Below are 57,671 nucleotides of genomic sequence, written 5' to 3'. Positions count from 1 at the left end.
CGCTCCAAGCTTGAACGCCACTTCCGCGACATGCAGGACTTTGAATTTACAATCGAAGAAAACAAGCTTTACATGTTGCAGACGCGCAACGGCAAGCGCACGGGGCTTTCAGCGGTCCGCATTGCGGTTGAAATGAACAAGGAACGCTTGATGGATGAAAAGACTGCGGTTGGAAAAATTCCCGCGGAATCTATTTCAAGCCTGCTTGTTCCCGTGTTTGACCCTGCCGCCGTCAAGAAGGCAAAGCCTATTGCGAAGGGCTTGAATGCGGGTCCCGGAGCCGCGACAGGCAAGGTTGTCTTCTCTGCCGCCATGGCGGAGCTTGAAAATTCAAAGGGCTCAAAAACAATTCTTTGCCGCGAAGAAACTTCTCCCGAAGATTTGCGCGGCATGATTGCTTCCGAAGGCATTTTGACTTCGCGCGGCGGCGTAAGTTCGCACGCGGCTCTCGTTGCCCGCCAGATGGGCAAGGTTTGCGTATGCGGAGCTTCGAGCATTCATGTGGATTACGCAAAGCATTTGATGAGCGTTGGCGACATCGTGGTTAAAGAGGGCGACTATATTTCAATAGACGGTACTACGGGCGAAATATTCCTTGGCGAAATTCCCACTGTCGATTCTGAAGTCGTGCGCGTTTTAAACGGCAAGATGAAGCCCGCGAAGAGCTACACATACCAGCTCTTTGAAACAGTTATGAAGTGGGCGGACAAATATCGCAAACTCGGCATCCGCACTAATGCCGACAGCCCCGCGCAGGCGAAATCCGCCCTGCTTTTGGGAGCTGAGGGCATAGGTCTTTGCCGCACCGAGCACATGTTCTTTGAGGGCGACAGAATTGACTCCATGCGCCGAATGATTTTGGCAAGCGACACTGCCGAACGCAAGGCGGCTCTTGCAGAGCTTTTGCCGTATCAGCGTTCGGACTTTGAGGGCATCTTCAAGGCAATGGACGGGCATCCCGTCACCATACGCCTTCTCGACCCGCCGCTTCACGAGTTCCTGCCGCACGATTCCGCCGCACGAAACGCTCTTGCAGAAAAGCTTGGCGTAAGTTCGGAATTTGTCGCGGAAAGGTGCAACGCATTGAAGGAGCAGAATCCGATGCTCGGGCATCGCGGCTGCCGCTTGGGCAATTCTTATCCCGAAATTACAGAAATGCAGGCGCGCGCGATTTTTGAGGCAGTGGCAAAAGTAATGAAAGGCAGAAAGCCCGTAAAGGTAATGCCGGAAGTCATGGTGCCGTTAGTCGGCTTTGTGCAGGAATTGAAATTCCAAGTCGCGATAATACACCGCGTCGCCGCCGAAGTAATGAAGGAAAAGGGCGTAAAGTTCTCGTACATGGTGGGCACCATGATTGAAATTCCGCGCGGTGCTATCACTGCCGACGAAATTGCGGAAGTAGCGGACTTCTTCTCTTTCGGCACGAATGACCTTACCCAAACGGGTCTTGGAATGAGCCGCGACGATAGCGGTTCTTTCCTCGGAAAATACAAGGAATTGGACATTCTTGCAAAAAATCCGTTTGCCTCAATCGACCAGGCAGGTATAGGTCAGCTTGTTAAAATCGGAGTTGAAAAGGGCAGGGGCGTAAAGCCGAAATTGAAGATTGGCGTTTGTGGCGAACACGGCGGCGATCCTGAATCAATCCGCTTCTTTAACGATGTCGGCTTGAACTATGTAAGTTGCTCTCCCCCGCGCGTTCCCGTCGCACGTTTGGCGGCTGCGCAGGCGGCAATCTGATATTTTGATAAAATTAAAGGCGGAGTTTCGGCTCCGCCTTTTTTATGCCGCTTTGATTGTTCTTGGCGCATTGGGAAATGTTTTAGTAAGATTGTAAAAATCTTAAAAAAATGCGATTATAGTAAAATATTTTTAAATGTACAGACAATGGTCGGCGTAAATGAAACAATTTTACGCTTTCTGATTTTAAACGCTATTGCCATATTGTTTTTGCGATGCAGATTGTTGTTCCGTCGCTTTTGCGGGATAATTTGTGGAAAAATTCTGAATTGTCTTTTTTGAATGTCTCGGAAAGAATTTCGTCTCCAAGCCTCGCTTCTTTTATAAATTTAAGCCGACTTAAAACGAGGTGTTTTTCCTCCCTTACGTTTTCAGGCATTGATTCCACCGCTCTTGGAAGATAGCGCGCATTGTTTAAGTGGCGGTTGAAATCGAGGTCGGGAAGCCTTACTTTTTGTGGAACTTCCCCGATTTTTTCACCCGAAATCTCAAATTTTTCAAAATCGGTTTTTTGCGCGGATATATTTGGAAATCTGTCGATGAAATCCGTGAATTTTTTTGGCTTGTGGGTTTTTGCATCGGCAATCAGAGTGCGGTATTTGCCGTTTGCTACGTTCAATTCGCTTGAGCGCATTCTTAATGCAACATTAAAAAACAAGGGCGTAATTTCAACCGCTTCAACTTCGAGTTCGACTTTTTCGCGCCAAAACGGCATTTCATTCGGACTGTATGATATTTCCGCGTCGCTTATTAGCCAGGTTAATCCCATGCGCGCCATATCGTAGCCCGCCATTTTTTTTGAGGCGCAAAACTCCGCGAATATTTCTTGGAAATAAAACCCCGCATATTCGCGTTGAAGCCTGTAATTCGGAGAAATCTCGAGACTTCTTACAGAGTATGTGTTAGAAAATTTTTCCATTTTGTTTTTCGCGAAATGTTAGGCATTTGCAAAAAATCTTCAATTTATTTTTATGGACTATCCAAAAAATCCCCGCAAAAAAAACGGCGGATTTTTTTATCCGCCGCTTTGAAGAATGTTTTAGCTTACTCTATTTAACGTCTGAAATTTTGCAGGAGCCTTGCTCAAAGGCTTTTGACGGAGTTGTCAGCCTATATGAGAGGCTGTCTTCATTTAAGATAAACACACCGTCAGAGTAAGAAGATCTCCCGATTTTCATGGTAAATATCGCCACGCATTCCGATACATATTTATAGGTTATCGTGCCGACCTTTTCGTTCGTGTTCAAAAGGAACATATTTTTCCCCGTGGCGTCTATAAAGTAGTCAGTTCCTTCAAAGAAAAATCCCTTGTTTGCCAGCGTTTGCGGCAGGAGATTTTTTGTCGAGAATTTTCTTTGCAATGTATAAGATAAGGAGGCGTTGTCTATGTTTTTATCGCCTGTCGGATCAAATTTAAACGTTCCGTTTCCGAAGTTGTCGAATTCCACTGTGCCGTTTAACACAACCTTGACCGGCTTGTCGGCAGACGGAGAGTCTCCTTCCTGCATCGAGTAGGAAAGGGTGAGCTTCAATGTTGCCGTGTTGTCGCCGGTTTTTTTGTAGGACATTGTGGAAGTATTGAAGACAAGCTGCGGATTTGCCACCGGCGCGACAAGCTTGCATGCGGTTTTTGTTGTCGCCGCCATTGTCGCAAGCAGTGTTTCACCTGATTTGATGTCATATACCAAGCCTGTCAATTCGACAGGGGTTGGTATGAAATCGACATTGAGGATGAATTCATAGGCATCGCTTGTCCCGGGCTCTTTGCCGTTTAAGTTATAGACTTCGCATCCGTAAGCCTTTGTTCCGAACTCGGGCTTTTTGATGGTGTAGGTCTTCTTTGTCGCGCCCTTGATTGCGACGCCGTTTTCATACCACTGGTATTTTAGGGAATCTCCCGTTGCGTTTGCCGTCATTGTAATCGGATAATATTCGATTGCGTTGCAGGTGTTTTCCGGAATCGGGTTTTCGCTATTGGCGACTTTGAAAATCGGGCATTCTTCGTTAACCTTGCCGATTTTTTGGCTTACCGCTATCGGGGTTTCCGCGTCAAGTCTTGCCGCTTTTTTCACGGTTGCCGCAACCGAGCCCGATGTTAGCACTTTCAAGCCTTCATCGTAAATTTCGCATCTGAACTTCGGTTTTGTACCCGCGTAGTCCGCACCGTTTATGGTAAGCTCCTCATTGGTTTCGCCTTCAAGGTCTTGCCATGTCTTGCCGTCGTAAGACACCTGCCACTGGTATGTCAGAGAGTAGCCTCCGCTTACCGCGATAGTGAACGTGCCTTCGCTTTCGGCGGAATCGAACACTGTTACTGCCTTTGGCCTTGTTGTGATTACCGCCTTGTCGGCAAGCTCTTCGATTATTGCGTTGGAAGAGTTTATGGTTTTGTAGCCGTTTGTGATTTCGCAATAATATGTCCAGCCAATCATTGTTTCGTTGGGAGTGATTGACAAAACATTCTTCTTGCTGCCCGCGCTTACAAAGCCGTTGCCGTCCTGCTTGTCAACAAACCAGTTGTAGGTTAGCGGCATGTTTGCAAGCGTTGAGGCTGCCACTTCGAGGTTTGTTTTGGTTTTGTTGTAGAGCTTTAATTCCGCTTCCAAATCCTGCTCGAGAGTGATGTTAATCTCTTCAGGCAGATTGCCGTCGTCTGCGCTTAACTTTTTGACAGAGTATGAGTCGATTGAGGCAATGCCGCTTTCATCGAAGTACATTGTGCCGTTAAGCGAGAGGTTGTATTCCTGGCTCTTCAAGGCAAGCTTGAACGTTGCCGCAGTCGGCGACACTCTCTTATAAGTGTAGCTCGTGCTTGCGGAGAAATTTCCGCCATCGATTGATATTACGCACTTGCTCTTTGATGTCGGTATGAAATCGAAATCAAACTCTCCGCCTTCAAAGCTCAAAACCTGCGTTGTAAGTTCTGAGGGCGCGGGACATTCTTGAACATCCAGCGCGACAACCATCGTTTGCTGGGTTGCGATGTCGCTGTCGTTTAAGTTGTAAACTTGGCACATCAAATACTGCGTTTCGTCGGAGGCGGTCGGAGCTTTTATTTGGTATTTGTTTTTTGTCGCCTTTGCGATTGGCCTAAAATTTTTGCCGTCCAAAGAAGAGTACCACTGGTATTTAAGCGAGTAGCCGGTCGCGTTTGCCGTAAGCGTTAGCGGATATTCGGCATATATTGGCTGTTCGACAGGCTCGCTTTGGTATGGATAATTTTCATTTAGCGATGGGTCGGAGCCCCTTGTTTGCAAAATGTTGATTGCGTTTTCCGCAAACGCCGCAGCTTCCCGCATCGGAGTTTTGATTGTCGAAGATGTCAGCTTTTTGCCGTATTTATCCAAGATTTCGCAACGGAAAGAGGCGCCGTCGTTTTCTGCGATTCCTTCAACAACGTAGGTAGGTCCTGTCGCGCCGTCAATGGCTTCCCATTGTTTTGTTTCGGGATTTTGCCTAAACCACTGGTAGGTCACATCGTATCCGTCGACTACATCGACTTTCAAGACGGTGTTTTGTCCGTCGTAAATTGCGACTTTCTTAGACTGGCTTGCAATTTTCAGATTTGCTTTCACGTTTACCGTCGAGATTGTGGAATATTTTCTGTCCAAACCGTTTGAGGCAACGCAAATGTATTGCCAACCGTCAGCTTCCGCGGTGGTGTACGCCTTGAAAGTTGACGATGTTGCGCCCGCTTCTTCAACAAAGCCTTTGCCGTCGAGCTTGTTTATGAACCACTGGTATGCTATGTCGGGCGCGCTTTGCAAAATCTTGGAAGTCTGAACCGTAAAGTTCAAGGCGTTTCCTACATACTTGTCGTAGCTTGCCTGCATGTCGTCTTTAAGAGTCATTGTTTCGACTGACAGCGTTGCGGCGTTTGTATAGGCTTCAGCTATTTCTCCTCCACTTATAACTCTTACTTTGCATCGATACATGTTTTTATTGTACTTCGGGTCTCCGTTTTTATCAAATGGAGAAACATTATTTATTGTAAGGATGTTATTGTCTTCTATTGCATTTGGATCTCCGTTTACAGGTGTCCAATCAAAATATTCGTCGCCATCAAAGTCATACTCTTTTACTTGCCATTCGTAAGGGTTATTGCCATCTGTTCCTATTCCATCTTTCAAAGAGAGAGAAAACTTAACAGTGGGATTTTTCTTCCCATCGTAATTTATTGTTATGTCTTTTGGATTTGTTTGGAATGGAGATGGCTTTATGGAAAGTTCCGCTGAATCGCTTATTTCAGAACCAAAGGAGTTGGATACAATGCATCTGTAATAACCCACATCCGATTCCGCCGCAGAGGGGATTTCCAAGAAAGAATTTGTTGCGCCTTCAATGTCAACCCATGTGATGTTGTCCGCCGAATATTGCCATTGGTACGTTGGGTTTGTTCCCGAAACTCTTACATCGAAAAATACGTCTTCGTTTGCGAATTTTTCAAGGCTTTCGGGTTGAAATTCTATTGAGATGGGTTTTGGTTTTATTCTTGAAAAGTGCATTGTAGCACTGTCATATCTAAGGTCTATTGTGAGTTCAAAACCATATGATTCGTCCTTATAGTAAAAATATGCGGGATATTCGTCTGTAGCTTCAAAATATTGCAATGCCATTTCATTGCCGTTTACGTCCAAAATGCGAAATCTGCCTTCGTCCCACATTGTTTTAAGGGATTCGTCAATTTTTATGCCCTTATCGTTTTGGTTTTTGTAGAAGAAGTTTGTCGCAAATTCTGCGTCTTCTTTTGATGACATATCTTTTAAGTTTGAAAAGTCGATTGTCATCAACCCCGATATGTCAAGTATCTTGTTAAATTTGAGAGTTGATATGCCGTATTTTGATGGCTTGAATATCAAATGCCCTCCTTTGGGTTTTTCAAAGGTTGTACCCGCGCCTGCGGAGAGCCTCAGGTAATCGTCAGCAGAAACTATTGTGCCGGACCCATCTAATTCCAAAATCGCTTCACCTCCTGTTGTGTTGGTGTTGCCAACATAAAGCCCCCAAATTCTTACTATGTTGCCACAGTTTGCATTGTCGGTTGTATTTGCCAAAACAAACTTTGTCGTGCCGCCCTTTATGTTATTATCGGAAGCTATGGACATATTGATATTTGCCCCATGGTTATTATCGCCATTTACAAATGCGCCGACATTGTTTTCAAAACGCAATTCATTGTAAACGGTTGAACCTTCTTTTTGCGAACCGTAAATTACGATAGAATCGTTTGAAAAGAAGTTTAGAAGCATTGGCTTTCTATGAATACTTGAGTTTGAGTATTCATCAAGAAAAGGTGTAATATCTGTACTCTTGAATACCACAATGTTTGTACCGCTTGTTGCGTTGGTGTTGCCAATGCGGATGGAGTTCGTTCTGATGCCGTTTAATTCTGCATCTATGGTAAACGCATTTGTGGAGGTATATGTTTTGTCACCGATTGTAGAGACTAAAGAGTTATATGTTTGATACAATCTCTTTTCTGATGTGTCATAAATTTTAAATATAATTGTTTCTCCATTTTTAGCAACATTTATTGAAATATTGGCAACAGATACTTCGTCTTCTTTGTTTTTGTTTTTATTTATATCGTTTACGTCTTTTATTTTGCTTATTGTTTGTTTGCCGCGAAGTTCGTCTCCGACATAAGCAAGCAGTATGTCGCCATTGTCAAATTTGTCTCCACAAATTCTTACGTTCGCATATACTGTCATTGGCGTTTGGGAATACTTTTTAGGAGTTCCAATGTCCTTAGATTCTATATAAGTTTCGTAAGCGTATGAAGTACCTATAACTTCCAAAGTGTTTGTGCCGCCGCTTTGGCTGGAGCCGTAGCCGACTTTGATATATCTTTCTCCGCTTGTGGCTATGCCGCCTACGCGGAAATCGATCTTTTCGCCCCTTATGGACGCGGAATTTTTGCCGCCGCTTTGGTTGGAGCCATAGCCGACGTAAAAAGACGTGCCTGCTTCTATTTTATTGTTGTCGCCTTCAACTACGAATTCGTTGAAGCCGCCCTCTCTGTCGTTGGAATAGCCGACTTGAATGTTTGCCTTTGAATAAACCTCATTGTTATTCCCTTCGACATATACCATGTTTTCGCCGCCGGTTTGCGATGAACCGCCCAAGGCGAAGAGGTTGCCGTTTGCCAAAATTTTATTATAGTCGCCCTCCATTTCGATTGAAGCGAGACCTCCGCTTTTCCCCGACTTGGTGCCGATTTGGAAATTGGTTTTGACGTCAATGGTGTTGTAATTTCCCGTCGCCAATACAGATGCGTTACCTTCAGAGGCGTTTGGCGAGTGCGAAACTATAAATGTGCTGCCCGTCTTGATTGTGGAATAGCCGAACATGTTTACAATGCTGTCGGATTGGAAGTTCGGGTATGAGGCAGGATTTGCCGCTCCGTGGTACATCGCAAATGTGTAAACTTCAAAGGAGCTTGTTTTGCCGCTTGTCCCCTGCATGTTTAAAGTGTATTCGCGGTGCGGATTTTTATCTTCCGTATTCTTACTACTGTTATAACAATCGCCCAAAATAAACGCTCCCGCCAAAACTTTAGAGCCGCCTTCGATGTTCAAAGTTATGTAGGCGGGGTTTGCAGTTTCTGGAGTACCTTGACCAATTGTAATCGGAGCCGCCTTTGCCGACATATAGCCTGTGGATGCCGTTATTTTGCCGTAAGACGCGGTAGTGCCGTTTATGAAAGAAATTTCAACCGACGATGAATTGAAATTCGCTGCGGGCAAATTGATAAAAGGATATGACTTGCTTACGGACGCAGGCTTTAGCGTTGTGGCGTCGAACGTCAAGCTTGCACTGTTGCCTGCCGCCGCGCCGCCCTTGTAGGAAATAAAGCCCGCCGATGTATTTGCCGAAGTAATTTTACAATTCTTGTAAATATCCGACATCGTTGGGGTGACGGATATTGTTTTGCTTGTAAGCGTCTGATTGGTGTAGGTTGTTGCCATTGCCGACAGAGGTATCAATGACAGCGCCATGATTTTTTTGGAGTAATTTTTCTTTTTCATAAATCTAAAAGGTTAAATAATCCGAATTTTTTCTATTTCATTTATTAGATTAAAAATATGCAACTTTCCTGTCAAGTTTTATAAACGCTTTTTGAATAGGGAAAGTTTTAGGGTATTCAACAAAAAACCGGCATTTTTTATTTGCCGGTCTTTGTCTTTCGATGGAATGAATTTATTTTTTCAACGCTTCTTTGTATCTTTTGCAGAGCTCCTGCCAGTTGACTATGTTCCATATGTTTTTCACATATTCGGGGCGCAGGTTTTTGTATTTCAAATAGTAGGCGTGTTCCCATACGTCTATGCAGAAAATCGGCGTTGAGCCGCAGGTATTGGCTATTTCGCCCATTACGGGGCAGTCTTGGTTTGGAGTTGCCACAACTTTGAGTTTGCCTTCTTTCGTAAGGACAAGCCAAGCCCAGCCACTGCCGAACCGGTTGACTGCGGCGTTTGACATTTCTTCCTTGAATTTTTCAACGGAGCCAAAATCCCTTTCGATAGCTTCCTTGAATTCCGCACAAGGCTCTGTTTTGTCGGGAGAAAGACCTTCCCAGTAAAATACATGGTTAAACGCCCCGCCGCCGTTGTTGCGCACTGCGTTTCTGATTTTTTCGGGAACATCGCTTAGGTTTGACAGGAGTTTTCTCATGCATTCAGGCGCGTCAAATTCGGGCGCGGATTCGAGCGCGGCGTTAAGCTTGGCGACGTATGCCGCCTGGTGCTTGTCGTGGTGCAGTTTTACGGTTTCGGCGTCGATATAGGGTTCGAGCGCTTCGTAAGAGTAGGGGAGAGATTTTAATTCGTATTTCATTTTGTTGCCTTTTTCCGTCCCGAACAAAATCGGAATGGCTGTGACAAATAAAGCTAATATTGAGATTGTTTTTTTAACGCGATAATTCATCGTATTCATCCTTTTCTGTTTCGGGTTTTGATATTTTTCGTTTTAAGGCGAAGTAGGTTTTTATGAGTTCCACACATTCGTCTTTTAAGACTAAATCGGAAACAACCACCTTGTGGTTAAGCCCCGATGTTTCATGAATTTTTGCGGCTCCCCCCAAAAATCCCATTTTGGGGTCGGGCGCGCCGAAAACCACGCGGCTTATCCTGCTCATAACGCACGCTCCCGAACACATGGGGCACGGCTCTTTTGTGACGTATAAAGTGGAGCCGTTAAGCCGCCAGTCGCCGATGTTTTTCGCCGCTTGCGTGATTGCCAGAATTTCGGCGTGCGCCGTCGGGTCTTGCAGGGTTTCCACCATGTTGTGTGCCTGCGCGACAACTTCTCCGCCGTATTCTATGACTGCGCCCACTGGGACCTCTCCGATATTCCATGCTTTCAGTGCCTGGTTGTAGGCAAGCTTCATGAAAAATTCGTCGTCTTTGTTTAAAAATGAATGGCGCAGAGGCTCAAAGGGGCATTCAGGGAAAGGCTTGTCTTTCATCTTATTTTTTTAAAAAATCTTGACTATTTGGGTATAACAAGCACAAATAGAAAGAATTATACGAAAAATATCAATATATTTTAAATGTCAGACTGCGTAGAAGTAGAAGGTAAAGTGGTGTCGGTGCTTCCCGGCACAATGTTTCGTGTCGAACTGCCCAACGGGCATATGGTGCTTGCGCACATTTCGGGAAAATTGCGCAAGAACTTCATAAAGCTCACTGTCGGCGACAGGGTAAAGATGGAGATGACTCCACAAGACATCGAAAAGGCGCGCATAGTTTACAGAATGCGCTCAAACGAACCTGCCGCGCGTCCCGCGGCTCCCGCAAAAGCGGGGTTCGCGCCGCGCAAGACGTTTAGGTAGAAAGCCTCCAAGCGTGCGCGGATTTTGGATTTTTTTCACTTCATCTTGCGCGTTGTTGGTTTTTTTAAGCGCGGTTTCCCTCGGTGTGGGCTTAAAGGAAATATCGTATTCCGACATTTTTGCAGTCCTTGCGGGAAAGAATATTGACGAAACACTGGGGGCGATAATATTCGATGTCCGCCTTCCCCGTTTGGTTGCGGGAATATTTTGCGGCGCAATGCTTGCAAGCGCGGGGGTTGCCATGCAGGCTCTTTTTAGAAATCCTCTTGCGGATCCTTCAATTACTGGGGTTAGCTCAGGGGCGGCTCTTGGGGCTGCGGTTGCCGTAAATTTCGGCGTTTTTGCAATTTCCGTTCAAATTTCAGCCCTTGTTTTCGGGCTTTTGGCGACATTTGCCATTTGGCGTCTCGGCAGGATAAACGGCAGGCTTTCGGCTTTTTCAATGCTTCTTGCGGGCATTGCAATAAACGCTTTTTGCGGCGCGCTTGTCGGATTTATCATGTACGGCGTCCGCGAGGCGGGCGTGAAGGGGTTTGTTTTCTGGACGCTCGGCTCTCTTGAAAACTGTTCTTGGGGGGAGATTTTGGTCGCGTCTTTTTTCGGCGTTTTGTCATGGCTTCTGCTATTTCTTAATTCGAGGGGGCTCAACATGCTCATGCTTGGTTCCGACAACGCGTATTTGTCGGGCGCAAGCGTAAAGTCTCTCCAAAGAATTTCAATTTGTGCCGCCGCGGTCATGGCGGCATGCGCGGTTGCCATTTGCGGAATAATAGGCTTTGTCGGGCTTGTAGTGCCCCATGTTTGCAGAATGCTTACAAGCCCCGACAATCGAACCCTTCTGCCTTTTTCCGCAGTGTCGGGAGCGTGCCTTGTAGTATTTTCCGACATAGTTTCAAGGCTTGCTTCCCCGCTTGATTCCGTCCCGATAGGAGTTGTGACCGCGCTTTTGGGTGCGCCGTTTTTCTTGTATTTGTTAAGGAGGGGCGCGAATGCTTAAAGTCGAAAATTTGTCATTTTCTTACGGGGAAAATCCTGTTTTGAAGAACGTGGATTTTTGCGTTGAAGACGGCGAATTTGTCGCGGTTTTGGGAGCTAACGGCGCGGGAAAAAGCACTTTGTTTAAAGTCATTTGCGGCTTGGAAAAACCCCAAAAAGGCAGGGTTTTGCTTTCGGGAAAACCTTTGGGCGGATATTCGCCTTCGGAGCTTGCAAAAATAAGGTCGGCATTGATGCAGGACAGCGAATTTAATTTTGAAAGCTCTGTTCTCGACTTTGTACTGCTTGGCAGGTATGCGCGTGGCGGATTTTTCGCATCAAAAGAGGATATTTTTATCGCCAAAAACGCCCTTTCGGCAGTCGGAATGTCGGGATTTGAAGGCAGGGTTTTCACAAGGCTTTCAGGCGGGGAGCGGCGCAGGGTCGAGCTTGCGAGGGCTCTTTGCCAGATAGGTGCGTGCGGCAGGGCAGGGACGCTTTTGATGCTCGACGAGCCTAATTCAAACCTCGACCCGAAAAACTCAAACTTGGCGATGTCTGCCGTAAAAAAATTTGCCGACGCCAAAACGTCAGTTCTTGCGATTTTGCACGACGTCAATTTGGCAAGCCAGCATGCGGATAAAATCGCCCTTTTAAGGGACGGCGAAATTTTCGCGTTCGGCGAGCCGAAATGCGTTTTGACTTCCGAAAATTTAAAGTTTGCCTACGGCGCGGAAAACAAAATTTTTGAGGACGGAAAAAACAAGTACGCGGTGTTTTTGAAAGAATGATGAATTTTTTGGGTTTAAAAAGCTTGCACTTGCAAAATTATAATAAAAAAATAGACGAATTATGAAAATGATAAAAGCGATAATAAAGCCTTTCAAGCTGGAAGAAGTAAAGGCGGGGCTTGCTGAAATCGGCGTTGAAGGAATGACTGTCACGGAAGTAAAGGGTTTCGGCCGCCAGAAAGGGCATTCTGAAATTTACAGGGGCAGCGAATACACAAGCGAGCTTTTGCCCAAGCTTGTTTTGGATATTTGCGTTCCGTCTGACTTGGCTGACAAGGTTGTCGATACCATAATGAAGTCCGCAAAAACGGGCAAAATAGGAGACGGCAAAATCTTTGTCATGCCCGTTGACGATGTTGTGCGCATACGCACGGGCGAGCGCGGGATGTCGGCTTTGTAAGGTGCTAAAAGTTTTTAACTGCTGAAAAGCCCCGTAATAACGGGGCTTTCTTTTGTGTTGCTAAGGCGAAAGGCGGTCTATTTGCCAACCGTTTTCGCTTAGTTTGTATCGGAAGCGGTCATGCAGTCTGCTCGGTCTTCCCTGCCAAAATTCAAATGTGTGCGGAACTACTCTGTATCCGCCCCAAAAGTCGGGCAGTGGGATTTTGCCGTTTGCGAATTTGCGCTTCATCTCGTCAAACTTCATTTCCAAAATTGAGCGCGATGTTATAACCTTGCTTTGGTGCGAAACCCATGCGCCGAGCCTGCTGTCGGTCGGGCGTGAGACAAAGTAGCGCAAGGATTCGAGCGCGCTTATTTTTTCAGCTCTTCCCAAAATCTTCAGCTGGCGTTCGAGCCCGAGCCACAGAAAATGGATTGCGACATTGCTGTTTTTTGCGATGTCGCGCGCCTTTGAGGATTCGTAGTTCGTGAAAAACACAAATCCCTTTTCGTCCCACGATTTCAGAAGCACCGTCCGTATGTCGGGTTCGCCGTTTTCGTTTACGGTTGCTACATCCATTGCGTTTGGCTCTTCGAGCTTGCAGTGCATTGCCTCGTCAAACCACTTCTTAAATTGGGCAAACGGGTTTTCGCTTAAATCGCCCCTGTCGAGCGAGCCTTTTTTGTATTCGTTGCGGAGTTCAAAAATATCCATTTTAAATAGTTAAATCCTTGATTGTTTTTTGCATGTTTTCGCCTTTTGCAAGGTTTGCGAAAACTCCCATAGCAAACGACGCCGCATGGCTTCTCTTTGCGATGTCGGAAGATACGATATTGTCTCCGGGGTTTTCGCCGAGAATTTGGAAAAACCTCGCAAGCGTTATGCTGTCGGGTGCAAAAGCGGGTTTGAAGCGAGGCTCTCCGTTTTCGTCTTCGACTTCGCATATCAAATCTTTTTCAACAAGCACCATTATGCACGCGCTTGCCACTATTTTCGGGATGTCGAGCGTAGCGCAGAGGCTTTTTAGATTGGGCGCAGGTTCTTCTTTATAAAACGCCTTTGCGATTTCCGAAAATACGGCAAGGGCGAGCATTCTCTTTACTTGGCTTCCCGTGCGCTTCCAGCTTTCCGCGCTTGAAAGCATGTCGATGTTTTGTATCGCGTAGGTTATTTGCGCCCCCGTTAGTATGAAGAGCCAGAATATGTACAAGCTGAACATTGCAACGGGTATTATTGCAAGGTATCCGTAAAAATTCTGCTGTTCCACGACTTTGCCGATGTATAAAAACGACAGCTTGTTGTTTGCAAGCAAAAGGCACGTCACGATGAATGCCCCTATCAAAGACGGAACCGTTTTTACATATGTGTTCGGCATACACTTGTAAAACAGGGCAAGAGCCACGACCAGCGCGCCCATTCCCACAAGCTTCGTTCCCCAGCCCGCGTATTCGGAAATTATAGGGATATTCTTAAAAATTTCGCCAAGCTGCGAGCCTGTTAAGAAAGTCATTCCCGATAGCCCCAAAACAACCCCGAAGGTTATGAGCATCCAGTAAAACGTAAATCTCATCAGCCAGCCCCTTCCTTTGTGCAGCCCCCAGACGGTGTTGAATGCCGATTCCATGTTGACGCACAAAAGCAGGCATGTAAACACGACGGTGAGAGTGCCCATTATGCCTAGCGAAGTGCTGCTTTTTGAAATTTTTGCAATCAGGGCGCGAATTTCGGGGTTTATTCGCGTTTCCGAAGCCGCGATTTCTTCCTGCTTTTGCTTTGCAAAGTCAATGCTTTCTTGTATGTGCGGCGGCGGAGTTTCAACCACTTCGTTTACTGCGGGCATTACAAACACCATGGCATCCACTATTTTGTCGTACACAAACCTGTCGCCCTTCTCTTTAAACACCATTCCTGAAAATATGATGACGACCGCCACGAGAGGCCCGAGCGCGAGCAAAGTCGTGTATGAAAGCGACGCCGCCTGCACGGGAATTTTGTTTTTCAGCATTCCCGAAACCGTGGTTGAGACGACCCTCATAAGCGCATAGACGGATGCCTTGAATTTCGACATCTCATGAATGTCGGAAGACCAGATTCCGAAAGTGAAAAATTCGGCGGTTCTGGAAATTTTTTGCGATAATGTAAGCTTCTTTTTTTCTTGGTTTTTGTTTTCCATCTTTTAGAGCCTTTCTATCATAGCGCGGATTAGCGCGACGTAAAAGCATTCGGAAAGAATGAGCGTAAAAATCGTGATTTTTGTTTTCATTCTGATTGTGAGAGGGGTTGCCGAAAGCCAGTAGATGGCGTTTATTGCCGCGGTCTGTCCCATGTCTTGGCAAAAATATAAATACGAGTAAAATCCCGCACATGCCGCAAAGAATACTCGTGCGAACTCAAAGGGGTTGCGCTTTAAAAAAATTGCGGCAAAAATCGCCGCGTCTCCCGCAAGCGCAACATATTTTAAGTTTGCGTTCCCGAAAACGAAATCATTTGCAAAGAAAAACAGCGCGAAATTAAGCGCGGCGAAAATCGCTATACAGCATAGCGAAACTCTTCTTTCGGTCTCTTCTTTGAGCGACTTTTCTTTCAGGGCTTTTGCCGCCATTTCAATAACCCTGTCTTTTGCGTTTTGCGGAGTTTCCATGGCTATCTTTGAGTGCGGGGATTTCCGCCCCAGCCCAATTTTGTGCGCAGAATATAAAAATGGGAATGACCGGCGGGGCGTACGAATTTCACTGTTTCGGGCGCGGCTTCCACAAAAAGCGGCTCTCCTCGCCAGCTTTTTTCCACATTGCCGTCTCTTATCAAGACTGCGTTCGGGTTTTTTGCGCGGATTTCAAGCTTCGTTTCGGAATCGAATACAAGGCTTCGGTTTGAGAGCGTGTGCGGGCAGATGCTCGTAAGCGCGAAGACTCTCGCTTTAGGGTGTATTAAGGGCCCGCCCGCCGAAAGGTTGTATGCGGAAGTTCCCGTGGGCGTTGAAAAAATCAACCCGTCCCCCACAAAATCCGCGACAAATTCCCCGTCAGCCAAAACTTCGGCAGATAGTATTTCCGCGGGCGACTGCGATTTTACGGCAAATTCGTTTAGCGCGAGAAAGCGGTTTTTGCCGAAGCTTGCCGACAGAATTGTGCGTGTTTCCATTTCTGCGTTCTTGCCGTTTACCATATCCAAAAATTCTTCGTCTGAAATGGAATCGGTAAATGTCGCCATAAATCCGAGTTTGCCGAGATTTATCCCGAAAATCGGAACTCCGTATTTTGCCGCGCCGCTTAGGCAGGAAAGTATTGTGCCGTCTCCGCCGATTACACAGCAGCATTTCGCGTCTTTGAAGGCGTCTTCGGGGGGCGGAAACTTGCCCTCTATTACGCATTCAAAGTTTTCGCGCTTTGCCGCGCCCGAAAGCCTTTTTACGAGAATGTCGGCATTGGGCTTTGTGCGGTTTACGGCAAATAAAATTTTATTTTTTGACGAATTCACGACAATGAAGATTGTCTATTTTATCGGAGTAGGCAACAATTTTTTATTGAAAGAAAATAAAAGTGTGATTGTATTTTATATTTGATATGTGCAACTTAAAAAAGTTTACAAAAGAAGAAATCGAAAGCTTTATGCCGCAACAGCATCCTTATCTTTTTGTCGAGGATGCGGAAATTGAAGGCGGCGAAGTACACGGCTCTTACACCATAAAAGGCGATGAGTTTTTCTTGAAGGGGCATTTCCCGAATAATCCCGTTTTCCCCGCATCGGTTATGCTTGAAGCATTGGGGCAGCTTGCCATCGTGCTTTTGATGAGGGGAGAAATCGACCCTTCGGGCAAAAATGCAAACAAGGAGCGCATATTTTTCACTTCGGCGGACGGAGTCAGGTGCATGCGCATTTGCAAGCCGGGCGACAGGCTTGAAATGAAAGTTTCAGCCAAAAGAATACGCCATCCGATAGGCATTTTTGAAGGCTCCATATTCGTAAACGGCGAAAAGGCCGCTTATGCCGAAAAAATTTCATTAACATTCGATTTTTAAAAATATGTCAAAAAACGTTGTAATAACAGGGCTTGGATTTATAACGAGCATAGGCAATTCCAAAGGGGAAGTCTTAAACAGCCTCAAAAATTCTCTTTCGGGCATAGAGCTTTACGATGGGTTTGCGGGGGACAAAATTCCCGTGAAATGCTTGGGAACAATCAAGGGCTTCAATACCGAAAGCTTTGACTATGAAGACTGGACCTATCCCGAACAGTATTCGCTAAGAAGGGAAGTCATGCGCGGATTTTCCCCGCACTGCCTTTACGCGTATTGTGCAATGAAGCAGGCGATAGAAGATGCAAACCTTTCCGAAAGCGACATCTCAAACGTTGAAACGGGCATGTACACGGCATCTGCAGGCTCTACCTCCATGCTTGTTGACAACATGGCGCGGCTCGACAAGTTCGGTGTAATGCGCTGTTCCCCGATGGGCGTTGTTTCCTCGGTTGTAGGCACTCTTTCTTTTAATTTGGTTTCGGCTTTTAAAATCAAGGGCGCAAGCTGCGGCTTTGCATCGGCGTGCGCAAGCTCTTCGCACGCTATGGGTTTTGCTTTCGACGAAATTTCAAGCGGACGCCAAAAGCGCATGTTCGTGGTTGGCGGAGAGGACGGAAACGCGCGCACAATCCTGCCTTTTGCGGGCATGAGGGCTCTTTCTTGCAATAAAGACCCCTCAAAGGCTTCGCGCCCATACGACAAGCACAGGGACGGCTTTGTCGGAACAGGCGGGGCAACTGTCTTGGTTTTGGAAGAAGAAGAAACGGCAAAGATGCGCGGCGCGAAAGTCTATGCGAAGTTTTTGGGCTGGGGGCAGGCGAGCGACGGATACAATGTCGCAATTCCTCATCCGCAGGGCGAGGGGCTTGCAAACGCAATGCGCTTTGCGTTCTCATCTACGGGGGTAAAACCCGAAGATGTCGGCTACATAAACACCCACGGCACGTCCACTCCAATCGGCGACACTGCGGAGCTTAAAGCAATCGCAAGCGTATTCGGCGAAAGTCCGAAAACTCCGATTAGCTCGACAAAATCCCTGACGGGGCACGGCTTGTCTTTGGCGGGCGCGATGGAATCCGGCTTTTGCGCTCTCATGTTGGACGAAGGATTTATTGCGGCTTCCGCAAACATCGAAGAATTGGACGAAGCGGCAAAGCCTTTCAACATCGTTCAAAAAAGAATTGACGAAAATCCGAAAATCGCGCTGTCGCTAAGCAGTGGATTTGGCGGGGCAAACACAGCTTTATTGTTTGAAAAAGCCTAAGTTCATGATTTGGATTTATCGAATTTTGTTTCTGCCCATAATGGCGGTTTTAATGCCTTATTATGCAATGCGCATGATAAAAAGGGGAGGCTATGGAAAGGATTTTTCGCACCGTTTCGGATTTTTGAAAAATCTTCCGGCACCGGAAAAGAACAAAAAACGAATTTGGATTCAGGCGGTGAGCGTCGGGGAAGTGGAGGCTCTTTCAAGCATGCTGAAACTTCTTCATGAAGACGGCGGTTTTGAGGTCGTGGTAACCACAACTACTTCCACAGGCTATAAAATCCTGCGCGAAAAGTACGCAAAATACTGTTATTACGTCGGGATTTTCCCGTTTGACTTTTGGCTTTCAAACGCGCTTGCATGGCGCAGAATAAAGCCCGACATGTGCGTCCAGATGGAAGGCGAATTGTGGCCCGAGCATCTGCACAGGGCAAAGTCGAAAAAAAAGCCGCTTTTGCTTTTGAACGCAAGGCTTTCCGACAGGAGCTTTAAGAGGTATTCCAAGGCGGGCTTTTTTGCGCGGCGCATTTTTAACAAGTTCGATGCAATCGCCTGTGGAAGCGAATTTGACGCCGCCAGATTTTTAAAGCTTGGCGCAAAACCCGAAATCGTTTCTTCCACCGGCAACATAAAATTCGACGCCTCAAATTCCGCGCCTCTTTCCGAGAGCGAACGCGATGCGCTTAAATCTGAAATGGGCTTTGAAAACGATTCACTTGTCCTGCTCGGCTCATCGACTTGGGCGGGCGAAGAGGAAATGCTTTTGGAATCTTTGTCGGAAATCCGCCAAAAAACGGGAATAGACGCGCGTCTGCTACTTGTTCCGCGCCATGCCGAGCGCAGGGAGGAAGTCCGCAAGCTTTTGCAGGGCGGCGTTTTGCCTTTCAATTTCAGGACGGAGAAACAGAATGCCCCGGGCGGGACTTTGGTTTATGTCGCCGACACGACGGGCGAGCTTGCGCGCCTTACGCAGGTTGCTGATTTTGCCTATGCGGGCAAGTCGATGCCGCCTAACGACGGTGGGCAGTCTCCGCTCGATTGCGCCGCGGCGGGCGTTGCAATCGTTTACGGCCCGAACATGACAAACTTTAAAAAGATGTGCGAATCATTGGAAGAAGCTAAGGCGTCGATAAAAGTTTCCGATAAAGAAAATGCTAAGGGGGCCCTTTTAAAACTTGCAAAGGACGTTGCCCTTAGAAAGCAAATCGGCTTGAACGCATTGAACTGGCACCATGCAAATTCGGGTGCGAGCGTGCGGGCTTTTGCGCTTATAAAAAAATTCTCCAAGTAGAATGGCAAAAATTTTCAAGTTTCTCAAATACCTGATTCTCGTGCTTTTTGCCGCTCTTGTTGCGGACATGTTTGTTTACGAGCCGTATTTTGCTCTGCATACGTCAAAATCGGTAATTTATTCAAAAAAATGGACGAAAGAACTTGAAAACATAAAAATTGCCGTAATTTCCGACTTTCACGCGGGCGCGTTCTTTTACGACAAATGGCGCATGAGAAAGACTGTCGAGCTTGTTAATAAAGAAAAGCCCGACTTGATACTGCTCTTGGGGGACTACTTTAACAGGCATTTTTACAATACTTCCATGGACTATGAGAGGTTTGCCGAATATATTTTGGAAATGGAAGCCCCTCTCGGTAAATTCGCGATTACGGGCAACCACGACACCGATATGGGCACGGAAAAAATCGAGGAGCAGATTTCCCGCGCGGGCGTTAAGTTCTTGCGAAACAAATCCGCGAAGGTGGAGACCAAAAACGGAGATTTTTATATAGCGGGCATACCCGATTTCGGCACCGATATTTTCAATTTGCAAAAAACTTTTGAGGAAGTTCCCGAAGGTGCGCCCTGCATTTTTCTTACCCACGACCCCTCGATTTTTCCCGCGCTTCCGCGCAAGGCGTCCGTAACTTTTGCGGGGCATACGCACGGAGGGCAGTTCAGAATTCCATTTTACGGACCCGTCTTAAAGAATGTCATTTCCCTTTACACTGAATTTTCAAGCGACGGGCTGTTGGTAAACCACCGCGACGATCCGATTTTCATCACGAGGGGGATAGGTACAAGTTCGATACCTGCAAGGCTTTTTTGCACGCCGCAAATCGAAATAATCACAATAAAAGCTTATTGACGCGACAAAGATTAAGCTTGAAAAGGGCAGATGCAATTTTCAAGCGACGGGCTGTTGATAAACCACCGCGACGATCCGATTTTCATCACGAGGGGAATAGGCACAAGCTCGATACCCGCAAGGCTTTTTTGCACGCCGCAAATCGAAATAATCACAATAAAAGCTTATTGACGCGACAAAGATTAAGCTTGAAAAGGGCAGATGCAATTTTCAAGCGACGGGCTGTTGATAAATCACCGCGACGATCCGATTTTCATCACGAGGGGAATAGGCACAAGCTCGATACCCGCAAGGCTTTTTTGCACGCCGCAAATAGAAATAATCACCATAAAAGCTTATTGACGCGGCAAAGATTAAGCTTGAAAAGGGCGGCGGCAATCTTAAAAATAAGCGTCTTATGGACAAAAATGGAGCAATAGACATTTCTTATGTCGCCAACTTGGCGCGCATAGAGCTTACGGACGAAGAAAAAGAGGTTTTTTCGCGCCAGCTCGGTCAAATTTTAACGTATTTTGAAAAGCTTTCAAAAGTCGATGTTTCAAATGTAGAGCCGAGCGCACACGCGCATGCAATTTACAATGTGTGGCGCGACGACATCGAAGGACCGACGCTCTCGGTGGAGCAGGCTCTTATGAACGCTCCCAAGAAAAGGGAAAACCAGATAGTTGTTCCAAAAGTTGTTGACGAAGCGTAGAAAGGAAGTTTTTGATGGATATTTTTTATAAAGACGCCGCGGAGCTTTCGTCAATGCTTGCAAAGGGCGAAATCTCATCTTTGGAGCTTACAAAAGCGGTAATTGAAAGAACTGACAGCGTTGAGCCGAAGGTCGGAGCATTTCTTTTTCAAGATCCCGAAGACGCGCTTGAAATGGCGAAAAAGTCCGACGAGCGCAGGGCGAAAGGGGAAACTTTGGGAGAGCTTGACGGCATACCTGTTTCCTTAAAGGACATTGTGGCGGTCGAAAACAAGCCGCTTACCTGCGCAAGCAAAATGCTTGAGCATTATGTAAGCCCGTACACGGCAACGAGCGTCAAAAATTTGCAAAATAACGGCGCGGTTCTTTGGGGCAGGCTCAACATGGACGAGTTTGCAATGGGCTCTTCCTGCGAAAACAGCGCGTTTAAGAGTACCCGCAACCCTTGGGATGTTTCGAGAGTTCCTGGAGGGTCGAGCGGAGGAAGCGCGGCTGCCGTTTCGGCGGGCGAAACCATTATTGCGCTCGGCTCCGATACGGGCGGTTCGATACGCCAGCCTGCCGCATTCTGCGGGGTTGTCGGCATAAAGCCGACTTACGGACTGGTAAGCCGCTACGGGCTTGCGGCGTTTGCCTCTTCTTTGGACCAAATCGGCTCTTTTTCAAGGACTGTCCGCGACGGCGCGCTGTTTTTGAAAGCTGTTGCTTCTTACGACAGGCTCGACTCAACGAGCGTGAAAATCGACATTCCCGATTACGCATCGACGCTTTCCGTAGATTCCTTGAAAGGGAAAAAAATCGGCATTCCGAAGGAATACTTTGTTGACGGAATGGATTTGGAAGTCCGGGCGGCGGTTGAAAAGGCTGTTGCACACTGCAAGGGTCTCGGGGCGGAAATCGTTGAAATATCGCTTCCACATACCGACTTGGCAATACCCGTTTACTACATCATTGCGACCGCCGAAGCTTCTTCAAACTTGGCGCGATACGACGGCATACGCTACACGCACCGCTCCGACAAGGCGCATGATGTGGTTGACCTTTACTTCAAGTCGAGGGCGGAAGGCTTTGGCGAGGAAGTAAAGCGCAGGATTATTTTGGGAAGCTATGTTTTAAGTTCGGGCTATTACGATGCATATTACCTTCGCGCCCAAAAAGTCCGCACTCTCATTCGCAACGACTTTTCGGAAGCGTTTAAAACCGTCGATGTAATCGCCGCTCCCACGACTCCCGCCTGTGCTTTCAAGGCAGGCGAAAAGTCGGGCGACCCGCTTTCGATGTACTTAAACGACATCTTCACCATAAACGTAAATCTGGCAGGTTTGCCCGGAATGTCTCTTCCTTGCGGATTTAATTCGGAAGGAATGCCAATCGGCTTGCAGCTAATCGGCAAAGCTTTCGACGAGCAAAATCTGCTTTCCTACGCCTACGCTTACGAGCAGACGGCAGGCTTCCTGGGCAGAAATCCCGCACTTTAAAAAACTTTTCATTATGGAATACGAACCAGTAATAGGTCTTGAAGTACACGTTCAGCTGAACACCAAAACAAAGATGTTCACAAGCGCGCCATACCGTTTCGGGGAAGAGCCAAACACTCTGACCGACCCCGTCGTTATGGCTTTGCCGGGCGTCCTTCCCGTCTTGAATTACGCCGCAATTTACGACACGATGAAAGTCGGGCTTATGTTCGGCTGTGAAATTCCCGAAATAACCAAGTGGGACAGAAAAAACTATTTTTATCCCGACAGCCCGAAAAACTACCAGCTTTCGCAGTACGACCAGCCTTTGTGCCAGGGCGGCGCGGTTGAAATCGAGCTTGCGAGCGCGTCCCGCGGCGAGATGGGTGCGCACCGCTTTGTGAAGCTTACCCGCATACACTTGGAAGAGGACGTCGGCAAGCTCACCCACTGCGCAAACGACTCCCTTGTTGACTACAACCGCGCGGGAACTCCGCTTATGGAAATCGTTTCAGAGCCGGATATGTTCAGCTCCGAAGACGCTTTCGCCTACTTGAATTCGCTAAAACAAACCATATCGGGCTTGGGCGTCAGCGAATGCGACATGGAAAAGGGGCAGATGCGTTGCGACGTCAACATTTCTCTGCGCCCCAAAGGTTCTGAAAAGCTTGGCGTAAAGGTAGAGCTTAAAAATTTAAACTCGATTTCAGGCGTCAAAAACGCCATTGAATACGAAATCCGCCGCCAGACGGACGCGCTCAACAAAAACATCGAAATCGTGCAGGAAACGAGGAGGTGGGACGCTTCGCTAAACGTAAGCCAGTCGATGCGCGGCAAGGAAAACGCCCACGACTACCGCTATTTCCCCGAACCAGATTTGATGCCCGTAAAAATCGACCGCGCCCTTGTCGAAAAAATAAAATCGGAGCTTCCCGAAGCCCCGTACGACATTCAGCGCAGGTATATGAAAGATTTCGGACTGCCTTATTCAATCACGAGCGTAATGTGTCTTGACTACGACATGTGCGCATACTTTGAAAAGGCGGTATCAGTTTACAACAACCCGAAAGCAATCGCAAACATCATCGTAAACGACATTTTGCGCGAGCTTTCCGCTATGGCGGAATTTGGCGAAACGCGCCCGCCTTTTGGCGAATGCAAGATTGCACCCGCAAACCTTGCGGAGCTTGTAAAAATTGTTGACGGAGGCAAGATTTCAAAATCGCAGTCAAAAGAAGTTTTTGCGGAAATGTTCGCCTCTTCAAAATCGGCAAGCCAAATCGTAAAGGAAAAGGGCTTGGAGCAGAACAGCGACGCAGGCGAGCTTGAAGGTTTCTGCAAGGACGCAATCGCGGCGAACCCGAAAGCGGTCGGAGAGTTCAAGGCGGGCAACGCAAAGGCTTTGAACGCTTTGGTCGGCCCCGTCATGAAAGCTTCCAAAGGCAAGGCAAATCCCGCAATGCTAATGTCAATATTCAAAAAACTTTTGTCTGAATGATTTTAACAAATTTAGTGTTTTTTACAATCGCCTTGCTTCTTTTGATGTTTTTAGCGGACACATGGCTTGACGCTTTGAACGCGAAGGAAGTCCGCGCAAACAGGGAGTCTGTTCCCGAAGCTTTTGCAGAGATTATCGACGAAGCCGACTATCAAAAGAGCGCGAGGTACACTCTCGACAAAATTTCGTATTCGATTTACGAAAGGCTGTTCGGGCTTGTGCTGATTGTCGCTGTTTTGATTTTCGGGGTTTATCCGATATTGTTCAGGTTTTTCACGGGCATTTTCGGAAGCGGCGTATGGGCGCAGTCGGCGGCACTTTTGCTGTCGTCCATAATTTTAAGCCTGTTTTCTCTTCCTTTCGACTGGTACGGGCAGTTTGTCTTGGAACAAAAGTACGGCTTCAACAAATCCACGACCTCGCTTTGGATTGCTGACAAGTTTAAGGAAACCGCAATCTCGCTTGTGATTGGGATACCGCTTTTGGCTCTCCTTTTGTGGTTCTTTGGCGCAATGCCGAACACTTGGTGGATTTTGGGCTTTTGCGTTATTGCTGTATTTCAGGTAGTTATGCTGATTGTTTATCCGCGGGTAATTTTGCCGCTTTTTAACAAGCTTTCGGAGCTTGAAGAGGGGGAGCTTAAAACGCGGCTTTTAAATATGGCAGACCGCGCGGGCTTTAAAGCTAGCGCAATTTATGTAATCGACGGAAGTAAGCGCAGCAGCCACTCGAACGCGTTTTTCACGGGGTTTGGCAAGTTCAGAAAAATCATACTTTTCGACACTTTGATTAACCAGCTTTCTCCTGAACAGATAGAGGCGGTGTTGGCGCATGAAATCGGGCATTACAAGCGCGGGCATATTCCCAAAATGATAGTCTCAAACTTTGTCATGATGTTTGCGGGCTTGGGTCTGGTTGCTTATTTTGCGAAGTGCGATTGGTTTTACAGGGGATTCGGTTTTGACATTCAAGACGGAATGGCGGCGGCTCTTTTAATATTTCTAATCGTGGTTTCTCCCATAAATTTTTGGTTGACGCCCGTGAAAAACGCCGTTTCGCGCAGGTATGAATACCAGGCGGACGCTTTTGCAAAGAAAGTTTGCGGCGGGGAAAAGCCGCTTGTGGAGGCTCTTCGCAAGCTGCACACGAAAAATTTGAGCAATTTGACTCCGCACAGACTCTACTCCGCCTTTCATTATTCGCACCCGACTTTAATTGAGCGCGAAAAGGCGTTGAAATCGGAGTAGGCAAAAAAAAGCGGCGCGGCGTTTTTTCGCTTGCGGCTTTCGGCGGACAGGATAATTTTTAAATTGAAAGCTTTATGGCGAAATTGGCGGACATAGCGGAATTTATAAATTCGTATTTAAGGGTAGGGGCGTTTAAAGATTTCCCCGGCTCTTACAACGGCGTTCAATTTGAAAATTCGGGAGAAGTTTCAAAAATCGCGTCGGCGGTCGATTGCGGCATTGAGGAAGTCAAGGCAGCAAGGAAAATCGGGGCAAATCTGCTTCTTGTCCACCATGGAATGTTTTGGACTGCGCCTATTCCGATTGTGAAGTCGAACTACGAGAAGGTAAAAAATCTTGTGGAGGGCGACATCGCGGTTTACTCGTGCCATTTGCCGCTCGATGCCCACAGGCAAATCGGCAATTCCGCGCTCATCGCAAAAAGTCTCGGGCTTGAAATTTCAGGCGGCTGTTTCAATTTGGACGGAGAGGACATCGCGGTCGTTGCAAAACTTGGCGGCATTGGCAGGGCGGAGCTTGCGCGGAGGCTGAAAAAACTCTTCCCCGATACCTACAAGGGCTTTGAATTTGGCTCCGAAAATCCAAATGAAATCGTAATTTGTTCGGGGAGCGGTTCGACGTCTGTTTTGCACCTTTTGGACGAGGGCTTTGACACTCTTGTTTGCGGCGAGTTGAAGCAGGGGCAGTATGTGTACGCGCAGGAAAGCAAAATAAATGTTTATCCGTGCGGGCATTACGCCACGGAATGTTGCGGAATAAAGGCATTGGCTCATCTTGTTGCGGAAAAGTTCTCTCTTGAACATGAATTCATAAAATCTCAAAATCCTCTTTAAAATGAAAAAAATAGCATTGATAAACGGCGCAAATTTAAATCGGCTCGGCGTGCGCGAGCCTGAAATTTACGGGAGCGCGACTCTCAAAGACTTGGAAAATTCGGTTGTTTCACTCGGAAAAGAGCTGGGTGTCGAAGTTTCCTGCTTCCAGTCTAACATCGAAGGAGAAATTTTAAATAAAATCGCGGAATTTGCGGACGGCGGCTTTTACGGGGCGATAATAAACCCGGGGGCATTCACCCATACAAGCGTCGCATTGCGGGACGCCATTGCAGGGTCGGGATTAAAGTTTGTGGAAGTCCATATTTCAAACATCCACAAGCGCGAGGATTTCCGACACAATTCGTTTACCGCCGCCGTTTGCGAAGCCCAGATTTGCGGCATGGGTTTTGAAGGCTATTTGGCGGCTCTTAGATTTCTTGCAAAATAAAGCCGATGCCAGCTTTCATAGACTTTAAAAAAGAATTAAATCCCGACCAGTATGTGGCTGTCACGGCACCTGCGGATGTTCCCGCATTGGTGCTTGCGGGCGCGGGGTCGGGAAAGACGCGCACGCTGACTTACAGGGTTGCGCATTTTGTGGGGGAGTGCGGCATTTATCCGCAGGAGCTTTTGCTTTTGACTTTCACAAACAAGGCGGCAAACCAGATGCTTGAAAGGGTAAACGCTCTCACGGGCGTCGAAACATGGAAGTTTTGGGGCGGCACTTTCCATTCGATAGGCAACAAATTTTTGCGCAAGGAAGGTGAGGCAATCGGCATCAAGCCGGATTTTACAATCGCCGATGCCGAGGATTCCGAAAAGCTGTTGAAGCACTGCGTTGAGGAGATTTCGCCCAATTTTTTCAAGAAGAAGGAAAATCCGCGCGCGGCTCTCTTAAAGGAAATCATAAGCTATTCGCGCAACACCTGCATGTCTATTGAAGACGCCATGCGCGATAGGTTTTCATGGATTGAAACGCCGCCCGAGGACATAGAAAAAATCGCCCGCGCTTATGAAAATCGGCGCAGAGAAGGCTTGATTTGCGATTTTGACGATCTCCTTGAATTGTGGCATAGGCTTCTTTTGGAAGTCCCGTCGGTTTGCGAGCGTTATGGTGCACGCTTTAAAAACGTGCTGGTTGACGAATATCAGGACACAAACACCCTCCAATGCAAAATACTGGATTTGCTTTGCAAGTCGGGCAGGATAAGCGCGGTCGGCGACGACGCCCAGTGTATTTATTCTTGGCGCGGGGCGAACATCGAAAACATTTTGCGCTTCAAAAAACGCTATCCGAACGGCTCTATTTACAAGGTTGGCTTAAATTACCGAAGCACTCCGCAAATTCTAAATTTTGCAAACAGCATCCTTGAGGGCTTTGAGGCGGGCGAGGAGTTTAAAAAGAGCCTTACGGCGTCCCGCGCCGACGCCCATAAGCCCGTTATAATACGCGCAATGGATTCGCAGTCGCAGGCGCGCTTGGTCGCCGACTATATTGAGGAGCTTACTTGCGGGGCGCATCCGCCTTACAAGCTTTCGGACATAGCAATTTTGTACCGCGCCCATTTTCAGGCGATGGATATGCAGCTTCAAATGCAGTACCGCAACATTCCTTTTGCAATTACAAGCGGCTTGAAGTTCTTTGAGCAGGCGCACATAAAGGACGCGGTTTCGCAGATAAAATTTGCGGCAAACCCGAGGGACTTCGTATCGTTTGCGAGGTTTGTGAAGTTTCTGCCCAAAATCGGCGATAAAACCGCGCAGAAGATTTACGAAAAAGCCGTGTCGGTTGCCGAAAAATCGAAGATTTCCATTATCGAGGCAATGGCGGCAAAAGAGGTATTGGCGAAAGTTCCCGAGGCGGCGCGTTCGATTTTCCCGAGCGTTGCGGCGGGGCTTTTGGACGTCAGCCTTGCCGTCAGAAAGTCGCGCGCGCAAAATCTTCCCGCCGCTGACTTGTTTGAAAAGAGTGTTCCCGCCATGAAGCCCAAGGACATGGTGAGAACCGTTTGCGATTCATGGTATTCGGACTGCATGAAAAATGCCTATGAGGATTGGCAGGACAGGGTGAAGGATTTTGATTCCCTTTATGAATACGCTTCCAGATTTCCCGACATAGACATGTTTTTGGCGAGCGCGTCTTTGGAAATATCGGAAGGAGCGGGGCGCGACGAAAAGCAGGCATTCGGCGACAGGGCAAGCCTTATGACAGTGCATCAGGCAAAGGGCTTGGAGTTTCCTGTGGTTTTCATAATAGGAGCCGCGGAGGGAATGTTCCCTCTTGAAAGGTGCATCGAAGAGGGCGACGTGGAGGAGGAGCGCAGGCTGTTTTATGTGGCGAGCACGCGCGCTAAAGACCTGCTTGTCATAACATATCCGAGGGTCACTTTCGGCAAGGGACATTCCGACTTGCGCGAGCCGAGCCGTTTTTGGCACGACATCGACAGTGATTTATATGAAAGAAATTATTGACGAAATATTAAAAAGAACTTACAACAAAAAAGAAACATCAATTTTATGTCGTTAATTAACAGATTATCAGCAAGGCTTCAAAACCATCCCAAGAGAGTCGTTTTCCCCGAAGGCGAAGACGCGAGAATCATAAAGGCGGCGCGCATGTTCGCAAGCCGCAGGCTGGGTGTGCCGATTTTAATCGGAAGCCGCCCGAAAATTGAAGAACAGGCAAAGTCAATGGAGCTTCCTCTCGACGGAATACGCATACTCGAAATCGACAAAAGCGATGATTTCGGCGATTTGCTGAAAATTCTCAAGGGAATGCCAAAATTCAGGCAGATGGAAGTCTCGGACGTTGAACGCTTTTTGCGCAATCCGAATTATTTTGCAACCATGATGCTTGCGACTGCTCGCGCCGATGCGATGGTTTCGGGGGTAACTCAGTCTTCCGCAAGTTCGCTTCGCCCCGTCTTCCAGCTTATATCGCTCCAAAAGGGCTTTAAGACGGCGTCTTCAATGATGATTGTCGAAACAAACAACGAAAAACTTGGCACCAACGGATTGCTCTTCCTTTCCGACTGCGGCGTCATTCCCGAACCCACGGAAGAACAGCTTGCGGATATTGCCATCACCACCGCAAAGCTTGCAAACCACTTGACGGGCGAGCCTTCAAAAGTTGCGATGCTGAGCTTCGTTTCAAAACTTCAGGTGGCAAAGACAAACAGCGTGCTGAAAGTCAAGGCGGCGACGGCTCTCGTGCACCAGAGGGCGATGTCGGAAGCCTGCGAAATAGAAGTTGACGGAGAATTGCAGGTTGACTCCGCGCTCATTCCCGAAGCCGCGAAAGTAAGGGGCATCAATAGCTCCGTTGCCGGCAAGGCGAATGTGCTGATTTTCCCCGACTTGAATTCTGGCAACATCTCTTCAAAATTTTTGAGCATTGTCGGATGCAGAACTTACGGGCAGATTGTGACGGGGCTTGTAAAGCCCTTTGCGGAAGTTCCGCGAAGCGCGCTTACCGAAGATATTTTCGGCGCGGCGGTCATCGTTGCGGCGCAGGCTGTTGACATGAAGTATTTGTATCCCGATTCCTAAAAAGCTTATCATTATTTTTTTTGCGGCATTCGCGCGTTGGAGCGATGCCGCTTTTTTTTGTATTGTCGGAATTGTCGCTCTTTTGATTTTTTGTTGAAGTTTGCGGCGTTTAATGGCATATTTAAATAATTATCTTAACTTAACTGAAAATTAAACCATGAAAAAATTATTGTTTTTATTGTTGGCGGGGATGTTTGCCTTTACGGGGTCTTTTGCAAAAAATGCTGATTTTCTTGACAGCAAGTTTGTTTTTGAGGACATCGAAACTTTTAAGATTAACAAGGAAGAACCGCGCGCGTTCTTTATCTCTTATCCGAATTTTGAGCTTGCCGCAAAGCCGATTTCAGCGGACGGCGTCGGGAAAATTTACGACACCCCGAATTATATGCTCTTAAATGGCGATTGGAAATTTCTTTTTCTCGAAAACGAAAAGCTCTTTAAAAGCGAATATGTTTCGGCAAATTTTGACGATGCAAAATGGGACACCATGGATGTTCCCAATACTTGGCAGACAAAGGGCTACGACCGAATTTTTTATTTTAACCACCCTGCCGAATTTCAGTTCCATAAAGACGGCTCTCGGATTAAAGGCTATACTGACAATGGCAAGGAAAACCCAAGCGAGTCCATCTTAAACCCTGTAATTCCCGAAGAGCACCGCGAAGTTGCAGTTTACCGCCGCGATTTCAATCTGCCTGAAAACTGGAACGGGCGCGCGGTATTTATTCGCTTTAACGGTGTGCGTACGGGTTTTAAGGTTTTTGTCAATGGAAAGTTTGCGGGATATGCAGAAGATTCTTTCACTCCGTCTGAATTTAACATAACGCCGCTTTTGAAAAAGGGCAAGAATTCTGTCGCGGTCGAAGTCTTCAAATATTCCACGGGCGGATTTTTTGAAATGCAGGACATGCCGCACATGTCGGGCATAATCCGCGACGTCATGCTGATTTCGCGCCCCGAAACCTACATTCGAGATTATTACGCCCCCGTGTTTTTCTCAGACGATTTGTCTTCGGCAAAAATAAAACTCGAGGCGTTTATAAAAAATCTTTCGGAAAAATCGGCGTCGGGACTCGTTTTGAAAGCCGACATAATTGATGAACAGGGCAACAAATTAAATTCCAAAACTTTGCTTGAAAAGAAAATACCGCAAATCCAAAGTTCAAAAGAAATAAAAATATCAGCCGATATTGGAGCGAAAAATTTTAAGTTATGGTCGCCAGACAAGCCGAATTTGTACGCCATTTTAATTACGCTTTCCGACGTGGAAGGCAAAGTTCTTGAAACTGTCAGGGCGGATTTTGCTTTCAGGAAATTTGAAGTCAGGGGCGCGGGCATTTTCTTGAATAACCGATCTGTGCTTTTCAAGGGGGTAAACCGCCACGACTGGTCTCCCGACAAGGGCAAAACTTGCGAATTCAAATGGCAAAAACTCGACGTCGAGCTTATGAAGCGCATCAACATCAACGCAGTGCGCACTTCGCACTATCCCAACGACGACACTTTTTACATGCTCTGTTCCCGCTATGGCTTGATGGTCTTGGATGAGTGCAACCAGGAACAGCACGGTTATAGAAACACGGGTCCGCTTGATTTCGACAAATTCATTCCCGCGAGCGTTGACAGAATGCGCAATATGGTTTTCCGCGACAGGAATGTTCCGTGCGTTATGATATTTTCAGTGGGCAACGAATCTGCGGGGCGCATCGTGAAAGGGCATGGCGAAATGGCGAAAGTCGTGCGCGACAACGCTCCTTTGCATTATGTGCATTCCGAAGCCGAAGTTTGGCATAAAATGAACGGCGAAGATAAGGGATTCTCAGATTTCGCCTCTCCAATGTATGGCGGCGTTGACAGAATGAACGAATATTTGCACAAGACCCAAAAGAAAGTGCCGTTCTTCTTTTGCGAATACGCGCACGCGATGGGAAATTCCATTGGCAACTTGAAAGGCAAGTGGGATTTAATAAGAACTAATGCCGACTGTCTGCACGGCGGTTTTATTTGGGACTGGGTTGACCAGTCGCTTTATCTTCCGCGCGAAGATGGTTCGGGAAAGCTATATCTCTCGGACGGGCGCGACTGGAAGACATCTCCGTCTGCGGGCAATTTCTGCTCAAACGGCATAGTCCGCGCCGACAGAACTTTCTTTGCCAAGTATCACGAAGTGGGGCGCGTTTACCAAGACATTCAGGTTTCGCGCCCGAATGGCGAAAACCCGAAGCTAATCAAAATTTCAAATGAATTTTTCGACACGAATTTAAACGAGTTCGACGCAAAAATAGTTGTTGAATGCAACGGGAAGCAGGTTTTTGAAAAAACGCTTGATGCCATCGACTTGCCTGCGGGAAAATCGGCTGAAATTGAATTGGACATTCCCGAATTTGGTGGCGGCGGAGAATATTTTTACTCGGTGATTTTTACGCGCAAGGCGGATACTTTGTTCGCAAAGAAAGGCGATAAAGTTTCAAGCACCCAGTTTAAATTAAAAGATGCAACTGAATTTAAAGAGCTTAAAATCGCAAACCGCGGCAAAATCGAAGTTTCAAAAAATGGCGATGCCGTGTTGGTGAAGGCGGGGAATTATGTTTACGAATTCGACGCTGAAAACGCTTGCTTAAAAAGTTTGAAGCGCGGCGGAAATATAATCATAAATTCGCCCGTTCTTTTTGACATTTCATCTGCCTTAATTGATAACGAAAGGCGCGGAGAAGTTTTAAGAGAGTGGAACAGCAAAAATCTTGGCTCTTTAAAGCAGTTTAAGCCGACGCTAAAAATAGAAAAATTGGGGCGCGGCGCGGCAAGAATCACATGCTCTGAAATCCTCGCAAACAATGACGGCGAAGGCTTTGCAAATGAGTTTGTATATACGATTTTGTCTGACGGAACTATGCAGGTTGTTGCAACTTGCCAAAAGATAAATGAAACGCCACGGAATTTAAACGTGGCAAGAATAGGCTTAAAAATGGGGCTTAATCCGAAACTCGAAAACGTTGAATACTTCGGCAGGGGAGAGTTCGCAAATTACGAGGACAGGAAAGAAGCGGCGGATGTCGGGCTTTACTCCTTGAAAGTAAAAGACTTTATGGAAGACTATTCCTTGCCGCAGGATACGGGCAACCGCGAAGAAGTCCGCCAAATGAAAATTACCGATGAAAACGGCTTGGGCATTATTGTTTCCGCCGTCGAAAAGCCATTGCCGATGGCGATATTGCCCTACACGCAGGAAGAACTTTTAAGCGCAAAGCATCCGCACAACTTAAAAGAGCCGACGCAAAACGAGCTGAGAATTGCATGGAAAGTAAGGGGGCTTGGCAACAATTCATGCGGACCATCTACGCGCAGTCGGTTTAAGCCTGATTTCAAGGGGGCTGTTTCCTGGACTTTCGTCTTGAAGCCGGTAAGCTCGAAGGCGCAGAAAGCGGACGGAATTTTTCCGAAACAGTATTCTTACAAGCCTCTTGAAAACGCTGAAAATTTGTTAGTTGAAGAGCTTATGCCAAAGCCTTTGGGCAGGTGGGTTTCGGAAAATGCGAAAGTTTCGTATTCTTCCATTGACGAAAAATGGTCTCCCAAAAAGGACAATTTGATGACTTCGGGGGACGGCGTTTTCTCTTTCCACACGCTTAAAGAGAGAAATCCGCATTTGACGGTAGAGCTTGAACGCGCGGAGGAAATCGTTTCTGTTGAAATTGTAAACCGGGCAGACGCCCAGGGCGACAGAACCACGCGCCTTAGAATGCTTGTTTCCGAAAACGGCAAGGACTGGAAACGCGTATGGTCTTGCGAGGACTACAAAAGCAAGTGGATTGTGAATTTTGAAAATCCGATTAGGGCGAAATATGTAAGGCTTATGCTCGACAAAACGGAAATTTTCCATTTAAAGCGGCTTAGAATATTTGCCAAATAGTTTGCAAAAAAAATTCGCTTAACAAATTTAAGCGAATTTTTTTTTGAGATTTATGAATTAGTATATGAACAAAAGCTCGCGGTATTTTGGAAGCGGCCAGAGAGAGTCTTCCACAATTCCTTCCGCCTTGTCCACGCATTTGCGAAGATGCGCCATTTTCTCTTTTATCTTTTCTATGTCGGCTTTCTTTTCAAATTCCGCTTCGAGAGATTTTGTGGCGTTTAGAACTTCGGAAAGCGAGTCTGCCGCGCATTTGCCGATTTCATCGGTTGCCGCGTTTTTCCAAGGCGAATTTGCTGCGGAGGAGAGCTTTGACAAATAGGCGGATATCGCGGGTATTATCATGGTGCGCGAAATGTTTATAGAAAGCCCCGCCTCGATTAGAACTTTTCGGGTAAATTCCTCTATGAACACTTCGTAGCGCGAAACCATTTCCACCCTGTTTAGCACTCCGTACTTTTCAAACATCACTATGTTCTTCTCGTCAAGGAGCGGCTTTAAGGCTTCGGGAGTCGTGCGCAAGTTCGGAAGCCCTCTGCGCTTTGCTTCTTCCTTCCATTCCTCTTTGTAGCCGTCTCCGTTGAAAATAATTCTTTTGTGCGCTTTTATGATTTCGCTCAGCTTCTTTTGCAGTCCCTTTTGGAATTCTTCTTTCGGCAGGCTTTCAAGGTAAGTTGAAATTTCGTCGAAAGCTTCGGCGACAATCGTGTTTAGCATTATATTCGGATTTGCGCACGACTGCGAAGAGCCCGCCGCGCGGAATTCAAACTTGTTGCCCGTGAACGCGAACGGGCTTGTGCGGTTGCGGTCGGTGACGTCTGCGGGCAGAGCGGGTAAGGTATCGACGCCGACTTTTATTTGGCTTCCGTGCTTGCTCGATTTTGCCTCGCCTTTTTCAAGCTGTTCGATTATGTCGGTAAGCTGGTCGCCCAAAAAGATTGAAATGATTGCAGGAGGAGCTTCGTTTGCGCCTAAACGGTGGTCGTTCCCCGCGTTTGCGGTTGAGCTTCTAAGAAGGTCGGCATGTTCGTCAACCGCCTTTATTATCGCGCATAGAACCGTAAGGAATATCGCGTTTTCGTGCGGGTTGTTGCCGGGGTTTAGCAGGTTTTTTTCGCCTACTGAAATCGACCAGTTGTTGTGCTTGCCCGATCCGTTTACGCCTTCAAACGGCTTTTCATGCAGAAGGCAGACCAAGTCGTTGCGGTCTGCAATCTTTTGCAGGGTTTCCATCGTCACCATATTGTGGTCAACTGCAACGTTAAGCTCTTCGAATACGGGGGCGATTTCAAACTGCGCGGGGGCGACTTCGTTGTGGCGGGTTTTTGCGGGAATGCCCATGCGCCACAATTCCTTTTCGACTTCGCTCATGAAGTTTAGTATGCGCGGCTTTATCGCGCCAAAGTAGTGGTCTTCGAGCTGTTGGTGCTTTTGCGGGGGCGCGCCGAAAAGCGTTCTTCCCGTTTGCATTAGGTCGGGACGCAACATGTAAAGAGCCTTGTCGATTAAGAAATATTCCTGTTCCGCGCCGAGAGTTACCGACGGCTTTGCGTCGCTATCTTCCCCGAAGCATTTTAAAAGGCGTTTTGCCTGCTGACCCAAAACCTGCATTGAGCGTAGCAGAGGCGTTTTTTTGTCGAGGACAACGCCTGTGTACGAACAGAATGCGGTGGGTATGCAAAGGGTTGCAACTTTGCCCGTGCGCTTTATGAATGCGGGGGATGTCGGGTCCCAGGCGGTGTAGCCCCTCGCTTCAAAAGTGGAGCGCAATCCGCCGGAGGGAAAACTCGAGGCGTCGGGCTCGCCAACTATCAAGTTTTTACCTGAAAAGCGCGTGATGGCGTTGCCGATTTCACCGCTCGGGTCGAGGAATGAATCGTGCTTTTCCGCGCTCAGCCCGTTGAGCGGCAGAAACCAATGCGTGTAGTGCGTGACGCCTCTTTCCATCGCCCATTTTTTCATTGCGTGAGCGACGTCGTTTGCTATTGAAGAATCAATCGGAGTTCCCGCGTTTATGGTTTCCACCAGCTTTTTGTAGGCGGGGCGGGGCAGATACTGTTCCATTGCCCTTATGCCGAATACGTCTTTGCCGTATTCTTTGTCTATTTCGTACTGCGGAGTATTGTCGCTGTATTCGACTTTTCGTTCGGCAATTTTTGCTATCGCTAATTTTCTGCTGTTCATTTTTTGTTTCTGTTAAAAATTTTTTCGGCGCGGAAATTTTGTCCGCAACGATTATTTTATACATTCTTTATAAGAGAGTTTTTTCATTTTTAAAGTATAAAAAACAAGCCGATTTGTTTTTTTGGCTGGACTTTTAAATCTTATTGGATTTTTATTTTATTCCTAATTTCTGTTTAGAAGGATTTACTAAATTATGAAAAACATGCTAAAAACTACATTATTTGCGGGCGTTGCAGCAATGCTCGCTCCGTTTACGTTCGCGGCTGACGCCGCCCAACCCGCGGCACAACAGCCGCAGCAGGCTGAAAAAAGCTTCTTGAGCGCAGACAAGTTCTCCGCTTCTGTTTCTTTCGCCTATGAAAGCAACTATGTTTTCCGCGGCATCAGGGAAGCGCAAGACTCTCTCCAGCCCGAAGTTGAAGTTGCATACGCCATTACCGACGCTCTCGGCGCGTATATCGGCGTTTTCAACAACTCTCCTCTGGACGACAACTATACTGAAACCGACATCAACCTCGGCATGACATACCAGGTTGCGGCGTTTACGTTTGACTTGGGTTACACGCTCTACTGGAACACCTCTTTGGGCGCAAAGAAAGCCTGCAAGTTCGACACAACAAACGAACTCAAAGTCGGCGTTTCTTACGATACAAGCGAACTCTTGGGCGACTTTGCTGTAACTCCGAGCCTCTATTACTATTACGACTTTGACATGGAATGCAATACGGTTGAAGTTTCTTTGGACTACTCCGCTCCGATTTCAAAGTGGATTTTGGGCGAAGGCAAAGACTTCCTTTCGTTGGACACTTCAATCTATTACGGATACAGAAACGGCAGCCGCTTTAAGACTGACAATGTTGTTTACCACGACTCGAACGGCTACAGCTATGTCGGAATCAATGCCGATCTCGTTTTGCGCGTGAATGAAATTTGCGCTTTGTCTTTCGGCGTTCGCTGGGCAAACGTAAATGCGCACTCTTCTGCCGCGACAGAAACCCGCCCCTTCGGAAAGTATGCCGACACTGTATGGTTTGGCACTTCCATGACAATGGGCTTCTAATTTAAGCGACATAATATCGCGCGGCGCATCGCTTTTAAGCGTTGCTCGCGTTGCAATAAAAAAGGCGGTTTTAGGTATTTCCTAAACCGTCTTTTTTTACGTTTAATAGAAAGGGAGTAGAGTATCAAAAGCTCATAATTTCCTAAGTCTTCTTGCAATATTTTAGCATAAAAAAAGCGGAGAAGTAAAATTCTCCGCTTTTTGTTAAACTAATTATTATCTTGCGCCTGCTTTTACGGCGTTTGGAATATTGTTTGAAATATCGACATTCTTGACTTGCTTTGTCTTGACCTTGACCAATCTGCGGGCACGGCGGATTTTGCGGTCAAGCTTGTCGGCAAGCTCGTTTATGGACTTGTACATGTCGCTTGAAGCGATACTTATCACCATGTCGGGACCTTCAATTTCAATTCGCCCTTTCGCAATGAATTCGTCTTCATGGTTGCGGTTCGGGCTGTACTCCAAGTCAATTCTTAGTCTTATGATTTTTTCCTGGTGCTTGAAAAGTTTTTCCATCTTTGAATAGACTTCCTGCTTCAATGAGTCTGTCAATTCGAGGTTCTGTCCGGAGATGATGATTTCGTTGTTGTTCATGTTTTCCTTTCTGTTATGGCTTGATGCCGTGATGAAATTGTGAAATTATCTTTGCCAATATGAATATCGGTAATTCGCAAAAGAAAATAAAGAGCTCCGTAAAAGAAAATCGCCAAACGAGGAAAATTCTCGAACACTTGTCCCGAAACTACAATGCCGTCATCTTGACGGGAGGAAGTTCGGGAATAGGTCGCTCTTTTCTTGAACTGGTTTATAGATTACCAAAAAATATTTTAATATGCAACATTTCTCGTTCGGAAAGTGAAAAATTTTTTGAAAGGGAAAACGTTTTCGACTTTAAATGCGACTTATCTTGCTTATCACAAATAGATTGCGCATTTGACGGGATTTTAGAAAAAATCAAAAAAAACGCCGAAAAAAACGCGGATTTTCCGAAAAACAGAAAAATTCTGCTCATAAACAATTCGGGATTTGGCGGATACGGGCTCTTCCCCGAGCCGAATTTGGAGCATAACGCAAATATGATAGACGTAAACGTCCGCGCCCTGACTTACCTCAGCGGAAAATTTATCGGCTTAATCCGCGAAAACGGCGGCGGAATCATAAATGTTGCAAGCACCGCGGCGTGGCAGCCGTGCCCGTATTTGAGCGTTTACGGGGCGACGAAGTCTTATGTCATGAATTTTTCCCTCGCGCTTGACTATGAATTACGCAAGTTCGGGGCGACCTGCCTTTGTCTTTGCCCGGGTCCGACGACGTCGAATTTTTTCAGGCGCGCGGGGTTTGACAAGCGTCCGTTGAAGTCGAATTTCGGGCATGAGCCGGAACAAGTTGCAGAAGCCGCCCTGTACGCTTTTTGCGCCGGAAAAAATTTAAAGGTTGTAGGATTGTTAAATTCTGTGCTAACATTCATAAATTATTTAATACCGCGAAGCGTAATGGCAAAAATTGCGGGTGCGATTTTGGCCAAAGTTCGCCAATAAATTAAAAATACCGATTATGGCAAAGTTTCAAAAAGTTGCAGTGTTGGGCGCGGGCGCGTGGGGAAGCTCGCTTGCAATTATTCTTTCAAAAAACATACAGAATGTTTCCGTTTGGGCAAGAGAACCCGAAGTTGTGGATTCCGTAAAAAAATCGCGGACGAACTCGCTTTTTCTTCCCGACATCGAAATTCCTGAAAATGTGGCGTTCACAAATAATCCGCAGGAAGCCATAGAAAATTCCGAGCTTTTGGTTTGGGGCGTTCCCATACAGTATCTCGACGCCACCGCCAAGAAATTTTCGCCCTTCGTTAAAGATGGCGCAATTATGATAAACGCGGGCAAGGGCATTGAAATCGGCACTTGGCGCAGACCTTCGCAAGTTCTTAAAGCGTGCGTTGCCCATTCGGGAGCTTGCGGCTCCATTATGGGGCCTAACATTGCTTTTGAAGTGGCAAGGGGCAAGTATGCGGAAGCAGTTGTCGCCCTTGAAGACAGGGTTTCTGCCGAAATGTCGGCAGAGGCTTTCACGACCCCGACTTTCAACGTGCGCCCCACTCAGGACGTTGTCGGCGTGGAAGTCGGTGCTGCATTGAAAAACATCGTGGCTCTTGCCGCGGGTTTTTGCGACGGCATGAATTTGGGCGCGAACACGAAGGCAATCATTATGGCGCGCGGATTTCAGGAAATTTACCGCGCATCGGCTTCTCTTGGCGCGTGGAGCGATTCTTTCATAAAGGAATCTGCAATATTGGGGGACGTTCTCACAACTTGCATGAGCCCCGATTCGCGCAACCGCAGGACTGGCGAACAGCTCGGAAAGGGCGCGAGCGTTGAGGCGGCTTTGGCGGCGTTAAACGGCAGGGTTTGCGCGGGGTTGGAGACCATTCAAATTTGCAGAATGTTTGAGAAAAACGGCTTGAAACTGCCGATAATGTCAACCTTGTGCGATTTGTCGGAAGGCAAAATCGACCGCGCTACCTGTTTAAAGCGCATGCTTTGCGCGTAGCGGGTTTACGTGCGCTTTTTCCATGAAAAAAGTTTTGATTGCTTTAACGGGGTCGATAGGCGCGGGCAAGAGTGCCTTGGGCAAGGCGTTTGAAGAGTGCGGAGCATGCGTTTTGGACGCCGACAAGCTTTCAAAGCGCGTTTTGTTTGAAGACGAAAGCGCGGTAAAGGAAGTTTACGCGCTTTTTAAGGAAGATGGGTTTACAGACGGAAAGCCCGATGCAAAGAAGATTGCAAGCATTGTGTTTTGCGACGCTCGAAAGCTTGCCTTGCTTGAAAACATCATACATCCACGCGTCGAAAAACTTTGGAAGGACGCTTGCAAGGGCGGCGTTTGCGTGGTTGAAGTTCCGCTTCTTTTTGAAAAAAATCTTGAAAAGGAATTCGATTTTTGCATTACTGTTTTTTGTAGCGAGGATTTGCGGAGGAGAAGGCTCTTGAAAAGAGGTCTTTCGGAGCGTGAAATTGACAGGCGCGATTCATTTCAAATGCCGCAATCTGATAAAGTCGCCCGTTCGCACGCCGCGTTTTTCAATGACGGCGACGCCTCTTTTTTAAAGGCTCAGGCGGAGTTGTTTTTGGCGCGCCTTTAATATTTTCAATCTGTTTTGTTTAAAATAAGTTTTTTATGGACGAAATAAATCCCGAACAAGAAGCAATCGGCGAAATAATGCCGCAACCGGCCCCCAAAAAGAGAAGAGGGCGCAAACCAAAAGCACTGAAAGAAGCGGAGCTTGCAGCCGAACTCGCATTGAAGTCGGAATCCGCTCCCGCCGAAGAAGACATTGCGTGGGAAAAAGATGCAAAGGAGCCTTTAATCGAATCCCGTTCGGAAGAAGAGCCGCCCTCTGAAATTTCCGAACCTGAAACGCAGGACGCCTACGACGAAGAGGCGGAGTACGAATCTTACAGCCGCCGCAACCGCGAGCGCGAAAACAACATTAGAAACGACGAGTTTTCTTTCACGGGCGGAAGCGAATACGAGGAGCCTGAATCGGAAGAAAACAGCGATGGCGACGAAATCCCCACGCATTTTTCCACCGAGCTTGCCGACTTGGAGCAGGATTCCTACCGAAATAGGGAAGACGATTTAGACGACGCCGCAGAAGAGGCGGAAAATCATCCGCAACAGCAGTTCCGCCAGTATCAAAACAACAGGAGCCAAAACAACCGCAACAAGTTTAACCGCAACCAGCGCAATCAGCCGCGCCAAAATTTCAACGCTCAGCGCGGTCAGCAAAACCAGCGTTCCCAGCAGAATTTGCGCAACGCCCAAAATTCGCGCAGTCAGCAAAACCAGCGCAATTCCCAAAACCAGCGCGCCCAGCAGAAAAACACCCGCAAGTGGATGAAATTCGGCGACCGCGATATTCAGGAATCTTTTAATCCCGAAGCCTATTCGGACTTTGCAGAAATTGGAAATTCCGAAAAATTGAGGGAGTTTGTCGAAAATAATATAACAGAAGAGACGCCGATTTTCAACTATTCGTCTTTTTACGGGCTTTCAAGAAACGAGCTTCAGCAAAAGCTTGACGAAATCGGTGTTGAATTTGACAGATTTTCGGGCGCGGACGCTATGTTTGTTTCATTTTTGAAACATGTGCGCGGCAAGCACGGTGCAATTTCAGTCGAGGGCATTTTGGACGTGTTTGAGGGAGGCTTGGGAGGCGCGATATGTTTTGCATGCGACAGCTACAAGTTGAAAAAATACTGCGTTTTCGTTCCGCAAAAAGTAATTGAGCAAAACGGCTTGCTACGCGGATGCAAAGTCAAGGGGCTTGCTGTTGTTCAGGACCGTTCGGCGGATGAGGTAAACGGCGGAGTTTCGGAAAACGCCTTGGAGTCGGAAGCTTCGATTGCGGAACCCAAAGAGGAATATCCCGTAAAGGCTCCCGTTTTGGTAAAGGTTGAAAGCGTGATGGATATGGACGTTGAAGATGCCCGCGCGCTCACTCCTTTCAACGAGCTTACTCCGTACTATCCCACGCGCAGAATCATTCTTGAAGCCGAACCGAATTGCGGATGGGACAATTTGTCGATGAGGGTTGTCGATTTGCTTGCGCCTATCGGCTTTGGTCAGAGGGCTTTGATTGTTGCGCCTCCCAGAACCGGCAAAACCGTTCTCATGCAGGGTATGGCAAAGTCTATACGCAGAAACGTCCCCGACGCGCATTTGATTGTTTTAATGGTTGACGAACGCCCCGAAGAAGTGACGGATTTCAAAAGGAGCGTTGACGCCGAAATAATTGCGTCCACTTTTGATGAAGATGCGTTCAGCCATGTGCATGCCGCCGAAATGGTCATAAGCAAGGCTCGCAGAATGGTGGAGGCGGGAAAGGACGTCATAATTCTTTTAGACTCCATAACGCGCCTTGCAAGAGCCTATAACGCACTTATGCCGAACAGCGGCAAGATAATGTCTGGCGGCGTTGAGGCAGGCGCGCTTCAAAAGCCGAAGAGATTTTTCGGTTCCGCCAGAAACATCGAAGGCGGCGGCTCGCTCACCATTATCGGCACTGCACTCGTTGAAACAGGCTCGAAAATGGACGAAGTCATATTCGAGGAGTTCAAGGGAACCGGCAATTTAGAGCTGCATTTGGACAGGTCTTTGGTGGAAAAGAGGATTTTCCCCGCGCTTAACATCGAAAAAAGCGGAACGCGAAAGGAGGAATTGCTCTACCATCCCGATGAAATGAGCAAGATTTACCAGCTCAGAAGGGCGATGAAAGGCGTTCCGAGCGCGGAATCCATGGAGCTTTTGCTGCAAAGATTAAAAAAAGTGAAAACAAATGTTGAATTTCTCGTAGGAATCAATAGATAGTATATCTGTTTACTCTATTTCATCTATTCACAAGAACAAATATATGACATCGGCGGACGATTTTATTATCCAATTATTGTCGGACAAAGGTTTGGTTAGTGCGGATGTAATAAGCGACGCGCGGTCCCAGCTCGAAGGGGAAGGGGTTGGCGTTGACGTTATTGACTCCCGCATAATCGACCTGCTTGTCGAAAAAAAATACACCCGTTTTGAAGACATTGTGCATGCGCTAAGCGAAGAATTCGGAATTCCCGAAATCGACTTGAACGATTTGCGCATTGAAGACGATGTAAAGAAGCTCCTTCCAAAGGAAGAAGCCTTAAAGTACGGAGTGTTCCCTATTTCCGTGCATGAGGGGCAGCTCGAAATCGCAATAAGCGACCCTCTCAACGTAAACGCTTCCGACGATATAAGCCACTTGGTGGGAATGCCGCTTGACATGCGCCTTGCGTCTCCTGACGCAATCAAAAGGGCTATTGAGGAGCATTACGGCTCGTCCACTTACGATGGAATGTTTGAGGGCGTTGGCGATTCTTCAGACGGCGGCATTGCAATAGAAGAGGGGGCAAGCGAAGAGGAAGCCCCGATTATCCGTTATGTACATAAGCTCATAACCGAGGCGGTTCGCCGCAGGGCGTCCGACATTCACTTGGAGCCTCTTGAAAAGCGTTTCAGAGTCCGCTACCGCATCGACGGCGTTTTGATCGAAGTTGAAAATCCGCCGAAGCGTTTGCAGCCTTCGATTATTTCCCGCTTGAAGTTGATGGCAAACATTTCCATTGCGGAAAAGAGAATTCCGCAAGACGGGCGTATTCAAATTGCGTACGAAAAGAAAGACATCGACTTGCGCGTTTCGAGTCTGCCCACCGTTTACGGGGAATCTATCGTCATGCGTATTCTCGACAAGGAAGGCTTGCGTTTGGGCTTGCCCGAGCTTGGCTTTTTCTCTGACGACCAAACTGTTTTCGAGCGCGTGGTCAGCATGGCGGACGGCATATTCTTGGTAACAGGTCCGACGGGTTCAGGCAAATCCACAACGCTCTATTCTGCAATCAATTTCTTAAACCACCCCGACAGAAAAATCATCACGGTTGAAGACCCTGTCGAATACCAGATGTCGGGCGTAAACCAAGTACAGGTTAAGCGCGAGGTAGGCATGACTTTTGCGGCGGCTCTGCGCTCAATGTTGCGCCAAGCGCCAAACATAATAATGGTTGGCGAAATTCGCGACTTGGAAACAGCTGAAATTGCAATCAATGCTTCTCTTACGGGGCACATGGTGTTCTCCACACTCCACACGAACGATGCGGCAAGTGCGGTGACGCGTCTTGTCGATATCGGCGTAAAGCCGTTCCTTGTGTCGGCTTCTTTGCGAGCCGTTTTGGCGCAGCGTCTCGTAAGAAAAAGCTGCGCTCAGTGCAAGGAAAGCTATATTCCCGATTCCAAGGTTTTGCAGGCTTTGAACATCAATGAAATCGAAGCCGCCAAGATGTCGTTTATGAAGGGCAGGGGATGCCCCAAGTGCAACGGCATCGGCTACAAGGGTCGAATGGGATTGTTTGAAATCTTCCTCGTAAACGAAGAATTGCAGCAAATGGTTTATGAAGGCAGAACTTTGGTTGAAATCCGCCAAAAGGCGCGCGAACTCGGCATGAGAACAATGCGCGAAGACGGCATTCGCAAAATTTCGAGCGGGCTTACCACTCCTGACGAAGTTCTGAAAGTCACAATGAACGAGGCTGATTAAAAATAGCAAAGGAATTTCAAAATGTTTGAAGACCACAATAGCACCGTTTACGAAATAATGCTTGCGTCCAATTTGATAGACAAGGCGCAGCTTGACGATTTAAATCAAACGCACGTCGATACAGGCAAGTCGCTTGCCGACGTAATCATAGGTTCGGGTTTGGTTGAAAAAAATGCCTTTTTGCAGGCAATCGCGGACAATTTGAGCTATGAATACATGCCTGCTCTTCCCTCCGACATCCCTCAGGAAGTTTCCAAGCAAATTAGGGCGCAGGTAGCGAGAATGTACGGGGTTGTCCCGCTTGAATGCACCGACACCACGATAAAAGTTCTGGCAATGGATCCCTTCAACAACTCCATTGTTGACGACTTGACATTCTCTTTGAACAAGGATGTTTCGATTGTCGTGGCAGATCCCGCGGCGGTTGAAAATCTGTTAAAACAGATTTATGGGGAAGAAGATTCGAGCATAGACGAGCTTCTTTCCGAAATTTCAGGGGTTAATTTCGGCGAAGGCGATATGTCCGAAAACGACATATCCAACATGGCGAACGAAACGCCGATTATCAGGTTCGTAAACCTCGTTTTGCAGCAGGCAATTCGCGACAAGGCGTCCGACATACACTTCGAGCCTTTTGAGGACTGCTTCCGCATACGCTACCGTATCGACGGCGCGCTCTACGAAATGGCTCCTCCTCCCAAAAGCCTGGCATTGCCCGTTATTTCCCGCGTCAAGGTTTTGGCTAATTTGAACATCGCCGAAACCCGCATTCCGCAGGACGGCAGAATTAAAATGTCGATTTCGGGAAGACCGATTGACTTGCGCGTATCTACTCTTCCGACGCAGTTCGGCGAATCCGTGGTGCTTCGTATTCTCGACAAGTCCGTCGTAAACCTCGACCTCGATATGCTCAGCATGTCCGACGAAGTAAAGTCGAACATTCGCAGGCTTGTAAATCTGCCAAACGGAATTTTCATCGTAACAGGCCCTACGGGTTCAGGTAAGACTACAACGCTTTACTCCGCATTGCGCGAAGTCAACACCGTTGACGTCAAGATTTTGACGGCTGAAGACCCTGTCGAATACGAAATCGACGGCATCATGCAGGTTCAAATCAACCACCATGTGGGCTTGGACTTCGCGAGCGCATTGCGCTCCTTCTTGCGTCAGGACCCCGACAAGATAATGGTCGGCGAAATCCGCGACTTGGAAACTGCGCAGATTGCGGTTCAAGCGTCCCTCACGGGGCACGTCGTTTTGGCGACTTTGCACACAAACGACTCTCCGGGCGCGGTGACAAGACTTATGGATATGGGGCTTGAACCTTATCTTATCGCGGCTTCTCTTGAAGGCGTTTTGGGTCAGCGTTTGGTTAGAAAAATATGCCCGTCATGCAAGACGGCTTACGAGCCAGACCAGGAGCTTATCGATATGCTCGGCGTTGACCCGATAGAAATTGCCGACAAGCAGTTCTTCTTCGGTAAGGGATGCCCCGAATGCGCAAACTCCGGCTACCGTGGCAGACAGGGCTTGTTCGAGCTTCTTTTGGTAAACGACGCGCTGCGCCAACTCATCACCGCCCGCGCTCCGACTCTTGTCTTGAAGCAAAAGGCAATAGAACTCGGAATGCGCACTTTGCGCGACGACGGCTTGCGCGCTATATTCGACGGCGCGACGACGGTTGAAGAAGTTTTGAAGTACACCTAATTTCAATAAAGGCACATTATGGCAAAATTCAGATATATAGGAAAAAACAAGGACGGCAAAGAGGTAAACGACGTCATTGAAGCTTCGAGCGAAGCCAATGCCCGTATGCAGCTTGGTTCGAGCGGCATAAAAGTCGCCCGAATTGCCGAACTTACGGAAGGCGAATTGGCAAAGAAACCAAAAAAAGCGTTGTTCGGTACGGGTGTCTCAAACGAAAATGTGACAATATTTTCGCGACAGCTTGCGACGCTTTTGAAGGCGGGCTTGCCTCTTTTGCGTTCATTGGAAGTAATCAGCAGGCAGGAAAAGAACCCCTACTTCAAGTCGGTTTTGGAGCAAATCGCCGACAACGTGAGAACGGGTAATAAATTTTCCGACGGCTTGTCGCAGCACCCCAAGATATTCGACCACCTCTATGTGAACATGGCGCGCGCGGGTGAAGCGGGCGGCGTATTGGACGTCGTGCTTGACAGAGTCGCGACATTCCAGGAAAAGGCCCTTAAAATCAAGAGCAAAGTGAAGGGCGCAATGGTCTATCCTATCGTGATTATGGTTGTTGCGGTCGTCATTGTCAGCGTCTTGATGGTGTTCGTCGTTCCGAAATTCCAAAAGATTTTCGACGATATGTTAAAGGGCGCGCAAATGCCCGAAATCACCCAAATTGTTATCGGCATTTCAACATTCATGAAAGATAATATTTTGGCGACGCTCGGCATTATCGTTTTTGCGTTTGTATTCATCAAGATATTCTTCAAAACGAAATTCGGTAAACGCCTCTGGGATATTGCAATCTTGAAACTTCCCAAAATCGGCAATCTCGCAATGATGTCAACCGTTGCGCGCTTTACACGCACATTCGGCACTTTGCTGGCTTCGGGTGTTCCAATTCTTGACGCCCTTAAAATCACAAGCGGCACCATCAATAATGTTGTCATTACGGACGCTTTGCAAAGAGTCCACGACAGGGTTAGAGACGGCGAAAATCTTGCAGGTCCCTTAGACCAGCAAAAACTCTTCCCCACAATGGTTACGAGCATGGTTGAAGTCGGCGAAGAAACGGGGCAGCTTGCGGAAATGCTAAACCGCATCGCTGATAATTACGACGAAGAAGTCGATAACGCGGTAGGAGCGGTAACATCAATCATCGAACCTATAATGATTTTGCTTATGGCGGTTGTTGTCGGTTCCATCGTTATCGCGCTTTTCTTGCCGCTCATTCAAATCATCCAAACACTTACCGGCGGTTGATTTTTGGGAAAAATTCAAAATTTTGGGAGAGCTTCGTTTTGCGAAGCTCTTTTTTTATAAAAACAGAAAAGGGCAGGGTGCATTCTTTGGTTTTTTCAATACAGTTTTTGATAGGCTGTAAAGTTTATGCAAAGCACCTTTTTTATGGAATATTATGAAATAAAAACTTGGGGATTTAGCCCGAAAAATGGCTATATTGCCAAACGTTTGACCTAAACTAAAAAAACCTTAACTTTGTATCACAACGAGTACTCCGATTTTTTCTTTGAAGACAATCGCACATTTTTTTGACTATTTTTACTGTGATTTAACGTCTAGAGGGATTTTTTGCAATATTCCCAAAATCTCTGCCATATTTTTGAACAAAAAAAGGAACTGCAAGCTCTTTGTAATTTTCCTGTAATATAATTTGTAAAACTTTCCTCAATATTTCTTCCTAAAAGCGATTAAACGATAATTTATGTCAAATAAATCAGCGCGATATATTTTTTGTATTTTTCGCAGATTTTTTGTGAATTTCATATTTGAGAATTTTTTTCTTACAGTGAAAAAACTAATGCACTTTTGATAAAAAAATAAAATATAAAGCTTGCAAGGGAAGAGACAATGTGCATTATAAAACAAATATTTTTAGGAGAGATGGCAGAGTGGTCGATCGCGGCGGTCTTGAAAACCGTTGAGCTGCAAGGCTCCGGGGGTTCGAATCCCTCTCTCTCCGTAAAAACCGCAGATTAAAAAATCTGCGGTTTTTTTGTGGAGAGGGTGGGGGATGATTATCCATTCCACAACCTTTGGTGAAGAACGGAAAAAGTGTGCAAAAGTAAAGCATTTTTTGCATACTTGTTGCATTTTAAAAATGCAAGAATAATGCAAAGTATGCAAAAGGCAATCCCCGCAAACCTATACAAATAAAGGCTTTCCCGTTTAGGAAAGCCTTTTTTAAAGTGGAGCCGGCTATAGGACTTGAACCTACGACCAGATGATTACAAATCAACTGCTCTACCAACTGAGCTAAGCCGGCATTATTTTTTTATCATCTCTGATTTTTAAAAATAATATTCGTTCAAATATGCAAAAGATTTTTCTTAAAGCAAGACTTTTTTTTGTTTTTTTTCAAGAAAGTTTAAAATCTGCGCTATTTTAAAGCGGTTGCATTTGATTTCAAGACTTGTCTCCAAACTATCCAAAGCGAAAATCCTCCCGTCCACATTGTATGGTGGCGAACGTCTTTTATTGTTTTTGCCCCAAGATTTTCGGCTTCTTTTTTTATCATTTGGGCGTTCTTTTCGATTGTAACCTTGTCTTTGAAAAATGTCATTGAAACATCGTTTGGATAATCCGAGTTTCCGCAGCATATTGGCAGAAAGCCGAATAGGTAATAGCCGTAGTTTTCGGCGAATATCACGCCTGCGACGTTTTCGGGATTATTTTCAGGAATGTTTTTGCTGACTTGGGTTGTTGCGCAGCCGCACAGAAAAAACAGGCAAAGCGCGGGCATTAAAAATTTTTTCATTTTGCGTCCTTTTCAATCTTGAAATTTTCCGAGTAAATTGCGGCGGATATTTGGATTTCCTTGAACCAGTAAATTCCAAGCGTCGAGCCCAGATACGGAACCCAGCTGAATATACATGTCGATGTTTGCGAAACCTGGATGTTGCTGAAAGCATCCGCATTATCTTTTGCGCATTCGTCTTTCAGTGTTTGCATTGCCTTGTCGAGGTTTACGTTGTCGCTGAAAAGTTCAAACGAGCCGTCTGAAAGCCCGCCGCAACCGAGCGGAATGCAGTTAAAGAGGTAGTAGCCGTAGTTTGAAATTAAAATTTGCCTGTATGTTCCGTTTCCGCCTTTTATTTCGGGGGAAGAGTCTGACTCCGTGTATGTTATGCTTGTGCATCCGCAAATGCACGACAGCGCGCATGCAATGTATAGCATCTTAAAAAAATTTTTCATAAATTTCATATTATGTCTTAAATATTATTTTTAAAGAAAAAATTTTCTTTACTTCTTCGGTGCATTTAAACAAAAATTTACCGAAAATACATATTAAGATAATATTTTTATGAAATTTTTTAAGTACGCAGTTATTGCTCTTGTTGTTTTTTTTCAGTCGGGATTGTACGCTCAAAATGCCGAGCCAAGTAATGCGCCTTTGGCGGAGGCTGAAACAAAGCTTTCCGAAGAGGAGCTTGAGCATAGGCGCAGGCAGGAGCAGATAGACCAAAGCGCGATAGAAACGGTCGAGCACATGCAGAGCTTTTTAAACAGGGGCTTGGATTTGGTTGAGTCAAAATCTCCCGCGCTCGGCGGCTTTTTAAAGCGCGAATGTTTTGGAATTGCGCTTGTCAGGTATGTCGTTTCCGCCCTGATTCTTTTTTTCACTTTTGTGATTTTAAAGTATTTGTTTAATTTTCTGTTCGCGCGGCTTTTGGCGCTCTCAAACAGAAATGGACAAGGCGGGTTTTGGGGCGAATTTATTGTAAAAATCCGAAAGCCCGTGAACATGGTCGTGTGGGTTTTGGGCATATATTTTGCAATCGCGTTTCTCTTCGACGATTTGGGGGTGATAAAAATCACGTCGAGGGCGATAGGGATATTGTTTTGGTGCGCCTTGTTTTGGGCGGTTGTGATTTTGGCGGACGCTCTTTTCTTTGTTGCGAACAAAAAGCTGAAAAGCAAGTCTGCGAAATCCACAGTGAATTTGCTGGAATTTTTAAGAAGGGTTGTAAAATTTTTCATCGTGGTGATTGCGGTTTTGTCAATCCTTACGAATTGTGGAGTGAATGTTAACACGATAGTCGCATCTTTGGGAATAGGCGGAATGGCGCTGGCTTTCGCCTCTCAGGACACAATCGCCAATTTCTTTGGTTCGGTGTCCATTATTTTGGACAGACCTTTCATCGTGGGGGACTGGGTCAAGACTTCCTGTTGCGAGGGAAATGTTGACGCCATAGGCTTTCGTTCGACGCGAATCAAGACTTTCTCAAACACGATGGTTACAATACCAAATTCAATTCTTGCAAAAGACAGCGTTGAGAACATGTCGAAAATGCCTGTTCGCAAGGTTAATCAGGTTTTGGGCTTTACGTATTCTTCCACTCCCGAGCAGATTTCGGAATTTTTGCCGAAACTCCGCAGTTTGGTTTTAAATACGGACGGAGTTGCCGCCAATAACGGGGCAAGGGCTGAATTTTTGAATTTCGGAAGCTCGTCTTTGGATATATCTTTGGTATATTACACAAAGGAAATAGACTATGCGAACTATGCCGACGTTCAGACGCGCGTCAATTTGGGCATAATGAGGCTTGCCCATGAGTGTGGGCTTTCATTTGCCTTCCCGTCCACTTCGATTTACATAGAGGAAGACAACACAAAAAAGCATTCTTAAATGAAAAATCCCGCCTGAAAAAAGCGGGATTTTTTTGTTAAATTGCGAATAAAAACAGGCACATTACGGCAAACAATCCCCAGGTGGGCGCGCTTATCTTTTTTATTCTTGATGAAGCTGCCATCATTAAAACATACATTATGACGCCGAATGCGAAGCCTTTGGTTATGCTGAATGAAAGCATAATCATCATCATGCAGAATATTGCCGGCATATGCTCCGCGGGGTCTTTTGTGTTCAGCGAGCCGATGCCCGACATCATCATTATGCCCACCAAAATCAGCGCAGGGGCTGTTACAAAAGCGGGTATTGACGAGATTATTGGCGTAAAGAAAAGCGCGGCGGCAAAGCAAATGCCGGTTATGATTGAAACAAGCCCCGTGCGTCCGCCGTCTTCTATTCCTGACGCAGATTCCACGAAGCATGTCACTGTTGACGTGCCAAGCAGCGCGCCCATTATCGTCGAGGAAGAATCGACAACCAAGGCTTTTGATAGCGATTTCGGCTCGCCGCAGTGATTTGCAGATTCCATTCTTTTGCAGAGCGCCACAACTGTCCCGATGGTGTCGAACAAGTCGAGCAAAAGCAGGGTGAATATTACGGGAAGAGAAGTTCTGATGTCCCTGAACGGATAGGCAAAATCGAGCGCGCAGAAAGTTTGCGATATTGAATTTGGAAGCGACACGATTTTCTCGGGCATTTTCGCGAGGGGGACTCCGTCTGCATCGGGCACGAAGAATGCGATGGCGGTTATCGCGAGAATGGAATAGATAATCGCGCCGCGCACTTTTTTGGCAATCATGGACGCCATTGCCGCAAAGCCGAGCAGGGTAAGCCATACTTGCGGAGTGTCCAAATTGCCGAGGGCAACGAAGGTGGCGTCGTTTTTTGAAATTATGCCCGAATGCTGCAAGCCCATGAACGCAATGAAAAGCCCGATGCCGCATTGGAGCGAAATTTTAAGAGCGTTTGGAAGGGATTTTATGATTTTTTCCCGCACTCCGCATATTGAAATCAGCAAAAACACTATGCCGTTATAAAAGGTCACCGACAATGCCTGCTGCCATGTAAGCCCCATTCCGGCGCAAATTATGACCGCGAAGTAGGTGTTTGTCCCCATTGCGGGGGCGGCGGCAATCGGCAGGTTTGAATAAAGCCCCATTGCGATTGACGATATTATGGCGGCAATCGCGGTTACGGTAATAAGCCCTGCGGCTTCCATTCCCGTGCTCGAGAGGATTGCGGGATTTACCGCCAGAATGTAAGACATTGCGGCAAATGTCGTAAATCCTGCGGTAATTTCGGTTTTTACCGTCGAATTGCGTTTTGAAATTTCAAAAAATCTGTCTAAAAAATTCATTGTCGAAACTATTGTTCATTGCCGAAACTATTGTTTTTTTATTCTGGCGTGGCAACTTAAAATCCAAAAAAAGCGCGCCAAAATTTTAGGCGCGCTTGCGTGCGATTTAAATTTTAAATTATTCTCCGTAAACGATACATTCGTATTCGCCGATTATGCCGCATATGTTTTTAACTTTCCAGTCAACGGCATGTATGGTTTTGATGTTGCCGTTTTTAACCGCTGCGGCAATGCTTGCGTCTCCGCGGGCAACGAGAGACATGATCGTTTTGCAGGAAGATTTGCCAACCTTCATTTTAGAAACGTCAAGGGAAGACGATGTCGCCGTTACGGGAATTTGCACGTCTGTGAAAGCCATGCCGTTTGGTTGAAGGGATGCGCATCCTGTAAGCATAAGACCCGCAATCATTGGAAGGATAATTTTTTTCATGTTTATTTTATATTTTAGGGTTTTTAAGCCATAAATTCATTTTATATGAAGCAATATGCTTTTATGTTAAGATTTAAAATAAATATTGAAAATATGTCAATGCTTTTTTAGGAGTTTTTGCTTGAATTGAGTATTCTCGCCGAATTTAAAACAACCATTACGGATGCCAAATTGTGCCATATCGCTCCCGTCACGGGGTTAAGTATTCCGTAGGCTGCGAGGATTACCGCAAGGATGTTCACCGACATTGAAATCGTTATGTTTGTTTTTATAGTTAAAATTACTCTTTTTGACAGCGCAAATATTTTTGGAATGCTTGCAAGATTGTCATTCATTATTATTATTTCCGCATTTTCAAGCGCGATGTCGGAGCCGAGGTTTCCCATCGATATGGAGCAGTCCGCGTATGCGAGGCTCGGGGCGTCGTTTACGCCGTCGCCTACCATGCAGACTTTACCGTTCTTTTTCAGCTCTTCAATCGCTTTCAATTTGCCGTCGGGGAGCATGTTGGCGTAAAAAGTCTTTATGCCTGCAAGATTCGCGGTTTTTTCGGCGGATTTTTCATTGTCGCCTGTTAGCATCACGCAGTCTGCGCTTTTTAAAATGCTTTTTACGGCTTCTGCGGCGTTTTCTTTTAAATTGTCTTCAAACGCGATGTATCCGAGCGTTTTGCCGCCTGCTTTTACAACTGCAAGCGTTTGCCATTCGCCGCCCTGTATTTTTTTAAGTTCGTCTGTGTCTGGTTTCCCGACATACACATTTTGTCCTTCGCACTCGCATTCCACGCCGAAGCCCGGCAATACTTTCTGGTTTGATGAGGGCAGGGGCAATATGGATTTTTCCTCTGCGAATTTTAATATCGTATGCGCTATCGGGTGCGTCGAAGAGGCTTCCGCGGACGAGGCGTACTTTAAAACGTCGCTTTCGCCAAACGGCGCGTTTGCAATGACTTTTCGGACGCTTATTTTGCCCGTTGTCAGCGTCCCTGTCTTGTCGAAGGCGAATGTTTTGCATTTGCCAAGCTCTTCGAGCGCGGTTGCGCTTTTTATTAAAATGCCGCGCTTTGCCGCAAGTCCGATGCCTGCCGCAATCGCTGTCGGGGTTGCGAGGACGAGGGCGCACGGGCAGAACACGACAAGAATCGTAACTCCCCTTGTAATCGACTCGACGGGGGATTTCCCGAGTGCAAAATGCGCAAACATCCCCGTTAAAATTGAAAACAATATCGCGGCGGGCACGATGTACGACGCCCACTTGTCGGCAATCCTCGCGATTGGGGCACGTTTGCCTTCCGCCTCTTTTACGAGGGCTATCATTTTTGCTATCGCGCTTTGCGAAGCGTCTTTCAGAGCTTTTATTTCAATCCTGTTTTGCGCGTTGAAGGTTCCCGCCAGCACGCTGTCTCCCGCCGATTTTTCAACAGGGACGCTCTCTCCCGTCAAGTTTGACTGGTTGACGGATGTCGAACCCTCCAAAATCACGCCGTCAGCGGGAATTTCCGAGTATGGCAAAACAACCAATATGTCGTTTGGCTTTATCTCGGAGGCTTCAATTTCGACCGTTTCGTTGCCTCTTTTAAGGAGTGCCTTTTGAGGCGAAAGAGACGCGAGCCTTTCAATACCTTTGCGCGACTTCCCGACCGTGTATTCTTCGAGCATTTCGCCAAGCGCCATTAAAAACGCTATTTCTCCCGCCGCGAAAATGTAGCTTGAATGGGAATGCCCGCCCGCCGCTTCGGGATTTGCCAAATATATGAATTGAAGGAGTATCGCCGCAAGCATTGCCGTCGTAATCAGAAGTGGTGCGGTTATCTTGCCGTTTTCAATGAGAGATTCCCTTGCCGATTTTGCGATTGGAAGCCCGCACAGTATCACCGCAATCCACGACGGGTCGGATAGGGGAAAGTGAATCCAACCAATCCATTCGCGGGAAATGCAAAAACTCAAAACGAGCGTTGCGAGGGAAATCAGAAGCCTTGATTTTTCGCTTAAAAAGCTTTTGCTTTTTTTGCCGCATCCGCATTGATGGCTTTCGCATTCGTGTTTTTCTTTGTGTTTGCATCCGCATTCATGTAAGTGTTTTACGCCGCTTTGGCAGCATTTATGCGGTTCTTCTTCTTTATGATGGCAGCAGCATCCCATAATTATCTCACTTTTTTTAAATATTCCACAAGTTCATCGACAAGCGTTTCGTCCTTGTGTTGCAGGGAATTTTTTATGCAGACTTTCAAATGGCTTGCAATGACGCTTGTCCAGACCCCGTGCAGCGCGCCCGATATCGACGATATTTGGCGGAGAATATCAATGCACTGCTCGTCTTCTTCTATCATTCTTTGTATTCCGCGGACCTGCCCCTCTATCCGTTTGAGGCGCAGGCACAGCTGTTTTTTTTCGCTTTCGCTTCTGCAATGTGGCGCAATTTTTTTGTTTTTCATAATACGATATACCCCTATACCCTATAATGCCTGCGTCAAGCTTTTTTTGTGGAAATGTTTCCGCGCGCCAAGCGGCATATTTTGCGCGGATTAGGTGTCGCTTGCTTCACTGTAATATTGCAAGCGTTTGGCGCGGCGCAAAAAGTTCGTTTATAATAAGGTCATGAAAAAAATATTTCCGCTTTTGTTGCTTTTGGTATCTTTTCCTTTTGACGCTTTTTAGCAAAGCAGGCTGTATCCGCAGCATTTCGATTTATGCGAGGTCAGCTTGGGCGGCGGGATTTTTAAAAACGCCATGCAAATCAACAACAGGCTTTTAATGGAATATGACCACAATCGCCTGCTAACCCCCATTATGCGCCAGGCGGGCTTTGCCGACTGGGAAAAACGCCATCCTAATTTCCGCAACTGGGCGGAGGGGGACTTTCGTTTGGACGGGCATATCGCGGGGCATTACCTTTCGGCGTTGGCGTTCGGGTACGCTTCGTCGGGCGATAAAAAAATTAAGGCAGAGCTTTTGTCGCGCTTAAATTACATGGTTGACATGATAGACAAGGCGCAATCGATTTTTGATGGCGACAAAAGCGGAATGTATGGTTATGCAGGCGGAATGCCCCACAACGAAATGTGGATAAACATTTATAACGGGAATCCGACTTTTGCCTACAAGGCGGAAGGCCGTGATTTTTACGGCGCCGTTCCTTTTTATGTAATCCACAAAATGTACGCGGGGCTTCGCGACGCCTACATTTACGCTGGGAACGAAAAGGCAAAAAAATGCTTTAAAAAACTTTGCGACTGGGGCATAAATTTGGTCTCCAACCTAAGCGACAAACAGCTTCAGGATTTGCTAAAAATCGAGCACGGTGGAATGAACGAAGTCTATGCCGACGCCTATAAAATTTTTGGTGAGCAAAAGTATTTGGACGCCGCCAAACGCTATTCGCAAATCGAATTCATCGACGGAATGCAGACTCTTAACCGCGACTTTTTAAGCGGAAAACACGCCAACACCCAGGTTCCGAAATACATCGGCTTTGAGCGTATTTCTCAGCTTGACAAAAATTCCGAAGACGCAGGTCTGATGTCGAAATACAATTTGAGCGCGCGCAATTTCTGGACGGACGTTGTCGAAAACAGGACGCTCTCTTTTGGCGGCAACAGCGTTGACGAACATTTCTTGCATCAGGATCAAGGGATGCGCTATATCGAGCGCACAGACGGGCCGGAAAGTTGCAACACAAACAATATGTTAAAGCTTTCGGAAATGCTTTTCGCCGACACCCATGACGCCAAATACGCGGACTTCTACGAAAAGGCGATGCTAAACCACATCCTTTCCACCCAAAATCCGAGAACGGGCGGATATGTCTATTTTACGAGCGTGCGCCCGATGCATTACAGAATGTACTCGCAGGTAAACAAGGGCATGTGGTGTTGCGTGGGGACGGGAATGGAAAACCACGGTAAGTACGCCCACTTCATTTATACGCACGATAAAGACACGCTTTTTGTGAACCTCTTTGTGGAAAGCGCGCTGAAAAACAAAAAGTTTGCGGTAAGGCAGACGACTAAATTTCCGTACGAACCAAAAAGCGAAATTGTTGTCGAGAAATCAGGCATGTATTCCATCGCGGTGAGGAAGCCGTCATGGTGCAAAAATTTTGAGGTATTCGTAAACGGGAAAAAATCAGGCTAAGAAACATCAGGATACTTGAAGATAACCCGCAACTGGAAAAAGGGCGACAAAATTTCAGTCTCGATGCCGATGGAGCTTTCCTTGCAGGCATGCCCATCAAATGAAGATTATGTTGCTTTTACTTACGGCCCTGTCTCGCTTGGAGCGATTGCGAGCCGCGAAGAGCTTGTGCGCCAGTTCGCTGAAGAGGGCAGAATGGACCATGCTCTCGGAATAGGCAAACAGTGGAATTTGCTCTACGCCCCGATTCTCTTGGGAGACAGGGAAAACCTCCTTGAAAAAATCCGCCCTTGCGACATCTCAAAATTGGAATTTAAGATAGATGAAAACGTCTATGCCGATAAAAAATACGCCAATCTAATATTGCAGCTGTTCTTTAAAATACACGAAGCCCGCTATATGCTATATTGGTTCCAGCCCTCAAAGGTACGCTGGCAGGAGCACAAAAACAAGATGCAGGAAATCGAAAACGCAAAGCAGGAGTTGGAAAAACGCACGCTTGATTTTGTCGCAACGGGCGAACAGCAAAGCGACGCGGGGCACGTTTTGAAAGGGTCGTTCGGCAAAGGCGAATATAACGGCGAAAAATACGTGGATTCATGGATTAGCGGATGGTTCAGCTACCTTTTGGAAAGGAAGGGAAAAAAGAACGTTGCACTTAGAATGCGCTTTACGGCAGAAGATTCATATAGAAAATGTACCATTTCAATAAACGGCAAAGTCTTTAAGGAAAATTTTTCTCCCGTTCCTCAAAACGGCGAACGCAGTTTCTTTGAAATCGAAATGCCAATTCCGGAATCATTTTTAACGGAAAGCGACGAAGTTGTAGTGAAATTCGAGGCTGACAAGGGAACTCCGAACCCGGGGCTATACTACCTCCGCCTTGTCGAGGATAAATAGATAATATTCCATTTTAATTCCCGCTTTTTCCCATTTCGACAAGCTCGGCGACTATATTGCTCATAAGGTCGGCATCGTGGGAGCCGCGAGCCCTGTTGTGCCTTATGGTTGACGCCATTCTGTCGCTTATGGGTCTGTCTATTGTCGTCACGGTCAGGCAATCTCCTTCGCGTTCGTAAATGTCATTGTAGGTCTTCATTATCATGTAGCGATGAAAGCCGTCCACGACCTCGTAAACATCTTTGTCTTTTATGTGGTAGCAAACGATGGGCTGGGTATATCCGTCCTCTTTTATGGAGTCGTAGAGCAGCTTCATTTCAGGAGGCGCGACTTTGTTGGGGTTATAGGCGTTTGCCTGTATTTTTTTCAAGCGGTATGCGCTTTATGTTATATACGGGGCTTATAAATGGCTTATTCATAAATTTATATATTTTTTCATCAATTCTCTCATCCGCTCCTGTTGCGTTTCGTTTGCGAAAAGCTGAGACTTGCGCACAGATAATCGTTTTTTAGTATGCAGGCGCACATTCTGCGCCATGTTGGGGCGAGTTTTTTCTGCTCGAAGCCGTTATCAAGACAGTCGGGAATGCCTTTGTATCTTACAATCGTTTCCAGATATGGAGACTTCCTATCTGTTATAACCGCTTCTTTGGGAAGAAGCAGATGCGCTCATCGTCAAAGGTAGTGGGATGAGGGTAGAAGAAGTAGAAAAAAATGGAGGCAAAGAGGACGGAAGTCCTACAATGCCTCTGATGCTGTTTAGTTTTTATAGAGTAATACGAAGTTGGCGAAAAGGTCGAGACTTTTTTGCGAGGTTGGAATACAAACAAGACGG

The 57,671-nt window shown here is 46.8% G+C and carries 48 protein-coding genes, 2 tRNA genes and 1 pseudogene (1 of these 51 running past the window's edge); 32 read left to right on the top strand and 19 right to left on the bottom strand.

Features of this window, described 5'->3' with window-relative positions; genetic code table 11:
- A protein-coding gene (ppdK, locus tag MOX91_RS06015; RefSeq protein WP_370397180.1) for a pyruvate, phosphate dikinase crosses the window boundary here: on the top strand, positions 1-1,740 show its 3' portion. It extends 1,053 nt beyond the left edge of the window; 1,740 of the gene's 2,793 nt are visible here — the last part of the coding sequence; the start codon falls outside the window, past its left edge; it ends in the stop codon at positions 1,738-1,740.
- A gap of 193 nt (positions 1,741-1,933) precedes the next feature.
- Here the strand turns inward: ppdK and MOX91_RS06010 are convergent, their stop codons facing one another.
- The 4 genes from MOX91_RS06010 to tadA form a co-directional block, all read right to left on the bottom strand.
- The gene (locus MOX91_RS06010; RefSeq protein ID WP_370397179.1) at positions 1,934-2,659 is read right to left on the bottom strand and encodes a hypothetical protein; all 726 of its coding nucleotides are present in this window, start codon (positions 2,657-2,659) and stop codon (positions 1,934-1,936) included.
- Positions 2,660-2,789: 130 nt separating this feature from the next.
- Entirely contained in the window at positions 2,790-8,768 is a 5,979-nt protein-coding gene (locus tag MOX91_RS06005; protein WP_370397178.1) for a DUF8696 domain-containing protein, read from the bottom strand.
- Between the two features lie 172 nt (positions 8,769-8,940).
- On the bottom strand, positions 8,941-9,576 hold the full coding sequence (locus MOX91_RS06000; RefSeq protein ID WP_370397177.1) for a superoxide dismutase: 636 nt from the start codon (positions 9,574-9,576) through the stop codon (positions 8,941-8,943).
- A gap of 73 nt (positions 9,577-9,649) precedes the next feature.
- Positions 9,650-10,207 carry a tRNA adenosine(34) deaminase TadA gene (gene tadA / locus MOX91_RS05995; protein WP_370397176.1) on the bottom strand — a complete coding sequence of 186 codons (558 nt, stop codon included), beginning with the start codon at positions 10,205-10,207 and terminating at the stop codon, positions 9,650-9,652.
- 84 nt (positions 10,208-10,291) lie between these two features.
- Here tadA and infA point away from each other — a divergent pair, with 84 nt between their 5' ends.
- The 4 genes from infA to MOX91_RS05975 all read left to right on the top strand — a co-directional run bounded on the left by infA (position 10,292) and on the right by MOX91_RS05975 (position 12,739).
- A complete protein-coding gene (infA, locus tag MOX91_RS05990) occupies positions 10,292-10,573 on the top strand; it encodes a translation initiation factor IF-1 (RefSeq protein WP_370397175.1) in 282 nt (93 codons plus the stop codon).
- 52 nt (positions 10,574-10,625) lie between these two features.
- Positions 10,626-11,570 (top strand): FecCD family ABC transporter permease, encoded by a 945-nt coding sequence (locus tag MOX91_RS05985; protein ID WP_370397174.1) that lies wholly within the window; start codon positions 10,626-10,628, stop codon positions 11,568-11,570.
- Entirely contained in the window at positions 11,563-12,339 is a 777-nt protein-coding gene (locus MOX91_RS05980) for an ABC transporter ATP-binding protein (RefSeq protein ID WP_370397173.1), read from the top strand. Before MOX91_RS05985 ends, MOX91_RS05980 begins: the two co-directional genes overlap by 8 nt.
- A 61-nt stretch (positions 12,340-12,400) precedes the next feature.
- Positions 12,401-12,739 (top strand): P-II family nitrogen regulator, encoded by a 339-nt coding sequence (locus MOX91_RS05975; RefSeq protein ID WP_370397172.1) that lies wholly within the window; start codon positions 12,401-12,403, stop codon positions 12,737-12,739.
- A gap of 60 nt (positions 12,740-12,799) precedes the next feature.
- Here MOX91_RS05975 and pdxH read toward each other — a convergent pair whose 3' ends face one another.
- Genes pdxH through MOX91_RS05955 form a run of 4 tightly spaced genes read right to left on the bottom strand, consistent with a single transcriptional unit; the run spans position 12,800 to position 16,198 of the window.
- Positions 12,800-13,435 carry a pyridoxamine 5'-phosphate oxidase gene (pdxH, locus tag MOX91_RS05970; protein ID WP_370397171.1) on the bottom strand — a complete coding sequence of 212 codons (636 nt, stop codon included), beginning with the start codon at positions 13,433-13,435 and terminating at the stop codon, positions 12,800-12,802.
- A gap of 1 nt (position 13,436) precedes the next feature.
- Positions 13,437-14,894: a YihY/virulence factor BrkB family protein gene (locus MOX91_RS05965; RefSeq protein ID WP_370397170.1), complete on the bottom strand. Its 1,458-nt coding sequence runs from the start codon at positions 14,892-14,894 to the stop codon at positions 13,437-13,439.
- A 3-nt stretch (positions 14,895-14,897) separates the two neighbouring features.
- Complete coding sequence (locus MOX91_RS05960) at positions 14,898-15,362, bottom strand: hypothetical protein (protein ID WP_370397169.1); 465 nt, start codon at positions 15,360-15,362, stop codon at positions 14,898-14,900.
- A gap of 2 nt (positions 15,363-15,364) precedes the next feature.
- On the bottom strand, positions 15,365-16,198 hold the full coding sequence (locus MOX91_RS05955; RefSeq protein WP_370397168.1) for an NAD(+)/NADH kinase: 834 nt from the start codon (positions 16,196-16,198) through the stop codon (positions 15,365-15,367).
- Between the two features lie 86 nt (positions 16,199-16,284).
- Here MOX91_RS05955 and MOX91_RS05950 point away from each other — a divergent pair, with 86 nt between their 5' ends.
- The 15 genes from MOX91_RS05950 to MOX91_RS05880 all read left to right on the top strand — a co-directional run bounded on the left by MOX91_RS05950 (position 16,285) and on the right by MOX91_RS05880 (position 33,318).
- The gene (locus tag MOX91_RS05950; protein ID WP_370397167.1) at positions 16,285-16,740 is read left to right on the top strand and encodes a 3-hydroxyacyl-ACP dehydratase FabZ family protein; all 456 of its coding nucleotides are present in this window, start codon (positions 16,285-16,287) and stop codon (positions 16,738-16,740) included.
- 4 nt (positions 16,741-16,744) lie between these two features.
- Positions 16,745-18,004, top strand: coding sequence for a beta-ketoacyl-[acyl-carrier-protein] synthase family protein (locus MOX91_RS05945; protein ID WP_370397166.1), 1,260 nt, complete (start codon positions 16,745-16,747; stop codon positions 18,002-18,004).
- Positions 17,991-19,298, top strand: coding sequence for a 3-deoxy-D-manno-octulosonic acid transferase (locus MOX91_RS05940; RefSeq protein ID WP_370397165.1), 1,308 nt, complete (start codon positions 17,991-17,993; stop codon positions 19,296-19,298). The genes MOX91_RS05945 and MOX91_RS05940 overlap by 14 nt, the downstream gene beginning before the upstream one ends.
- A 1-nt stretch (position 19,299) precedes the next feature.
- Positions 19,300-20,148, top strand: coding sequence for a metallophosphoesterase (locus tag MOX91_RS05935; protein ID WP_370397164.1), 849 nt, complete (start codon positions 19,300-19,302; stop codon positions 20,146-20,148).
- A gap of 30 nt (positions 20,149-20,178) precedes the next feature.
- Positions 20,179-20,319 carry a hypothetical protein gene (locus MOX91_RS05930; protein ID WP_370397163.1) on the top strand — a complete coding sequence of 47 codons (141 nt, stop codon included), beginning with the start codon at positions 20,179-20,181 and terminating at the stop codon, positions 20,317-20,319.
- Positions 20,320-20,349: 30 nt separating this feature from the next.
- On the top strand, positions 20,350-20,490 hold the full coding sequence (locus tag MOX91_RS05925) for a hypothetical protein (RefSeq protein ID WP_370397163.1): 141 nt from the start codon (positions 20,350-20,352) through the stop codon (positions 20,488-20,490).
- A gap of 55 nt (positions 20,491-20,545) precedes the next feature.
- Positions 20,546-20,842 carry an Asp-tRNA(Asn)/Glu-tRNA(Gln) amidotransferase subunit GatC gene (gene gatC / locus MOX91_RS05920; RefSeq protein WP_370397162.1) on the top strand — a complete coding sequence of 99 codons (297 nt, stop codon included), beginning with the start codon at positions 20,546-20,548 and terminating at the stop codon, positions 20,840-20,842.
- 14 nt (positions 20,843-20,856) lie between these two features.
- Positions 20,857-22,320, top strand: a complete 1,464-nt coding sequence (gene gatA, locus MOX91_RS05915; RefSeq protein WP_370397161.1) for an Asp-tRNA(Asn)/Glu-tRNA(Gln) amidotransferase subunit GatA — start codon at positions 20,857-20,859, stop codon at positions 22,318-22,320.
- 13 nt (positions 22,321-22,333) lie between these two features.
- The gene (gene gatB, locus MOX91_RS05910; protein ID WP_370397160.1) at positions 22,334-23,797 is read left to right on the top strand and encodes an Asp-tRNA(Asn)/Glu-tRNA(Gln) amidotransferase subunit GatB; all 1,464 of its coding nucleotides are present in this window, start codon (positions 22,334-22,336) and stop codon (positions 23,795-23,797) included.
- Positions 23,794-25,044 carry a M48 family metallopeptidase gene (locus MOX91_RS05905; RefSeq protein WP_370397159.1) on the top strand — a complete coding sequence of 417 codons (1,251 nt, stop codon included), beginning with the start codon at positions 23,794-23,796 and terminating at the stop codon, positions 25,042-25,044. The genes gatB and MOX91_RS05905 overlap by 4 nt, the downstream gene beginning before the upstream one ends.
- Before the next feature lie 74 nt (positions 25,045-25,118).
- Positions 25,119-25,877, top strand: a complete 759-nt coding sequence (locus tag MOX91_RS05900; protein WP_370397158.1) for a Nif3-like dinuclear metal center hexameric protein — start codon at positions 25,119-25,121, stop codon at positions 25,875-25,877.
- A 1-nt stretch (position 25,878) separates the two neighbouring features.
- Positions 25,879-26,307, top strand: a complete 429-nt coding sequence (aroQ, locus tag MOX91_RS05895) for a type II 3-dehydroquinate dehydratase (protein WP_370397157.1) — start codon at positions 25,879-25,881, stop codon at positions 26,305-26,307.
- 5 nt (positions 26,308-26,312) lie between these two features.
- The gene (locus MOX91_RS05890; RefSeq protein ID WP_370397156.1) at positions 26,313-28,331 is read left to right on the top strand and encodes an ATP-dependent helicase; all 2,019 of its coding nucleotides are present in this window, start codon (positions 26,313-26,315) and stop codon (positions 28,329-28,331) included.
- A gap of 45 nt (positions 28,332-28,376) precedes the next feature.
- On the top strand, positions 28,377-29,408 hold the full coding sequence (locus tag MOX91_RS05885) for a phosphate acyltransferase (protein ID WP_370397155.1): 1,032 nt from the start codon (positions 28,377-28,379) through the stop codon (positions 29,406-29,408).
- Between the two features lie 157 nt (positions 29,409-29,565).
- Positions 29,566-33,318, top strand: coding sequence for a glycoside hydrolase family 2 TIM barrel-domain containing protein (locus MOX91_RS05880; protein WP_370397154.1), 3,753 nt, complete (start codon positions 29,566-29,568; stop codon positions 33,316-33,318).
- A 57-nt stretch (positions 33,319-33,375) separates the two neighbouring features.
- Here the strand turns inward: MOX91_RS05880 and MOX91_RS05875 are convergent, their stop codons facing one another.
- Entirely contained in the window at positions 33,376-35,502 is a 2,127-nt protein-coding gene (locus MOX91_RS05875) for a glutamine synthetase III family protein (RefSeq protein WP_370397153.1), read from the bottom strand.
- Positions 35,503-35,695: 193 nt separating this feature from the next.
- On the opposite strand from MOX91_RS05875, the gene MOX91_RS05870 reads away from it, so the two are divergent.
- Complete coding sequence (locus MOX91_RS05870) at positions 35,696-36,562, top strand: TorF family putative porin (RefSeq protein ID WP_370397152.1); 867 nt, start codon at positions 35,696-35,698, stop codon at positions 36,560-36,562.
- Between the two features lie 216 nt (positions 36,563-36,778).
- On the opposite strand, the gene hpf is transcribed toward MOX91_RS05870, so the two are convergent.
- Entirely contained in the window at positions 36,779-37,156 is a 378-nt protein-coding gene (hpf, locus tag MOX91_RS05865) for a ribosome hibernation-promoting factor, HPF/YfiA family (protein WP_370397151.1), read from the bottom strand.
- Positions 37,157-37,215: 59 nt separating this feature from the next.
- On the opposite strand from hpf, the gene MOX91_RS05860 reads away from it, so the two are divergent.
- From MOX91_RS05860 to MOX91_RS05825, 8 genes are all read left to right on the top strand, one after another.
- Entirely contained in the window at positions 37,216-38,100 is an 885-nt protein-coding gene (locus MOX91_RS05860) for an SDR family NAD(P)-dependent oxidoreductase (RefSeq protein WP_370397150.1), read from the top strand.
- Between the two features lie 16 nt (positions 38,101-38,116).
- Positions 38,117-39,106 carry an NAD(P)H-dependent glycerol-3-phosphate dehydrogenase gene (locus tag MOX91_RS05855; RefSeq protein ID WP_370397149.1) on the top strand — a complete coding sequence of 330 codons (990 nt, stop codon included), beginning with the start codon at positions 38,117-38,119 and terminating at the stop codon, positions 39,104-39,106.
- A gap of 22 nt (positions 39,107-39,128) precedes the next feature.
- Complete coding sequence (gene coaE / locus MOX91_RS05850; RefSeq protein WP_370397148.1) at positions 39,129-39,698, top strand: dephospho-CoA kinase; 570 nt, start codon at positions 39,129-39,131, stop codon at positions 39,696-39,698.
- Between the two features lie 35 nt (positions 39,699-39,733).
- Positions 39,734-41,926 (top strand): transcription termination factor Rho, encoded by a 2,193-nt coding sequence (gene rho, locus MOX91_RS05845; protein WP_370397147.1) that lies wholly within the window; start codon positions 39,734-39,736, stop codon positions 41,924-41,926.
- A gap of 43 nt (positions 41,927-41,969) precedes the next feature.
- Positions 41,970-43,673 (top strand): GspE/PulE family protein, encoded by a 1,704-nt coding sequence (locus tag MOX91_RS05840; protein WP_370397146.1) that lies wholly within the window; start codon positions 41,970-41,972, stop codon positions 43,671-43,673.
- 21 nt (positions 43,674-43,694) lie between these two features.
- The gene (locus MOX91_RS05835; RefSeq protein WP_370397145.1) at positions 43,695-45,380 is read left to right on the top strand and encodes a GspE/PulE family protein; all 1,686 of its coding nucleotides are present in this window, start codon (positions 43,695-43,697) and stop codon (positions 45,378-45,380) included.
- Between the two features lie 18 nt (positions 45,381-45,398).
- A complete protein-coding gene (locus tag MOX91_RS05830) occupies positions 45,399-46,628 on the top strand; it encodes a type II secretion system F family protein (protein WP_370397144.1) in 1,230 nt (409 codons plus the stop codon).
- A 633-nt stretch (positions 46,629-47,261) separates the two neighbouring features.
- Positions 47,262-47,346: transfer RNA gene (locus MOX91_RS05825), tRNA-Ser, on the top strand.
- Positions 47,347-47,573: 227 nt separating this feature from the next.
- Here the strand turns inward: MOX91_RS05825 and MOX91_RS05820 are convergent.
- The 3 genes from MOX91_RS05820 to MOX91_RS05810 all read right to left on the bottom strand — a co-directional run bounded on the left by MOX91_RS05820 (position 47,574) and on the right by MOX91_RS05810 (position 48,578).
- A tRNA-Thr gene (locus MOX91_RS05820) sits at positions 47,574-47,649 on the bottom strand.
- Positions 47,650-47,763: 114 nt separating this feature from the next.
- Positions 47,764-48,141, bottom strand: a complete 378-nt coding sequence (locus MOX91_RS05815) for a putative periplasmic lipoprotein (protein ID WP_370397143.1) — start codon at positions 48,139-48,141, stop codon at positions 47,764-47,766.
- Positions 48,138-48,578, bottom strand: coding sequence for a hypothetical protein (locus tag MOX91_RS05810; protein WP_370397142.1), 441 nt, complete (start codon positions 48,576-48,578; stop codon positions 48,138-48,140). Before MOX91_RS05810 ends, MOX91_RS05815 begins: the two co-directional genes overlap by 4 nt.
- Positions 48,579-48,687: 109 nt before the next feature.
- Between MOX91_RS05810 and MOX91_RS05805 the strand changes: the two genes are divergently transcribed.
- A complete protein-coding gene (locus tag MOX91_RS05805) occupies positions 48,688-50,013 on the top strand; it encodes a mechanosensitive ion channel family protein (protein ID WP_370397141.1) in 1,326 nt (441 codons plus the stop codon).
- 37 nt (positions 50,014-50,050) lie between these two features.
- Here MOX91_RS05805 and MOX91_RS05800 read toward each other — a convergent pair whose 3' ends face one another.
- The 4 genes from MOX91_RS05800 to MOX91_RS05785 all read right to left on the bottom strand — a co-directional run bounded on the left by MOX91_RS05800 (position 50,051) and on the right by MOX91_RS05785 (position 54,237).
- Positions 50,051-51,373: an NCS2 family permease gene (locus MOX91_RS05800; RefSeq protein WP_370397140.1), complete on the bottom strand. Its 1,323-nt coding sequence runs from the start codon at positions 51,371-51,373 to the stop codon at positions 50,051-50,053.
- A 118-nt stretch (positions 51,374-51,491) separates the two neighbouring features.
- Positions 51,492-51,803: a TRL-like family protein gene (locus tag MOX91_RS05795; RefSeq protein ID WP_370397139.1), complete on the bottom strand. Its 312-nt coding sequence runs from the start codon at positions 51,801-51,803 to the stop codon at positions 51,492-51,494.
- Positions 51,804-51,910: 107 nt separating this feature from the next.
- The gene (locus MOX91_RS05790) at positions 51,911-53,944 is read right to left on the bottom strand and encodes a heavy metal translocating P-type ATPase (RefSeq protein WP_370397138.1); all 2,034 of its coding nucleotides are present in this window, start codon (positions 53,942-53,944) and stop codon (positions 51,911-51,913) included.
- A 2-nt stretch (positions 53,945-53,946) separates the two neighbouring features.
- Complete coding sequence (locus MOX91_RS05785) at positions 53,947-54,237, bottom strand: metal-sensitive transcriptional regulator (protein ID WP_370397137.1); 291 nt, start codon at positions 54,235-54,237, stop codon at positions 53,947-53,949.
- A 268-nt stretch (positions 54,238-54,505) separates the two neighbouring features.
- Between MOX91_RS05785 and MOX91_RS05780 the strand changes: the two genes are divergently transcribed.
- Positions 54,506-55,936 carry a glycoside hydrolase family 127 protein gene (locus MOX91_RS05780; protein ID WP_370397136.1) on the top strand — a complete coding sequence of 477 codons (1,431 nt, stop codon included), beginning with the start codon at positions 54,506-54,508 and terminating at the stop codon, positions 55,934-55,936.
- Positions 55,937-55,951: 15 nt separating this feature from the next.
- Entirely contained in the window at positions 55,952-56,836 is an 885-nt protein-coding gene (locus MOX91_RS05775) for a DUF4986 domain-containing protein (protein WP_370397135.1), read from the top strand.
- A 22-nt stretch (positions 56,837-56,858) separates the two neighbouring features.
- On the opposite strand, the pseudogene MOX91_RS05770 reads toward MOX91_RS05775, so the two are convergent.
- Positions 56,859-57,255 (bottom strand): annotated as a pseudogene (locus MOX91_RS05770) (IbrB-like domain-containing protein); the annotation flags it as partial.
- 28 nt (positions 57,256-57,283) lie between these two features.
- Entirely contained in the window at positions 57,284-57,442 is a 159-nt protein-coding gene (locus MOX91_RS05765) for a DUF3440 domain-containing protein (RefSeq protein ID WP_370397264.1), read from the bottom strand.
- Positions 57,443-57,671: the final 229 nt, after the last annotated feature.

It is taken from the genome of Intestinicryptomonas porci (assembly GCF_033971905.1).
Classification (GTDB): Bacteria; Verrucomicrobiota; Verrucomicrobiia; order Opitutales; family Intestinicryptomonadaceae; genus Intestinicryptomonas; species Intestinicryptomonas porci.
The sequence above is the reverse complement of the archived record's forward strand: the minus strand, read 5'-3'. Positions and strand labels throughout refer to the sequence as shown.

Bases quoted from the DNA above. Each gene is read 5' to 3' on its own strand.
- MOX91_RS05855 (WP_370397149.1), top strand. From the start codon at position 38,117: ATGGCAAAGTTTCAAAAAGTTGCAGTGTTGGGCGCGGGCGCGTGGGGA.
- infA (WP_370397175.1), top strand. From the start codon at position 10,292: ATGTCAGACTGCGTAGAAGTAGAAGGTAAAGTGGTGTCGGTGCTTCCC.
- MOX91_RS05875 (WP_370397153.1), bottom strand. From the start codon at position 35,502: ATGAACAGCAGAAAATTAGCGATAGCAAAAATTGCCGAACGAAAAGTC.
- MOX91_RS05805 (WP_370397141.1), top strand. From the start codon at position 48,688: ATGAAATTTTTTAAGTACGCAGTTATTGCTCTTGTTGTTTTTTTTCAG.
- MOX91_RS05840 (WP_370397146.1), top strand. From the start codon at position 41,970: ATGACATCGGCGGACGATTTTATTATCCAATTATTGTCGGACAAAGGT.
- MOX91_RS05790 (WP_370397138.1), bottom strand. From the start codon at position 53,944: ATGGGATGCTGCTGCCATCATAAAGAAGAAGAACCGCATAAATGCTGC.
- MOX91_RS05975 (WP_370397172.1), top strand. From the start codon at position 12,401: ATGAAAATGATAAAAGCGATAATAAAGCCTTTCAAGCTGGAAGAAGTA.
- MOX91_RS05945 (WP_370397166.1), top strand. From the start codon at position 16,745: ATGTCAAAAAACGTTGTAATAACAGGGCTTGGATTTATAACGAGCATA.
- MOX91_RS05925 (WP_370397163.1), top strand. From the start codon at position 20,350: ATGCAATTTTCAAGCGACGGGCTGTTGATAAATCACCGCGACGATCCG.
- MOX91_RS05960 (WP_370397169.1), bottom strand. From the start codon at position 15,362: ATGGAAACTCCGCAAAACGCAAAAGACAGGGTTATTGAAATGGCGGCA.
- aroQ (WP_370397157.1), top strand. From the start codon at position 25,879: ATGAAAAAAATAGCATTGATAAACGGCGCAAATTTAAATCGGCTCGGC.
- rho (WP_370397147.1), top strand. From the start codon at position 39,734: ATGGACGAAATAAATCCCGAACAAGAAGCAATCGGCGAAATAATGCCG.
- MOX91_RS05885 (WP_370397155.1), top strand. From the start codon at position 28,377: ATGTCGTTAATTAACAGATTATCAGCAAGGCTTCAAAACCATCCCAAG.
- MOX91_RS05860 (WP_370397150.1), top strand. From the start codon at position 37,216: ATGAATATCGGTAATTCGCAAAAGAAAATAAAGAGCTCCGTAAAAGAA.
- MOX91_RS05785 (WP_370397137.1), bottom strand. From the start codon at position 54,237: ATGAAAAACAAAAAAATTGCGCCACATTGCAGAAGCGAAAGCGAAAAA.
- MOX91_RS05830 (WP_370397144.1), top strand. From the start codon at position 45,399: ATGGCAAAATTCAGATATATAGGAAAAAACAAGGACGGCAAAGAGGTA.
- MOX91_RS05810 (WP_370397142.1), bottom strand. From the start codon at position 48,578: ATGAAAAATTTTTTTAAGATGCTATACATTGCATGCGCGCTGTCGTGC.
- MOX91_RS05795 (WP_370397139.1), bottom strand. From the start codon at position 51,803: ATGAAAAAAATTATCCTTCCAATGATTGCGGGTCTTATGCTTACAGGA.
- MOX91_RS05870 (WP_370397152.1), top strand. From the start codon at position 35,696: ATGAAAAACATGCTAAAAACTACATTATTTGCGGGCGTTGCAGCAATG.
- gatC (WP_370397162.1), top strand. From the start codon at position 20,546: ATGGACAAAAATGGAGCAATAGACATTTCTTATGTCGCCAACTTGGCG.
- MOX91_RS06010 (WP_370397179.1), bottom strand. From the start codon at position 2,659: ATGGAAAAATTTTCTAACACATACTCTGTAAGAAGTCTCGAGATTTCT.
- MOX91_RS05980 (WP_370397173.1), top strand. From the start codon at position 11,563: ATGCTTAAAGTCGAAAATTTGTCATTTTCTTACGGGGAAAATCCTGTT.
- MOX91_RS05890 (WP_370397156.1), top strand. From the start codon at position 26,313: ATGCCAGCTTTCATAGACTTTAAAAAAGAATTAAATCCCGACCAGTAT.
- MOX91_RS05905 (WP_370397159.1), top strand. From the start codon at position 23,794: ATGATTTTAACAAATTTAGTGTTTTTTACAATCGCCTTGCTTCTTTTG.
- MOX91_RS05900 (WP_370397158.1), top strand. From the start codon at position 25,119: ATGGCGAAATTGGCGGACATAGCGGAATTTATAAATTCGTATTTAAGG.
- MOX91_RS05815 (WP_370397143.1), bottom strand. From the start codon at position 48,141: ATGAAAAAATTTTTAATGCCCGCGCTTTGCCTGTTTTTTCTGTGCGGC.
- MOX91_RS06005 (WP_370397178.1), bottom strand. From the start codon at position 8,768: ATGAAAAAGAAAAATTACTCCAAAAAAATCATGGCGCTGTCATTGATA.
- MOX91_RS05965 (WP_370397170.1), bottom strand. From the start codon at position 14,894: ATGGAAAACAAAAACCAAGAAAAAAAGAAGCTTACATTATCGCAAAAA.
- MOX91_RS05800 (WP_370397140.1), bottom strand. From the start codon at position 51,373: ATGAATTTTTTAGACAGATTTTTTGAAATTTCAAAACGCAATTCGACG.
- tadA (WP_370397176.1), bottom strand. From the start codon at position 10,207: ATGAAAGACAAGCCTTTCCCTGAATGCCCCTTTGAGCCTCTGCGCCAT.
- gatB (WP_370397160.1), top strand. From the start codon at position 22,334: ATGGAATACGAACCAGTAATAGGTCTTGAAGTACACGTTCAGCTGAAC.
- MOX91_RS05880 (WP_370397154.1), top strand. From the start codon at position 29,566: ATGAAAAAATTATTGTTTTTATTGTTGGCGGGGATGTTTGCCTTTACG.
- MOX91_RS05950 (WP_370397167.1), top strand. From the start codon at position 16,285: ATGTGCAACTTAAAAAAGTTTACAAAAGAAGAAATCGAAAGCTTTATG.
- MOX91_RS05930 (WP_370397163.1), top strand. From the start codon at position 20,179: ATGCAATTTTCAAGCGACGGGCTGTTGATAAACCACCGCGACGATCCG.
- MOX91_RS05835 (WP_370397145.1), top strand. From the start codon at position 43,695: ATGTTTGAAGACCACAATAGCACCGTTTACGAAATAATGCTTGCGTCC.
- pdxH (WP_370397171.1), bottom strand. From the start codon at position 13,435: ATGGATATTTTTGAACTCCGCAACGAATACAAAAAAGGCTCGCTCGAC.
- MOX91_RS05935 (WP_370397164.1), top strand. From the start codon at position 19,300: ATGGCAAAAATTTTCAAGTTTCTCAAATACCTGATTCTCGTGCTTTTT.
- hpf (WP_370397151.1), bottom strand. From the start codon at position 37,156: ATGAACAACAACGAAATCATCATCTCCGGACAGAACCTCGAATTGACA.
- MOX91_RS06000 (WP_370397177.1), bottom strand. From the start codon at position 9,576: ATGAAATACGAATTAAAATCTCTCCCCTACTCTTACGAAGCGCTCGAA.
- gatA (WP_370397161.1), top strand. From the start codon at position 20,857: ATGGATATTTTTTATAAAGACGCCGCGGAGCTTTCGTCAATGCTTGCA.
- coaE (WP_370397148.1), top strand. From the start codon at position 39,129: ATGAAAAAAGTTTTGATTGCTTTAACGGGGTCGATAGGCGCGGGCAAG.